Origin of the sequence: Streptomyces atratus (assembly GCF_900119365.1) — a bacterium.
Lineage (GTDB): Bacteria > Actinomycetota > Actinomycetes > Streptomycetales > Streptomycetaceae > Streptomyces > Streptomyces atratus_B.
The window spans coordinates 1-56,571 of the sequence record NZ_FPJO01000032.1 but is presented as its reverse complement, the minus strand read 5'-3'; the positions used below and the strand labels follow the sequence as shown (position 1 = coordinate 56,571).

Sequence of the window (56,571 nt, the reverse complement as noted above, 5' to 3'; positions counted from 1 at the left end):
CCGTGCAGACCTCCGGCAGCGCCAGCTCGTGCTCCACGCCGTACAGCCCGGCGGCGACCAGTCCGGCGGTGGCGAGATACGGGTTGACGTCGCCGCCGGGCAGCCGGTTCTCGAAGCGGCGGGAGCGGCCGTGACCGACCACACGCAGCGAGCAGGTGCGGTTGTCGTGCCCCCAGGCGACCGCGGTCGGTGCGAAGGAGCCGGGCTGGAACCGCTTGTAGGAGTTGATGTTCGGCGCGTACAGCAGGGAGAAGTCGCGCAGGGCGGCGAGTTGTCCGGCGAGGAAGTGCCGCATCAGGTCCGACATGCCGTCCGGGCCGTCACCCGCCATCGCGTTGTCACCGTTGCCGTCGGTGAGCGAGAGGTGGATATGACAGGAATTTCCTTCGCGCTCGTCGTACTTGGCCATGAAGGTGAGCGAGACGCCCTCCTGCGCGGCGATCTCCTTGGCGCCCGTCTTGTAGATCGCGTGCTGGTCGCAGGTGATCAGCGCCTCGTCGTAGCGGAAGGCGATCTCGTGCTGGCCGAGATTGCACTCGCCTTTGGCGGACTCGACGGTCAGCCCGGCCGCCTGCATCTCGTTGCGGATGCGGCGCAGCAGCGGTTCGACGCGGCCGGTGCCGAGGATGGAGTAGTCGATGTTGTACTGATTGGCCGGGGTCAGCCCCCGGTAGCCGCGGTCCCAGGCCTGTTCGTAGCTGTCCTTGAAGACGATGAACTCCAGCTCCGTGCCCACCTGGGCCCGGTAGCCGAGGCCGGCCAGCCGGTCCAGCTGCCGGCGCAGGACCTGGCGCGGTGCGGCGACGACCGGACTGCCGTCGTTCCAGGCGAGATCCGCGACGATCAGCGCGGTGCCTTCGTGCCAGGGCAGCAGACGCAGGGTGGCGAGGTCCGGGAGCATCGCGAAGTCGCCGTAGCCGCGCTCCCAGGAGGACATCGCGTAGCCGTCGACAGTGTTCATCTCGGTGTCCACGGCCAGCAGATAGTTGCAGCCCTCGGTACCGTGCTCCAGAACCTCGTCGAGGAAGAACCCGGCGGCGAACCGCTTGCCCTGGAGCCGGCCCTGCATATCGGGAAAGGCCAGGACGACGGTGTCGATGGAGCCGCTCGCGACGAGTGAGCGCAGCTCCTCGACGGCGAGCGGGGGTGTGCGGTCTGCCACGGGATTCCTCCTTGGGTGCACCGAGATCCATAAGGTATGGCAGGAAACCATTGCTTGGGAAGAGGGCCGTCCGGTGGCGGTGAATCGGCCCCTGCGAGGTGTCATGTGCAGCCGTCACGCGCATGGAGCACATCCGTAACCACTGTTTAACGCGCGCCTCTTGTATTTTCCCCTGGCGTTCCACAAAGGTGTGCCGGTGAACCTTTGATATAGACCCTCTTCGCCTCCCACGCCTCGACGCAGCGCCGTCGACCCACATCTGGAGCGCCCCATGGCCCAGGGAACCGATACCCCCACCAGCCCACCCGGCCCCGCGGCCGGCGCGGTGACCGGCACGGACGAGTACCTGCACCGTCGCACCCTGCGCAGGGGCAGCGCCGGCTGGCTCCTGCTGACCGGACTCGGTGTCGCCTATGTCGTCTCCGGCGACTACTCCGGCTGGAACATCGGCCTGTCCAAGGGTGGCTTCGGAGGACTCGCCGTGGCCACCGTGCTGATGGGCCTGATGTACGCGTGTCTGGTCTTCGCACTGGCGGAACTCTCCGCCATCCTTCCCACCGCCGGAGGCGGCTACGGCTTCGCGCGCCGGGCCCTGGGCACCTGGGGTGGCTTCCTGACCGGTACGGCCATCCTCATCGAATACATCCTCGCTCCCGCCGCCATCTCGCTGTTCATCGGCGACTACGTCGAATCCCTCGGCCTGTTCGGGCTCACCTCCGGATGGCCCGTCCACCTCGCCTGCTTCGCCGTCTTCATCGGCATCCACCTCTGGGGCGTCGGCGAGGCGCTGCGGTTCAGCCTGATCGTGACCGCCGTCGCCGTGGCCGCTCTGCTGGTCTTCGCCATCGGCGCGTTCACCGATTTCGACGCGGCCCGTCTCGACGACATCCCGGTGGACACCGGCGCGTTCGGCTCCTCGTCCTGGCTGCCCTTCGGGCTGCTCGGCATCTGGGCCGCCTTCCCCTTCGGCATGTGGTTCTTCCTGGGCGTCGAAGGCGTGCCGCTCGCCGCCGAGGAGGCCAAGGACCCGGTCAGGTCGATGCCGAAGGCGCTCGCGATCTCGCTGACCGTGCTGGTGGGACTGGCGGTGCTCACCTTCCTCTCCGCCACCGGGGCCCAGGGTGCGAAGGCCATCCAGGAAGCGGGCAACCCCCTCGTGGTCGCGCTGGAGGGCAAGGGCGGCCCCACAGGCCTGAGCCGCTTCGTCAACTACGCGGGCCTGGCGGGCCTGGTGGCCTCGTTCTTCTCGCTGATCTTCGCCGGGTCCCGGCAGCTCTTCGCGCTCTCCCGGGCCGGATACCTGCCGCGCTTCCTCTCGCTGACCAACCGTCGCAAGTCTCCTTACCTCGGTCTGCTGATTCCCGGCGCGATCGGTTTCACGCTCGCCGCCTGGATCGGCAACGGCGGCCGGATGCTGAACGTCGCCGTCTTCGGCGCCACCATCAGCTACGCGCTGATGGCGCTCTCCCACATCGTGCTGCGCCGCCGCGAACCGCACCTCGAACGGCCCTACCGCACACCCGGCGGCGCGCTCACCTCGTCCGTGGCGTTCGTACTGGCATGCTCGGCACTGGTGGCGACCTTCCTGGTGGACCGCGACGCCGCGTTCATCGCTCTCGGTGTGTACGTGGTGGCGCTGGCCTACTTCGCGTTCTACAGCCGCCACCGCCTCGTCGCGAGCGCCCCGGAGGAGGAGTTCGCCGCCCTGGCGGCGGCCGAGGCCGAACTGTCGCGGGAGTGAACGGGACCGCGGCACAAGGGCGTTGTCCCCGAGCCCGCCCCTGCCGCGTCCGTAAGCGGCGGGGGCCGCACCGCGACCGAGCAGCGAACGAACCAGAGGAGGGGCTCCATGGCCCGGCCCGTCATCGGCATCAGCACCTATGAGGAACCGGCCCGGTGGGGCGTGTGGGAAATGCCGGCCACCCTGCTGCCCGCCTCCTACCCGCGCCTGGTGCGGGCGTCCGGCGGGCTGGCGGTGATGCTGCCGCCCGACGACACCGCCGACGCGGCCCGGGAGGCCGTGGCGGCACTGGACGGCGTGGTGATCGCGGGCGGCGCCGACGTCGAACCGGCACGCTACGGCGAGACGCCCGATCCCCGCACCGGCCCGCCGGCCCGCGCACGCGACGCGTGGGAACTCGCCCTGATCGAGGCGGCGATCGACCGGCAGGTCCCGCTGCTGGGCATCTGCCGGGGCATGCAACTGCTCAACGTCGCTCTCGGCGGTACCCTGCACCAGCACCTGGACGGCCACACCGGAGGCACCGGCGTCTTCGGTGAACACGCCGTCACCCCCGTTCCCGGCACGGTGTACGCGGCGGCCGTCGGGGAGCCGGCCGTGGTGCCCACCTACCACCACCAGGCCGTGGACCGCCTGGGATCGGGTCTCACGGCAAGCGCGTACGCGTCCGACGGCACCGTGGAGGCCATCGAACTCACCGACCACGAGAGCCTGGTGCTGGGGGTCCAGTGGCACCCCGAAATGGGCGAGGACATCCGGCTCATGACCGCTCTCGTGGACGCGGCGGCCCGGCGCCGATCCGCCACCCGGGCGGGCGCGCCCGTACCGTGACCGCAGGACGGGCCGGTGCGGGGGGAGACGGGGTGCTCTCTTGTCATCGGCCTTTGTCTGCACATAAGTTGGGCGCTTGCGACGTGTCCTACTGTCAGTGGGGGAGCCAAGTCATGGCCGCGAACGGACGGCACCGCAGATATCAGCCCAGCCGGATCAACCGTGCCTCGCTCACGGTCACCGCTGGCGGTGCGGGCATCGCGCTCCCGCTCATCGCAGCCGCATCGGCGGGCGCCGCCTCGACGGATGTCTGGGAGAAGGTCGCCGTCTGCGAGTCCACCGGCAACTGGCACATCAACAACGGCAACGGCTACTTCGGCGGGCTGCAGTTCAGCCGTTCGACCTGGGCGGCGTACGGAGGCACGGTCTACGCCCCGCGCGCCGATCTGGCCACCAAGGACGAGCAGATCGCCATCGCCGAGAAGGTGCTCGACGCACAGGGACCGGGAGCATGGCCGGGCTGCTCGACCAAGGCGGGGCTGACGAGCGGCGGGGACACCACCGACATCAACCCGCAGTCGCAGCGGACCGGTCAGGTGCGGACGCCCGGCAAGGCCGCCCCCGGCAAGAGCGCCGCGGGGAAGCCGACGACGAAGCGCGCCTCCGCACCCGCCACGCCGACCACCGTGCCCGGCAAGCGCGAGTCGTACACCGTGGCACGCGGCGACTCGCTCTCCGCGATCGCGGCGACGAAGCGCGTCCGGGGCGGCTGGCAGCACCTCTACACACAGAACCGCGAGGTCGTGGGTGACGACCCGGACCTCATCCTGCCCGGCCAGCGCCTGAGCCTGGACACGGCCCGGTCGCCGAGGACGGTGCCCCGGACGGGCACGCCCGCGCAGGCGAAGCAGAAGGCCGAGCCGAAGCCCCGGACGGCCACCGCGCCGAAGCAGCGACCGGTCGCGTCGCAGCATCAGGCGGCGAAGCCGCGGCACCAAGCGGCCAAGCCCCAGCACCAGGTGGCGAAGCCGCACCACGAAACCGCGAAGCCGAAACCGCATCCGAAGAAGACCGAGAGCCACCGTCCGAAGGAGCGGACGGAGAAGCACTCCGGTCTCGTCGCCCCCGTGGCGGCCGGCATCGGAACCCCGTACCACCAGGCCGGTTCCTGGGCCAGCGGCTATCACACCGGGGTCGACTTCCCCGTCCCGACCGGCACGTCGATCAGGGCGGTGGCCTCCGGCACGGTCGTCTCGGCGGGCTGGGGCGGGGCGTACGGCTACCAGGTCGTCATCCGGCACAGCGACGGCAAGTACAGCCAGTACGCCCACTTGTCCGCGCTGCATGTGCGTGAGGGCCGGCACGTCTCCGCGGGCCAGCGGATAGCCCGCTCCGGCTCCACCGGGAACGTCACCGGCCCGCACCTGCACTTCGAGATCCGCACCGGCCCCGGCTACGGATCGGACATCGACCCGCTGGCCTACCTCAGGGCGGGCGGCGTCAGCGTCTGAACGGCCGCGTCGTCGGGATCGGCGGACCCGGCGGACGAGCCGCCCCGCCGCTCCGTGGCGGTGTACGACGACAGCCCCGGCCCGAACGCCACCCGGTCCAGACACTCCAGCGGCATCAGCGTGGGAAGGGGACGCGCTGAGGAGGACACTTCCGGGACCGCCTCGACGGACCCGGCGGGCGTCGGGGCCGCAGGCGCCGGGAAGACAGGCACCCCGGCCTCCTCGCCCTCCGCGTCCGTCCCGCCCGCCGACGCGTCCGGGAGCCCGCTGCCCGCCGCCTGCGCGGCGAGGTGCTCCGCGCCCAGCCGCTCCGTCGTGAGCAGTATCAGGCCGCCCGCGGCGAGCACCGCACAGGCCAGCGCGAGCATGGTCCCGGCCGTGCCGTGCCGGAACTGCTCGCCGAACATGGTGAGGCCGACGACCGCCGCTATCACCGGGTTCACCACGGTCACCGTCGCCAGCGGAGCGGTCAGCCCGGCACCCCGGTACGCGGCCTGGGAGAGCAGCAGCCCGGTGGCCGCGAAACCGGCGATCGCCAGCAGCGCCGGGAGCCCCGTCGCCAGGGCACCGGAGGCCCACCCCACCGCCACCGTCTTCACGAACACCGAGGCGATGCCGAACGCGATGCCCGCCGCTCCGGCCAGGATCACGCTCCGTACCACCGGCCGGCGCACACCCACGGAGATCAGGGCCAGCAGCGCCACCGCGCCGAGCGTCACACCGGCGACGATCAGCTGATCCGTGCCGTTCAGGGAGTGCGACTCGGAGTTCCCCGTGAGCGTGAGCAGGCCCGCCAGACCGACGGTCGCCATGATCGCGCCCCGCCACGCCGTGGCGCCCGCCCGTCGGCGTACGAAGAGCGCCGCCATCGGCAGGGCGAAGACGATGGTCAGCGCGCCGAGCGGCTGGACCAGACTGAGCGGGCCGTAGGCCAGGGCCACGACATGGAGCACCGCGCCCCCGCCGTTCAGCGCCACGGCGGCCCACCAGACACGGTTGCGCAGCGGTGCGAGTGAGCGGTCGTCGCCGGTCGTCGCCACGCGCTCCTGGACGATCGCCCCGGCCGCGTACGCGACCGCGGAGACCAGTGACAGCAGCACGGACAGCGCAAGGGAACTCATGTACACCACGATGTCTCTTCCACGCGGCTGCGTCGTCGTCCTTGAGACGGCGATTCGGCGTACTGCTTTGGTAGTACGGCCGCAGTCCCAGTGTCCTCCTGCGGAGGGTAGCTCTCCCCCCGGAGAGCTCAGCCCCTCCCGGAGCCCTCGACCCGCGGGGGGTTACGGTGAACGGCGGCCGTGGCACGTCAGGGGGCCGCGCGGGTCGGGGCCGAAGGCCGGAGTGCCGAGAAGGAGCGCAAGCGATGGACGGGTCCGCGGCGGCCTCGGTGGGCGGATTCTTCGCGCTGCGGACCACCGCGCCGCCCGACGGGACGCACCGCCCGCTGGCGCGGTTGTACGCGGGGGAGCAGGCCCCGCTCACGGCCCGGATCGACACCGTCGCCGCCCGGCTGGACACCTCCGAACGGCGAGTGGCCGCCTCCGTCGCGCACCTGGGACTGGCCTCCCGCCTCTGGTCGGTCGCCCTCGGACCGGCGGCACTGACCGGCAGCTTCCCCGGTCTCTCGCCCGCCGCCCTCCACTGGGACCCGCGGCACCCGGCACCCGATGAACTATGGCTGGACGGCACCGAGTCGCTGCCCGGCACCGCCTGCCGGATCCGGGAGGCGGTCCAGTACGGCCACCTCGTGCCCCTTGCCGAGGCGATCCACCGGGACGGCCCCCTGTCCGACCGGCTGCTGTGGGGCAACGCGGGGTCCGCGCTGGCGGGAGCGCTGCGCCAACTCGTCGCCTGGGCACGAACGCACCACCGCCCCGACGTGGCCGCGCGGGCCCGCGCACTGGCCGCCGAACTCTTCGACCACCCCGACCTCCGGAACACCGGCACCCCTCACGACACGGCGTTCCGCCGGCGCAGCTGCTGTCTGTACTACCGCACACCGGCCGGCGGCCTGTGCGGTGACTGCGTCTTCGAGAGCGTCTGACACACTGCCGTCTCAACGGATGCCAGGCGCATTCGGCCCCGTCTTGTCATGTACCTGAACATCGGCTCGGGTGTCGTGCTGTCACGCCAACTGCCGTTCCTTCCAACGTTGTACATCCTGTTGCGACGAGCCGCCCCCCTTCCTCAGCCAGGAGGATCCGTGCGCTCCGGTGGACCGGAAAGATCGTGCCGGAGAGGACCGGCGCCCACCTCTTCTCGATGATCGGCGACAACGGCTTCCGGCTCTGGATCGACGGGAAGCCGGTCATCGACCACTGGGCCGACGACTGGGAGAAGGAACAGACCTCGCAGCCGGTCGAGTTGACCGCGGGCAGGGCCTACGACTCAAGGTGGAGTTCTTCGAGCACCAGGGAGGATCCAACCTCCACCTGAAGTGGACCGAACCCGGCGGGAGCAAGATCCCGGTGCTGCAGTCCGCCTTCCGGCTGCCCGACGGCTTCGCGTACGACGGGGCCATCGCCGCCACCGTCCTAGCCGACGGCCGCACGCTCAAGCTGGACTTCGCGCAGAAGCCGCTGGTCGGCAGTGAACCGTCGGCCCGGGGCACCGCCGCCGCGGACGCCCCGCCCGCACCGGGCTGACCGTGGTCGTGGGGCGGGCGGCGTCCCGCCCCACGCCTCAGCTGCTCAGTTCGAACTCGGCCCGGATGCGCTTGCCCACCGGCACGCGCTCGGCGGTCAGCCGGTCGCACAGCGCCACCACGATCTCCATGCCGTGGCCGCCGGGGCGCGTCGGGTCGGGGGAGTAGAACAACGGCAACGCGGTGCTGGAGTCGTACACCGTGACGCTGACGCGCTCCGCGGTGCCCTCCAGCTCCAGCAGATACGGGCCCTGGCTGTAGCGGTCGGCGTTGGTGACCAGCTCGCTCACCGCCAGCAGCAGATCGCTGCGGGTGTGCTCACCGAAGACCGCGAGCCACTCGGCGGCCAGCCGGACCAGGAAGCGGTCGGCCAGCGCCCGGGCCTGCGCGATACACCCGGGCTCGCCGTCGAACACCTCGGCGCTGTGCAGAACCTCCGTGGACCGGTCCGGGCAGGGGCGGCCGGCCGGTCGCGAGGTGACCTGTTCGTTCATGTGCTCCAGCCAGGGCGACGCAGGGGTGTTCGGTGACAGCTTCTCGGTGTCCGCCTACCCGCGACGAACGGTCCCACTCCGGGGAGAACCCGGCAGTTCTCAGCCATGGCCGGGCCGCCCGGCCATGGGGTCCGTGACGAGCGGCTCCGCCGCGGTGCGCGCGGGCACGTCGGGGGTGACCGGCAGCGTGAAACGGATGCGGGTGCCTTCGGTGGTCTCCTCGTCCAGCCAGATCCGGCCGCCGTGGAACTCCACGATCTTCCGGCACAGGGCCAGGCCGATGCCCGTTCCCTCGTACTCGTCCCTGCCGTGCAGACGCTGGAAGATGACGAAAACCTTCTGCGCGGACTCCGGCGCGATGCCGATGCCGTTGTCCGCCACCAGGAAGTGCCAGTCCTCGCCCTCCCGTACGCAGCCGACGGAGATCCGGCACGGCACGTCCGGGCGGCTGAACTTCACCGCGTTGCCGATCAGGTTCTGCCAGACCATGGAGAGCGCCGTGGCGTCCCCGGTCATCTCTGGTAGCGGGCCCTCCCGTACGACCGTGGCGCCGGACTCCTCGACGACCAGCGCGAGATCGGCCAGCGCACGGTCCAGGGTCCGGTCGAGAGCGACCGGCTTCCACTTGTCGTGCACCCGGCCCACACGCGAGAAGGCGAGCAGATCGTCGATCAGCACCTGCATCCGGTCCGCGCCGTCCACCGCGTAGTCGATGTACTGCCGGGCCCGGTCGTCGAGCGAGGCCGCGGCCCGCTTCTCCAGGAGCCGGCAGAACGAGGCGACCTTGCGCAGCGGTTCCTGGAGATCGTGCGAGGCGACATAGGCGAACTGCTCCAGCTCCGCGTTGGAGCGGCGCAGCTCCTGTGCCTGCTCCGCCAGCAGCTTCTCGCGTTCCCGGGAATCGGCGAGCTCCTCGACGATACGGCGGCGCATGTCCTCGACGGCCGCCGCCACCGCGCGTACGTCCGAGGGGCCGGCGATCTCGATCCGGCTGTCGAACGCCCCCGAACGGACCGTGTCGGAGGCGGCGGTCAGCCGGTTCAGCGGGCGCCCCACCGTCCGGTGCAGCAGCAGGCCCAGCGAGACCACAGTCAGCAGAAAGCCCACGACCAGCGCGATGAGCACCTGGTCCCGGGTGGTGCGGGCGGTGCTCAGATCGGCGCGGGCCCGGTCGCGGGCCACGTCGAGATGGGCCTGCTGGGCCGTGTACAGCCGCCGCAGCGTGTCGAACTCGTCCTTGCTCTGCCGGATCGGCACCGAGGACTCGGAGGCCGGGCCGTCCCGGCGGACCGCGGCGACCAGCGGCTCGGCGTGCCGGCCGCGCCACTCCCGCGCGGCTGCGGCGATCCGGTCGAGATCGTCGGCGAAGGGCTGCTCGTCCCCGACGAGCGCCCGCACCCGGGCCAGCTGGAGGCTCTCGTCCCGCATCCCCTGCTCGTACGGGCGCAGGAAGGTCGCATCACCGGTGAGCGCGAAACCACGGACCCCGGTCTCCTGGTCCAGCAGGGCGTTCTGCAACTGGAACGACGACGAGCGGGCGGGCTGGATTCGGTCCACCAGCTCGGTGGTGCGGTCGGATGTCCGGGACAGCACGAAGCCGCCGACGGCCGATCCGGCGCAGACGATCAGCACGAAGACGGCCAGGATCAGATGCACACGGTGCTGCACCGACAGGCGCGAGGCCGGACCGCTCGCGTCACGGCCGCTCATCGCGCGCCGCTCCGTCCCCAGCCCAGATGGAGCACGGCGACATCGTCCGCGAGACCGCCGTACGGGGACGCCGCCCCCGCGGCCCCGTCGACCAGGGCGTCGACGAAGGCACGGGCCGCCAGCGCCCCGTGCCTTCGGGCCATGGCCAGCAGCCCCTCCTCGCCCAGCCGGGAACCCGGGCCCGAGCGCCCCTCGAAGAGACCGTCGGTGAACAGGACGACCCGGCCGTCCCCGGGCAGCGACAGGTCCGAGGCGCTCCACCGCGCTGTCCCCGTCCCAGGCGCCAGACCCAGCGCCATCCCGGGCTCGGGCTCCTCCCAGCTCACCCGGGCATCGCTGCGCAGCAGCAGCCCGGGGTGCCCCGCCCGCACCACCCGCACCCGGCGCCGGTCCGGGGCGAAGGCCAGCGAGGTGACGGTGGCGAAGACATGCGGGTCGGAGCGCTCGGCGACCAGGATCTCCTCCAGCAGCCGGACCTGTTCGAGCTGGCCGGTCGCGCACAGCACCGCCGTACGCCACGCCACCCGCAGACAGACCCCCAGCGCCGCCTCCGCCGCCCCGTGCCCCGACACATCGCCGATCACCGCGTGCACCGTGCCGTCGGACGTCTGCACCACGTCGTAGAAGTCCCCGCTGAGCAGGGCGTGCGCCCGGCCCGGCTCGTACCGCGCGACCGCTTCGAAGGAGTTGTCGTGCAGCAGGGGCACGGGCAGCAGACCGCGTTCCAGGCGGGCGTTCTCCTGCGCCATCAGCCGGTTGGCGCGCAGCGCCGCCGCCGCCCGCTCTACCTGCTTGCGCTGGAGGGCGTACCGGACGGAGCGGCCCAGCGCCTCCGGATCGAGCCGGCCCTTGACGAGATAGTCCTGGGCGCCGGTAGCCACGGCCGACAGCCCGGTATCGGCCTCGGCCCGGCCGGTCAGCACCACGATGGCCGCGTCCGGCGCCGACTCGACGATCTGGGTGACGGCGTCGAGACCGAACACATCGGGCAGATGCAGATCGAGCAGTACGCAGCACGGGGTCCGGCTGCCGGCGAGGAACCGGCGGGCCTCCGTCAGCGTCTTGCACCAGGTCAGCGCGGAGTCCAGCTCGCTGTCCGCGAGCATCTCCTCGACCAGGAGCGCATCGCCCGCGTCGTCCTCGACCAGCAGGATCACGGCGTCGACGTCCCACACCGAACCGGTGCCGAGCGGGGGAGGACCCTGCTGCGCGGGAACGGAACCCGAGCGCACGGGCCTCGCCGGAGAACCGTCCGCGGGGATTCCGGCCACTCTCCACCACCCCCCACGCACGGCACGGCCCGACCCCGGCCGTCTGGCAGCGAAGCATATGTGAACGGCCGGTGCCCCGGGCGTCGGGGCCGGGGCGGTGCGGTCGCCCGCACCCGAGGCCCGGCGACGGCGCCGAACGGCCGTGAAGTCACGCGAACGGAGCAGCATCAGGTGCATGGCAGACTTGATCGGGGCGTTCGGCCCGGCAGGAGCAGGTACGGCGGTCGGCGCCACGAGAAGCGGATGACAGAGGAACGGCAATGACGGTGACAGAGGACAGCCCGGAGCTCGCTCCCGGAACTGAGGAGTTCGGTCCCGGTATCGACCCGGAGCGGCTGGCCGTCTGCCTGAGCGTGCTCGACGAACTCGACACCATCGAGATCGACCACCCCGACGCCATCGCCGTGCGCCGTGCCACGGCCGGGATCTACCGGACGGTGAAGCAGCGCCGCCGCCAGGAGCGCCGCGCCGCCAAGACCGCGCACGACAAGGCGGTCACCGAAGCCACCGCGACGGGCTCGGCCGACCGGATCGACGACGAGACCCAGGGGGTCCTGCCGTCCTCGTCCACCCGTGCCGAGATCGCGGGCGTGCTCCAGCGGCCCCGGTCCTGCTACATCTGCAAGACCAGGTACGTGGAGGTGGACGCGTTCTACCACCAGCTCTGCCAGCCGTGCGCGCAGGAGAACCGCGCGCGCCGCGACGCGCGGACCGACCTCACCGGGCGGCGCGCGCTCCTGACCGGCGGCCGGGCGAAGATCGGGATGTACATCGCGCTGCGGCTGCTGCGCGACGGGGCGCACACCACCATCACCACCCGCTTCCCCAACGACGCGATCCGCCGCTTCAAGGCGATGCCGGACAGCGATGAGTGGATCCACCGGCTGAAGATCGTCGGCATCGACCTGCGCGACCCCGCCCAGGTCGTCGCGCTCGCCGACTCGGTCGCCGCCGAGGGCCCGCTGGACATCCTGATCAACAACGCGGCGCAGACGGTGCGCCGCTCCGCGAACGCGTACGGCGAACTGGTCAATGCCGAGTCCGCGCCGCTCCCGGCGGGCGAGCTGCCCGCCGCCGAGGTCATCGGCACCTTCGGCAGCGGCACCGTCGACCGGGTCGCGGCCTTGCCGGCCGCCCGCAAGGAAGGGCTGAGCGCGCAGGACGTCACCGAGCTCGCCCTGGTCACCGGCTCCGCCTCCCTGGAGCGGATCGCCGCCGGGACGGCGATCGACGCGGGCGGACTGGTCCCCGACCTGCACGACACCAACAGCTGGATCCAGACCGTCGAGGAGGTCGAGCCGATCGAGCTGCTGGAAGTCCAGCTCTGCAACTCCACCGCCCCGTTCATCCTGATCAGCCGGCTCCGCCCGGCCATGGCGGCGACGGCCGCCAAGCGGGCCTACGTGGTCAACGTCTCGGCGATGGAGGGCGTTTTCAGCCGCGGCTACAAGGGTGCGGGCCACCCGCACACGAACATGGCCAAGGCCGCCCTGAACATGCTCACCCGCACCAGCGCCCAGGAGATGTTCGAGAAGGACGGCATCCTGATGACCGCTGTCGACACGGGCTGGATCACCGACGAGCGCCCGCACCCCGACAAGATCCGCCTCGCCGAGGAGGGCTTCCACGCCCCGCTCGACCTGGTCGACGGCGCCGCCCGGGTCTACGACCCGATCGTGCGCGGCGAGGACGGCGAGGATCTGTACGGCTGCTTCCTCAAGGACTACGCGCCCGCCAACTGGTAGTCGTCCGGTGATGCGGCGGGCGTGAGCCGCCGTGGGCCCGGTCGGGAGTCGCTCCCGACCGGGCCCTTCCCATATTCGGTGGCTGAAAGTGACCTAGAGCACACGTTCCATCGAGCGCGGAAGCGCTCATTTGGTTACCCTGATGTGAACGGGCGTAATCGAGGAGTCCACAAACCTTCCTCGACCGTCCCGGGACAGGCTTTCAACCAAGTCGCCGTCCCGCCCCGTACCCGGCGCCACCGCGACCGAACTGTTCTTGCCCCTGCCCCACCACGGGCGGCCGATTCCCGGTAATGAGGCCGGAACATCGGCGATGCCCGGGGCTACGCGACACAAAGGAGTGCGCGGTGACGACACCGGAACTGACGAAGCACGAGAAGCGACCGGCCGAACGGCACGGAGAGCGGGCCCGCGGGCCCGAGAAGCTCCGGAACATCGAGGTCTGGGCCAGGTCCGCACCGATCCGGCTGGCCGGCTACGAGGACGACCTCGCCGAGCCGCACATCCTGCCCGGCATCGACTGACTCCGCTTCACCTCCCGGCACCACCACACCCGAGCTCCGGCCCGCATCGCGCGGTCCGGAGCTCGGCCGGTCGGGGCGTCCGCCGTTCACAGGGCCGCCCGCGCCACGGCCGCCCCGGCGAACGACAGCCCGACGCCCGCACCGACGGTGAGCACCAGGCCGGGCGCGACCCTCACCGTCGAGGCGCCGGTGCCGGTCCGCGGCGGCGACCGGATCACCCTGCTCGGTCACGACCGGCCGCTCAACTGGCGGGTCCGGGGCAGCTCGCTGGTGATCGACGTGCCGGTGGCGGCCCGCAGCACCGGGCGGCACGCCTGGGTGTTCAGGATCGCCTGGTCGGGCTGATCCAGGCGGGGCCGAGCGAGACGGGGCGCATGAAGTCCCGCACATAGGTGCGGTGCCACCAGCGCCCGGTGGCCCGCAGTTCGCGCCAGGACGTGTACCGGTAGCGGTACACCCCGGCGCGGACGTGCGCGGGCGGGGCGTCGGAGAACGGGTTGTGACGCAGCAGCCGCAGGGTGTCCCGGTCGTTCTCCAGCAGCCGCTCCACGAACGGGCCGAACCAGGGGCGGGCGTACGCGGGGGACAGTGCCGCGAACCACATCAGCCAGTCCAGCCGCAGATGGTACGGGGCGAACTGGCGGGGCATCCGGCGCGGATCGCCCGGTTTGCCGCGGAAGCCGTACTCCCGCCAGACGGTGCCGTCGTGGAGCACCTCCTCGTCCGTGCCCTCGACCACCACCTCCAGCCGGACCCGGCTGATGCTGCCGAACGCGCCGTAGGTGTTGACCAGATGCAGCGGGTCGAACGAGCGGTTCATCACCTGGCGGCGGGAGACCAGATTGCGCGCCGGGCGGTAGCTGAGGAACGCGACCAGCGCGGTCACCGCCAGGACGACGATCTCGTACCAGAGCGGTGGCGCGGACTGGGCGGGCGGCGCGGTGAACAGCGACCAGTCGACGGCGGACAGGGCCAGGGTGATCGTCAGCCAGTTCAGCCAGGCGAAGTTCCCCGAGAAGATCAGCCAGAGCTGGGTGACGATCATCAGCCCCGCGGCCGCGCTCGCCACCGGCTGCGGAGTGAACAGGAGCACCGGCACCAGGAGTTGGGTGACATGGTTGGCCGCCACCTCGGCACGGTGGACGGGCTTCGGCAGCCGGTGGAAGAACCAGCTGAGCGGCCCCGGCATCGGCTGCGTCTCGTGGTGGAAGTACAGACACGTCAGCCTGCGCCAGCACTCGTCGCCGCGGATCTTGATCAGCCCGGCACCGAACTCGACCCGGAAGAGCACCCAGCGCAGCAGCCACAGCACCAGGACCGGCGGAGCCGTGTGCGCGTTGCCGAGAAAGACGGCGAGGAATCCGGTCTCCAGCAGCAGCGATTCCCAGCCGAAGCCGTACCAGGTCTGACCGACCTGCACGATCGACAGATACAGCGCCCAGGGCAGCGCCCAGAGCACCATTGCCGCCCAGAGCGGAAGGTATGAGTCCGCGCCCGCGAGCAGGGCGACGGCGATCGCGCAGCCGGCCCAGGAGACGAGGGCGAAGAAGCGGTCGCTGTAGTGGAGCCGGAAGAGTCCGGGTGCGCTGCGCCAGTCCGTACGCCGCAGGAAGTCGGGTACGGGCAGCATGCCGCGCTCGCCGATCAGCGCCCGGAACTGGAGCGCGGCGGCGAGAAAGGCGACCAGATACACAGCGGCGAGAGCCCGCTGGAAGACCAGCCGGCTGAGCCAGTACCCGTCTGCGGTGAACCACTCCATCGCTTCCAGTATCGGCCCGCCGGCTCCGCTCAGCCCTTCAGCCCCGCGCGGCCTCGGCGACGATCCGGCGCAGTGCGGCTCCGAGCCGGCGGGCGTACCACCGCTGGGTCATCGGCACGAGCGGGCCCGCGAGGCGGGTGTACCAGGCGACCGGACGGCTGAACGCCGTGACGGTGAACCACACCGTCCCGTCGTCCGCCGACTCCACCACGAAGGACTCCTCGCCGCACTCGGGGTGCCTGTCGAGCGTCCCGTAGGCGAATCCGACGAGGTCCTTCTCGTACGCCGCCCAGACGACGCGGCAGGGTGCGGTGAACCGGAACGGTCCGGCGCCGAGCGACACCCGGACAAAGACCCCGGCCTCCGCACGGTCCGCCGACGCCCGGACCCCGGCCCCGGAGGTGCGGTGCATGCGCCAGCCGGTGACGGCGGCCCCGGCGGCCTCGAAGTCGGCCCGGCCGCGGCCGACCCGGGTCCGGTGGTGGAGGTGGTGGTATCCGTCGGGGAGCGGGCCGAGGCGGGTGGCTCCGACCTCGGGGTAGGTGAATGCGTTCATGCGGTCCTGCCTTCGTGGTCGGTGCGGTTCTGGAGCCTTCGCCAGGCGAGCAGCGAGCAGAGCGCGAAGCCCAGCGCGTTCCCGACGCCGTGAGTGGCGGCCATCCAGGTCAGTGTCGGGTGGGGGAGTCCGGTGGCCTCGCCGAGCGCCCAGCTCAGCGCGAGCACCATGGTGACGGCGAGCACGGCGGACGAGACGGCGAGCAGCACCCGGGTGATCCGGTCCCGGTTCCGGTCGCGGATCGACCGCCAGGTGAGGAGGGCGACGGTCCACATCCCGGCGGTCAGCACGACCGCGCCGGCCAGCTCGGCCCGGTCCCCGATGAAGTAGCCGATCAGGACGAGCAGGGTGCCCAGCGGCACGCTCAGCGCGGCGAACCTTCCCGCACGGCTGTCGGCGGTCCGGCAGACGAGCCCCGAGACCAGCGCGGCGGCGAATCCGGCGAAGTGGAAGTGCGGCACGGTCAGCGCGAGGATGCCCAGCCCGAAGCCGAACAGGGGGTGCCCCGAGCGTTCGGCGACCAGGGCCGTGGCGGCGATCGACGGCGTGACCAGGGCGGTGAGCAGTGCGATCTCGGCGGGTGCTCTGGACTTCGAGGGATTGCGCAGCAGCCGGGGCGGTGCGTGCAGGGCGAGGAGTACGGCCCCGAGCGCGTAGCAGGCAGCCAGGGCGGTGGCCGGGCCGCCGCGCGGCAGCCAGAGAGCGACGGCGCCGGGCACGGCGAAGAGCGGCCACAGGCGCCGTATCCGGTCCAACTCGGGGGCACCGGTCAGCCGCAGCCCCACCGGGACCACCACCAGCATGCCCAGCATCACGATCAGACCGACCAGCACCGACATGACCATCCCCCGACTTGAACGCGTTCAACTCTGTTCGGCGCCGACTCTACGAGTTTTCTTGAACGTGTTCAAGAAGGCCTGCGAGGAGGAGGCGGGAGAGGGAGAACGGCCCCGTGGCAGGATGCCCGGCATGGAGATCATCCCCGGACGAGGCGTCGAACTCGTCATGATCGGCGACCACCGGACCGGGGTCGAGGAGCGCGTCGGTCCGCCGAGCCTCGGCCCCGCCGCCGACCGCCCCGCCGTGTACGCCACCACACCGACGCTCGTGATCACCTACGCACCCGACGACACCGTGGAACTCGTCGAGATCGGCTACAGCGGGCAGGGCGGCGAGGCCGAGGCGAGCTACGACGGGATCCAGCTGACCCACCGGCTGATCGACGACGTCGTCGCCGAACTGCACGCCAAGGGGTACACCAGCAAGCCGTTCGACATCGGCTACGACTTCCACGCAGGGTTCTCCGTCTGGTCCATGCGCGTGCTGGAGGCGCGCGAGGTGGACCGGACGGCCGAGGAGGACGACCCGAGGTGTGTCGTCGAAGGCGTGTCCGTGGCGCCGTACGGTTACTTCGGCGACGAGTAGCGTACGGCGCCGGACCTCACAGGGCTCCCCGGCGCCACTCCCGTACCAGCAGACAGCCGAGGTACGTGCCGCCGATGGCCATCGTGTAGATGCCGACGGGCAGGTTGTCGAAGAGCGGCAGCTGCTGGGCGCAGAGATCCGCGAGCACCAGCAGCAGCGCGCCGGTCAGCGCCGACAGCGTCAGGTGCGGGCCGGAGACCCGGGTGATCCGCTTGGCGACCTGTGGGGCCGTGAGCGAGATGAACGCGATGGGGCCGGCGACACTGACCGCCCCCGCCGAGAGCACGATCGCCAGCACCACGGCGGCCGTCTTCGTGCGGCGGGGCTCGGAGCCGAGCGCGCCCGCGATGTCGTCGCCCATCTCCCCGATGTCCAGCCGCCGAGAGACCAGCGCGGTGAGCGGGGCCGTCACCAGCAGCACCAGCCAGATCGTGGTCGCGTCCTCCCATGACCGCGCCGACAGGCTGCCGTTGACATAGGCGGTGAGGACGGCGGCCCGGTCCCGCTCCATGGCGTAGACGACGTACTGGGTGATCGCGGTGCCGATCGCGGCGACCCCGATGCCCGCGACGACCAGCCGGGCCGGGTTGCGGAATCCGGTCCCGGTCGACACATGGACCAGCACCATGGCGAGCACGGCGCCGAGCAGCGCGCCGAGCGCCACCGGCACGGTGTCCGGGAACAGCAGCGCGGCGATCGCGGCGCCCGCTCCGGCGCCGGACGCCAGCCCGATCACATCGGGGCTGCCGAGCGGATTGCGGGTGACGGACTGGAACAGTGCCCCGGAGAGCCCGAGCGCCGCACCGGTGCCCACGGCGACCGTCAGCCGGGGGCCGCGCAGCCGTTCCAGCACGAACGCGTCCTTGCCCCCGGCTCCGCCGGTCACCGCCCCGGCCAGGTCGGCGAGCGGGATGCCGAGCCGCCCGAGCGACAACGTGGCTACGGCACCCGCCACCAGCAGTACGAACAGCACGAGCGCCGTCAGCACGGACACCCGCCGGACGGGCAGGGCCACCCTCCCGCCGGCCGTCAGGACCTTCCGCGGCGAGGCGGTACGGATCGCGGGCTGATGCGACGTCATGAGTTGCCCCTCATCCTGCGTACGGCGATGAGCAGTGCGGGCGCCCCGATGAACGCGGTCACGACACCGACCATCAGTTCCTGCGGGCGCATCACCACCCGCCCCACGACATCCGCCAGGAGCAGCAGCGCCGGACCGGTCAGCGCCGAGAAGAGGATCTGCATCCGGAAGTCGACCCCGACCAGCGCCCGCACCACGTGCGGAACGGCCAGTCCGACGAAGGCGATCGGGCCGACCGCCGCCGTGGCCGCCGCGCTCAACAGCGTGGCCGAGAGCAGCCCGCCCGCCCGTACCAGCGCCGGACGGGCCCCCAGGGACGCCGCCGTCGAGTCCCCGAGGGCGAGCGCGTTGAGGCCGGGGCCGAGCACCGCGGCCAGCACCAGACCGGCCACGGCGAACGGCAGGACCGACCAGAAGACGTCGAAGTCACGTCCGCCGAGTGACCCGACGACCCAGTACCGGTAGCTGTCGAACACCTTCGGCCGGCTCAGGGTCACCGCCTGGATGAACGCCATCAGCACGGCGGAGAGCACCGCACCGGCGAGCACCAGCCGCACCAGCCCGCTGCCCGACCCCGCCGATCCGATCGCATGGACGAGCAGACCGGCGATCAGGGCACCGGGCAGCGCCCACCACATGGTCTCCGTGCTGCCCGTCGCCCCGAGGAACGCCGTCGCGGCGACGATGCTCGCGGAGGCGCCCGCGTTGATCCCGAGGAGGCCCGGATCGGCCAGCGGATTGCGGGTCACGCCCTGCATGAGCGTGCCCGCGACGGCCAGGCAGAGACCGGCGAGCAGACCGAGCGCGGTCCGCGGGTAACGGCTCTCGACGATGGTGGTGACATTCGGGTCGGCGGCCTTGGACAGCACGTCCAGCACATCGCCGAACGAGGTGGTCCGGCTGCCGAACATGACGCTCGCGAACACGGCGAGCACGAGGACGGCGACCGCGATGACGAGGGAATACACCCGCCGAGCGGTGCCGGCCCGTGAGGTACCGGCACTGCTCGGCGGTGCGTGTGTGGTGGCCATGTGTGTGGTGGTGGCCGGACTCAGCCGTTGTCGGCGGCCTTGACGGCCTTGTCGATCAGCGGCAGGTAACGGTCGATCACCCACGGCACGGTGAGCGGGTTGATGATGGAGGAGGCGGTGACGAAGGAGTTGTCCTTGCCGGCGACCACGGCCCCGCTCTTGACCGCGGGGATCGCCGCGTACAGCGGCTGCGCCTCGATCTCCTTGCGGGTCTTGTCGTCCATGTAGAAGGTGAAGACCAGGTCGCTGTTCTTCAGCTTCTCGGCGTTCTCCAGGCCGATGAGCGCCGAGTCGGTGCCCTTGGTCTCCTTGAAGGTGTTCACCACCGGGTCGACCTTGAGGCCCAGCGAGGAGACCATCTTGACGCGCTGCTCATCGGGCTTGAACACGCCGAGGGTGCCGGGGCCGGTGTTGTAGATGTACGAGAACGTGTGCTTCTTGTACTCCGGGCGGGTCGCCGCGGCGTCGGCCAGCTGCTTCTCGATCTTCGAGGTGAGGGTCTTCGCCTGGTCCGGCTGTCCCAGCGCCTTGGCGATGATCTCGATCTGCTGGTCCCAGTCGGTGCTCCACGGCAGGTCGGGATAGGCGACGGTGGGGGCGATGTCCTTGAGGATGTCGTAGTCCTTCTGCGTGATCCCGGACCACGGAGCGAGGATGACGTCCGGCTCCAGCTCGGTGATGGCCTCGAAGTCGATGTCCTCACCGCCCGTGAACTGGGTCGGCAGCTTGTCGCCGGACTTCTTCACCGCGTCGTGGATCCAGGGCAGATAGCCCGTCTTGTCGCTGCCCCACTCGTACTTCTCGATGCCCACCGGGGTGTGGCCGAGCGCGATGGCGGTCTCGGCCGAGCCCTGGCCGAGGGTGACGACCCGTTCGGGCTGCTCCTTGATCTCCGCGGTGCCGAGCGCGCTCTCGATGGAGACGGGGAACGCCCCGCTGTTCTTCCCGGAGGCGCCGGAGGTCTCCTTGCCGTCGTCGCTCGACGAGCAGCCGCCGAGGGCGAGAACGAGGGCTGCGGCGGCGGCAGTTGCGGCGAGCGTCCGGCGACGCGCGCGGGTGAACCGGGACATGGATGTTCCTCATGTTTGACGGATGGAGCGGCATGACCCCGCGACTGCGTGAGGGCACGCCGAAGGAATGGCCGTACGGATACGACAGGCGGCCCCCGATGCAGATCGCAAGGAGTTAGGCAAGCCTAAGCTAAGCCTTTATGTGGCGACAACCGGCCCCCGGTAAGCGTGTCCAGCCCCCGCGTCGCGCCGGTGCCGGCCGGTGTGTTCGGGTGGCTTCTTTGGTCCAGACCTATTGACGGAAGGTCCGGACCTCCCTAGCGTGTGGCGAGCCGTGAAATGCGAGACCGCATTCCGCCTGGGGTTGTCAGGGGCATGCCATTCACGTGCCAACTCGCCCTGTGCCGGGCCGCCTCGGGCATCCGTACCGCCCCGGCACCCGGCCGTGACAGGAAGGGAAATGAGCATGTTCGGTCGGACATCGCGTCTGCTGGGGGCCGGCCTCGCGGCGGCATGTGCCGTACAGATGCTGGTCGGCGCAACGCCGAGCGCCGCCCAGGACGAGACCTGCGCGGTCAAGTCGAAGCCCGCCGGGAAGGTGCTCCAGGGGTACTGGGAGAACTGGGACGGCGCGTCGAACGGTGTGCACCCGCCGCTCGGCTGGATCCCGGTCACCGACAGCCGCATCGCCCAGCACGGCTACAACGTGATCAATGCGGCCTTCCCCGTCATCCTCTCGGACGGCACCGTCCTGTGGGAGGACGGGATGGACTCCACCGTGAAGGTCCCGACCCCGGCCGAGATGTGCCGGGCGAAGGAGTCCGGACTCACCACCCTGATGTCCATCGGGGGTGCGGCCGCAGGTATCGACCTGAGCTCCAGCGCGGTCGCCGACCGGTTCGTCGAGACCGTGGTACCGATCCTCAAGAAGTACAACTTCGACGGCATCGACATCGACATCGAGACCGGCCTGACCGGCAGTGGCAACATCAACCAGCTGTCGGCCTCCCAGTCCAACCTCATCCGCATCATCGACGGCGTACTCGCCCGGATGCCCTCGAACTTCGGGCTGACGATGGCTCCGGAGACCGCCTATGTCACCGGCGGGAGCATCACCTACGGCTCGATCTGGGGCGCGTACCTGCCCATCGTGAAGAAGTACGCGGACAACGGCCGCCTGTGGTGGCTGAACATGCAGTACTACAACGGCAGCATGTACGGGTGCGCCGGCGACTCGTACTCCGCGGGCACGGTCGAGGGGTTCACCGCCCAGACGGACTGTCTCGACAAGGGGCTCGTCGTCCAGGGCACCACGATCAAGGTCCCGTACGGCAAGCAGGTCCCGGGACTGCCCGCCCAGCCGGGCGCGGGTGGCGGCCACATGTCGCCGGGCCAGGTGTCGCAGGCCTGGAACCACTACGGCGGCGCGCTCAAGGGCCTGATGACCTGGTCGCTCAACTGGGACGGCTCGAAGGGATGGACCTTCGGGGACAACGCCAAGGCGCTCCAGGGCCGCTGAGGCGCCGGGGCACCGCGGACCGGGCGGCCCTGCCGAGGTGGACGGAGCCGCCCTCCGGCCCTTGCGCCCGGCCGTGACGACGGCCGGGCGCAAGGTGCGCCGTACGGTCAGGAACGGGGCTCGGAGGCGTCCAGCATGGCGTCGCGCTCCACGACCTTGATCCGCTCGCGCCCCTGCTCCGCGCCCAGGGCCTTCTCGTGCGCGTCCAGGCGGTACCAGCCCTCGCGGGTGGTGTAACGGACGCCGCGCTGCTCCAGGAAGGCGGTGACGGCCTCCGGCTCGGGCCGGACCGGGGCGGGCAGCCGGCCCTCGGCGCGGTCCTCCAGCAGGCAGGCCACGGTCTCGTTGGCGTCGCCCTTGGTGTGGCCGATCAGGCCGATCGGACCGCGCTTGATCCAGCCCGTGACGTACACCGAGGGCATGTGCTCCCCGCCGTCGACGACCCGTCCCGCCGCGTGCGGAACCGTGCCGGAGACCACGTCGAACGGGAGCTTGGGGAGCTCCTGCGAGTAGTAGCCGACCGCGCGGTAGACGCTCTGCACGTCCCAGTCGGTGAAGTTCCCGGTGCCCTTGACGTTGCCGGTGCCGTCCAGCTCGGTCCGCTCGGTGCGCAGGCCGACGACCCGGCCGTCCTCGCCCAGGATCTCCGCCGGGGACTCGAAGAAGTGCAGGAACAGCTTGTGCGGCCGGTCGCCGGCATCGCGGATGGCCCAGTTCTCCAACGTGGAGGCGACCATGTTGGCCTGCTTGTTGCCGCGCCGGGTCTCGATCGAACCCGCGTCGTACTCGATGTCCTCGGGGTTGACGATGACCTCGATGTTCGGCGAGTGGTCCAGCTCGCGCAGCTCCATCGGGCTGAACTTGGCCTGCGCGGGACCGCGACGCCCGAAGACATGCACCTCAAGCGCCTTGTTGGCCTTGAGGCCCTCGTGGACGTTGGCGGGAATCTCGGTCGGCAGCAGCTCGTCCGCGGTCTTGGCGAGGATGCGCGCCACGTCCAGGGCCACATTGCCCACGCCGAGCACGGCGACCTTCTCCGCCTCCAGCGGCCAGGTACGTGCCACATCGGGGTGGCCGTCGTACCAGGAGACGAACTCCGCGGCGCCGTGGGAGCCGTCCAGGTCGCTGCCCGGGATGTCGAGCGCGCGGTCCGCGTCGGCGCCGGTGGAGAAGATCACGGCGTCGTAGAAGGACCGCAGATCGTCCAGGCCGATGTCGTTGGGGTAGTCGACGTTGCCGAACAGCCGCAGCTGGGGCTTGTCGAGAACCTGGTGGAGTGCCTGGACGATGCCCTTGATCCGCGGGTGGTCCGGAGCCACTCCGTAACGGATCAGACCGAAGGGGGCGGGCATCCGTTCGAACAGGTCGATCGAAACCCCCGGGTCCTGGGCGGCCTCGGATTTCAGCAGCGCGTCCGCCGCGTAGATGCCGGCGGGGCCGGCTCCGACTATGGCGACACGGACGGGGCGGGTCATCAGGTGCTGGTCCTTAGAACGGCTGATGCGGGCAGTGCAGCTCAGGGTAAAGGTAAGGCTGGGCTTACCGTGCTCCCCGGGACACGTTATCCGTTGCCCGCCCGAGGCCTCGGGGCGGTTCGCCCTGCGAGACATCCGGTCCCGTCGTCCGGTCCTCGGACCGGCCGGGGCGCCACCCGGGTGGCGCGAGGGGTGATTCGCCCGAGCGCGTGGGTTCGCTCGAAGAATCGGACAAATGATGGCAGAGTGACCCACATGGATGATCGGGTAGCGGGTGCCCTGTCACTCCCGGACGACTGGCCCGCCCACCCGGATCTCAGCCTCGCCCTGAACCGTATGGGCAGCTTCGACTGGGACCTCGACAGCGGCCTCATGCACATGGACCGCCCCGCGCTCGACGTGTTCGACCTGCGGGCGGACGAGTACGACGACCGGCCGGAGTCGCTCGCGCGCCGGGTGCCGGCGGACGAGGGCGTACGCCTCGACGCCATGGTCGCGCAGGCGCTCAAGAGCGGGCAGAGCAATTACGGGGCGTACTTCAGGATCAGACGGCGAGACGGCGGCCTGCGCTGGACCCATACCCAGGGCTTCATCCGGCGGGACGGGAGCGGCCGCCCGCACCGCATCATCGGCATCGTCCGCGACGCGACGCAGGAGCTGGCCGACTCCACCGCCCGCCACGAGCTGGACCAGGAGCGGCGCCGCCGCACCAGCCTGGTCGACGGCACCACGGCCGCGCTGGCCCACGCCCGCACCGTCGGCGACGTCATCGAGGTCCTGAAGAACTCCCAGGGCCTGGCACACCTCGGGGCGACCAGCCTGGTGATGGGGCTGATAGAGGCCGGACGCATCCATCTGGTGGCCGACGGCCCGGAGGACTCGTTCGTGCCCGGCACCCGGTACACCCGGACGGACGAGCAGTACCCGATGAGTGAGGTCGTACGCACACTTTCACCCCGCTTCATCGAGTCCGCCACGGACTTCGCCACCTCGTACCCGATCCTGTGGCCCCACATCAGCCACCTCGGCATCACCTCGGCCGCCTATCTGCCGCTGATCGCCCAGGCCCGGCCCATCGGCGCGCTCGGCCTGCTCTACAGCGACAAGGACGGCTTCACCGGCGACGAACGCAATCTCCTGGTCGCGCTCGGCAGCTCCATCGCGCAGAGCCTGCAGCGGGCCATGCTGTACGAGCAGGAGCACGACCTCGCCGAGGGCCTCCAGCAGGCCATGCTGCCGCGCAGGATCCCGGACGTACCGGGGGCGCAGATCGCCGTGAGGTACCGCTCGGCACGGCTGGGCCGGGACATCGGGGGCGACTGGTACGACGTCATCCCGCTGCCCGGCGGCCGGGTCGGGGCCGTCATCGGGGACGTGCAGGGCCACGACACCCATGCCGCGGCCGTCATGGGGCAGCTGCGCATCGTGCTGCGGGCCTACGCGGCCGAGGGGCACAGCCCCGCCACGGTGATGGCGCGGGCCTCGGTCTTCCTGCACGAGCTGGACACGGAGCGCTTCGCGACCTGCACCTACGCCGAGGTCGACCTGACGACCGGGGTGGTGCAGCTGGTCCGGGCCGGCCATGTCGATCCGCTGGTGCGCGAGAGCGACGGAAACTGCCGCAGGCTGCCCGCGGAGGGCGGGCTGCCGCTGGGGCTCTCGGCCGAGTTCGGGCGGCTCGAGTACCCGGTCAGCACGGTGGAGCTGGACCCCGGCCAGACCCTGGTGCTGTTCACCGACGGTCTCGTGGAGGTGCCGGGCGCCGACCTCGATGAGGGCATGCAGCTGCTGACGGCCATGGTGCGCAACGGTCCGCAGGACCTCCAGCGGCTGGCCGACCGGCTCTGCGAGGAGGTCGACGAGCGCGGTGGCGAGGACGATGTCGCGGTCCTGCTGCTGCGCCGCAAGGCCGCCCACGCCCCCCAGCCCGGCGGCCGGCTCCAGCAGCACGTCGCACAGAGCGACCCGGAGGCGCTGAGCTCCGCGCGCCACATGATCCGGGCGGCGGTACGGGCCTGGGGCGCCAAGGCGCGGGCCGACGAGGTCGAGCTGGCCGCCGACGAGCTGATCACCAACGCGCTCATGCACACCGACGGCGGGGCCATCGTCACGATCCGGGTGCTCACCGGACCCGAGCGGCGGCTGCGGGTCGACGTCGAGGACCGCTCCAGCGCGCTGCCCAGGCGCCGGGACGCGGGCGAGGCCGGAGTGTCCGGGCGGGGGCTGATGCTGGTGGACCGGCTGGCGGACCTGTGGGGCGTGGAATCCCGGGGCAGCGGAAAGTGCGTGTGGTGCGAATTCGTCATCCCGGCACACGAGTGACAGATACGCGCTTACCTACCCGATAGTAACAGAACGTAACATGTCTGTACTTGACCGTAACCGATCGCGAGCGATTGACTGCGACTCCGTCAGTCATTTTTTGTCTTCGAGGACATGAGGACCCGTTGGGAACTGAGCTGCTGGCACCGCTCGATCTGGCCTTCTGGCACCTCGAATCCGATGCCCACCCGATGCATCTCGGCGCACTCGCCGTCTTCTCCCCGGCCCCCGGCCCGGCGCACGGAGCCGGTGCGGAGGCCGTGCTCGAACTGCTGGGTACCCGCGCCGCCGCCATTCCCCGGCTGCGGATGCAGGTCAGGGACGTACTGCTGCCCGTCGGTGGCGCGGCCTGGTTCGTGGACAAGGACTTCGACGTCCACCGGCACATCCGGCGGGTGCGGCTGACCGGCGCGGAGTCGTGGGACGAGGGCGGCGGATTCATGGCGGGCGCCACCCGGCTCGCCGGTGAACTGATGGAGCGGCCCCTCGAACGGGGGCTGCCGCCCTGGCAGATGTACGTGATCGGCGGCGCCGACGGTGGCCCCTTCGCGGTGCTCGTCAAACTCCACCACGCGCTGGCCGACGGAATGCGCGCCGTCGCCATCGGCGCCGGGATCTTCGACGAGATCGCTGCCGCCGGCCGTGCCCGTGGCGGGGCGCCCGCCCGCCGGGCGCGCACCGTTCCGCCCCGCTCGTGGATGCCGGGCCCACGCCAGGTGGCCGGCCTCGCGCTCGGCCGGATCGAGGATCTCGGGCGGGCGTTCGGCGTCGGTGCCTCCATGGTGCGGGCCAGCCGCCTCGACCCGCGCGGCGCGCCCGCGCTCACCGCGAGCTCCAGCGGCACCCGGCGGCTGGCCACCGCGGACCTGGACCTCGAAGCCGTCCAGCGGATCCGCCGCGCCGCGGGCGGCACCACCAACGACGTGCTGCTCGCGATCGTCGCCGGAGCGCTGCGCCGCTGGATGCGGGAGCGCGGCGAAGCGCTGCCCGACGAGGATCCGCGCGCGCTGGTCCCCGTCTCCCGCCGCAGGCCGGGCCAGGGCGCGGCGACCGGGAACAGGCTCTCCGCCTATCTGCTCGGGCTCCCGGTCGGCGAACCCGATCCGTGGAAGCGGCTCGGCCGTGTGCGCACCGCCATGGACCGCAACAAGGCCGCGGGCCCTCTCCGCGGCGCCGGTGCGGTCGCGGTGCTCGCCGACCAACTGCCCTCGCTGGCTCATCGCTTCGGGGCCCCGCTGGCCGGGAACGCGGCCAGGATGCTCTTCGACGTCCTGGTCACCAGCGTGCCCCTGCCGCGCTCGGCGCTCTCGCTCGGCGGCTGCCCGCTGCGGGCCGTCTATCCGATGGCCCCGCTGGCCCGCGGCCAGTCCCTCGCCGTGGCGCTGTCCACGTACGGCGGCCGGGTGCGGGTCGGGCTGGTGGCCGACGGCAAGGCGCTGCCCGATCTGGAGCGGCTGGCGCGCTGTGCCGACGAAGAGGTGGCGGAGCTGCTCGCACTGCTGCCGACCCACTGAGCGGCCGACACCCCGATCGGTCATAGATCGGACAGATTTCCGGGAAAGTGCCGCAGTCGGTGGCGCCCGAGGTGTTGACGCACCCAAGTGATCCGATGAATATTCGCTGTGTGCAGGAAGCGATCATCGGGGAGGGCGGCGGAAGCATGCGGCGCAACAGGTTGGGAAGCAGCGCGGTCGAGGTGACCGAGCTGTCCTTCGGGGCGGCCGCCATCGGCAATCTCTTCACCGCCGTCGAACCGGTGCGGGCGGCCGCCGCCGTCGACGCCGCCTGGGACGAGGGCGTCCGCTACTTCGACACCGCGCCGCACTACGGACTCGGCCTCTCCGAACGGCGGCTGGGCGAGGCCCTGCGCTCCCGGCCCCGCGACTCGTACGTGCTGTCCACCAAGGTGGGACGGGTGCTCGACCCGCTGCCCCCGGGCTCCGGGGACGGCCCCGACGGACTCTCCGAGGGCTTCGCCGTACCCGCCACCCACCGCCGGCGCTGGGACTTCAGCGCCGACGGCGTACGCCGCAGCATCGAGGACAGCCTGGAACGGCTCGGCCTCGACCGCATCGACATCGCCTATCTGCACGACCCGGACGACCACGCACGGGCCGCGTTCCGCGAGGCCTATCCGGCGCTGGAGAAGCTGCGTGCCCAGGGCGTCGTGGGAGCCATCGGCGCCGGGATGAACCAGACCGGGATGCTGACCCGGTTCCTGCGCGACACCGATGCAGACGTGGTGCTCTGCGCCGGGCGCTACACCCTCCTCGACCAGTCCGCACTCGACGAACTGCTGCCCGAGGCGGCCGCCCGCGGCCGCAGCGTGGTCGTCGGAGGGGTCTTCAACTCCGGGCTGCTCGCCGACCCGCGCCCCGGCGCCACGTACGACTACACGGCCGCGCCCCTCTCCCTCCTGGACCGGGCCCTGCGCATCAAGACCGTCACGGAGGGACACGGTGTCCCGCTGCGGGCCGCCGCGCTCCACTACCCGCTCGCCCACCCGGCCGTCGCCGGAGTGCTCGTGGGCACCCGCTCCCCGGACGAGGTGCGCGACGCCGCCGCCCTGCTCCGCCGCGAGATCCCGGACGAGCTCTGGGAGGAGCTGCGCGCCGAGGGCCTGCTGACCGAGAACGGACACTGACATGAGAATCGCCCTGCACACCAAGGTCCGTGCCGACCGCATCGAGGAGTACGAGGCCGCGCACCGCGAGGTCCCGGCAGAGCTCACCGCCGCGATCCGCGCGGCGGGCGCCACCTCCTGGACGATCTGGCGCAGCGGCACCGACCTCTTCCACGTCATCGACTGCGAGGACTACGCCGCACTCCTCGCCGAGCTGGAGCAGCTCCCCGTCAACATCGCCTGGCAGGCCAGGATGGACGAACTGCTCGACGTGGCGCACGACTACTCGGCCGACGGCGCCGGAGCCGGTCTCCCGGTCGCCTGGGAGCTGTGACATGACCGGTCAGGAACGGATCGTCGACGCCCACCACCATGTGTGGGACCTGTCGGTGCGCGACCAGAACTGGATCACCGGCGACGAACTCGCCCCGCTCCGGCGCGACTTCACCCTGGCCGACCTGGAGCCCGAGGCGCGGGCCGTCGGGGTGCGCGCCACTGTCCTCGTCCAGACCGTCACCGTCGCGGAGGAGACCCCTGAGTTCCTGGCCCTCGCCCAGGACAGCGACTTCGTAGCGGGCGTCGTCGGCTGGTGCGACCTCACGGCCCCCGATGTCGCCGGCACACTGGCCGCGCTGCGCGAACTCCCCGGCGGCGACCGGCTCGTCGGCATCCGCCACCAGGTCCAGGGCGAACCCGACCCCGCCTGGCTGCTGCGCCCCGACGTCCGGCGCGGACTGCGCGCCGTCGCCGACGCCGGGCTCGTCTACGACCTCGTGGTCCAGGCCCGCCAACTGCCCGCCACCGTCCAGACCGCGGCCCTGATGCCCGAGCTGACCTTCGTGCTCGACCACGCCGGCAAGCCACCCGTCGCCGCCGGTGAACTGCGCCCCTGGGCCGACGACGTCAGGGCGCTGGCCGCCCGCCCCAACACCGTCTGCAAACTCTCCGGACTGGTCACCGAGGCCGACCCGCGCTCCTGGACCGTGCGCGACCTGCGCCCGTACGCCGACACCGTCCTCGACGCCTTCGGCCCCGACCGGCTGATGTTCGGCTCGGACTGGCCCGTGTGCCGGCTCGCGGCGACGTACGAGGAGGTCGTCGACACGGCCCGCACCCTGACCGACGCCCTCAGCGGAGACGAACGCGCCCGGGTTCTCGCCACCACGGCCGAGCGGGTCTACGGCCTCTGAGAGGCACCGGGCCGATGCTTCCGGCAGGCTGGAACCATGCCAGAACTGCCGGAAGTCGAAGCGCGGCCGGAAAGCTCAAGGCCGAGAAGAAGAGCGGGATGCGGGTCCACGGACGCACCGGCGAGGCCTGCCCCGTCTGCGGAGACACCATCCGCGAGGTGTCGTTCAGCGACTCCTCGCTCCAGTACTGCCCGACCTGCCAGACCGGCGGCAAACCGCTCGCCGACCGCCGCCTCTCCAGGCTGCTGAAATGACCCGCCGGGGTGCGCGGGCCGGCCGGTACGCGAAGAAGCGGTGAAACACCCGGCCCCGTACCCCCGTGCGCGCTCTACACTCCGGCCCATGCTGCGCGTACTCGCCGTCGACGACGAAGAACCCGCCCTGGAGGAACTCCTCTACCTCCTGCGCGCCGATCCCCGGATCCGCAGCGCCGAGGGGGCCACCGGGGCCACCGAGGCGCTGCGCCGCATCGGCGGTGCCGTCGAGGCGGGCCCGGACGACCCGGCCGCCATCGACGTGGTGTTCCTGGACATCCACATGGCGGGCCTCACCGGCCTCGACGTGGCCCAGCTGCTGGCCGGCTTCGCCGCGCCTCCCCTCATCGTCTTCGTCACCGCGCACGAGGACTTCGCCGTCCAGGCCTTCGACCTCAAGGCCGTCGACTACGTCCTCAAACCCGTACGCCGCGAGCGGCTGGCCGAGGCGGTGCGCCGGGTCGCCGAACAGGTCGGGGACCGCTCCGCGCCCGTACTCGACACCGCCGGCGACCAGATCCCGGTGGAGCTCGGCGGAGTCATCCGGTTCATTCCGGTCGACGACATCGCCTACGCCGAGGCCCAGGGCGACTACGCCCGGCTGCACACCGCCGGCGGCAGTCACCTCGTCCGGGTCCCGCTCACCACCCTGGAGGAGCGCTGGCGCACCCGCGGCTTCGTCCGCATCCACCGCCGCCACCTCGTCGCCCTGGGACGGATCGACGAACTCCGGCTCGACGCGGGCAGCATGAGCGTCCGCATCGGCACCGCGGAGCTCGCGGTGAGCCGCCGCCACACCCGGGCGCTGCGCGATCTGCTGATGCGTCGGACCGCCCGCTGACCAGGGCCTCCCGGGGTCCGGCCCTTCCCACGGCGGTCCGGTGCTGCGTACACTCCGGGCCCATGTCCGCAGAGCCAACGCCCCGGCGCGAAGTGGTGACGGGGGAGCCCCGGCGGGTGCGTCCGCTGCCGCGCTACCGCACCCAGTCGGAGATCGACGAGCAGACCGCGCTCGGCGGTGCGTACGTCCGGTCGCTGATGCGCAGCCAACTGCGGGCCGGGCTCACTGCGTTCACCGTCCTCGCCGTGGTCGTCGGGACGCTGCCGCTGGTCTTCGAGGCCCTGCACAGCGCCGCGCTCGTCTGGGCCGTCCTCGGCTTCGCCGCCTATCCACCGCTCACCCTGATCGCCTGGTGGTACGTGCGCCGGGCCGAACGCAACGAACGCGACTTCGCCCGGCTGGTGGAAGGCCGCCCCGCGCCGTGAGCCGTACGTACGCGGTGGCGGCGGTCGCCGCCGTGGTCCTCGCGACCGTCCTCGTCGGCGGTTTCGGACTGCGCATCTCCCGCACCACCTCCGACTTCTACGTCGCCTCGCGCACCGTGCGGCCCCGGCTCAACGCCGCGGCCATCAGCGGCGAATACCTCTCCGCCGCCTCCTTCCTCGGCATCGCGGGCCTGGTGCTGGTGCACGGCCCGGACATGCTCTGGTACCCGGTCGGCTACACCGCGGGCTATCTGGTGCTGCTGGTCTTCGTCGCCGCACCGCTGCGCCGCTCGGGGGCGTACACACTGCCCGACTTCGCCGAGGGGCGGCTGGAGTCGCGGCAGGTGCGCAGGCTGGTCAGCGTCTTCGTGGCCGCGGCGGGCTGGCTCTACCTCGTACCGCAGCTCCAGGGCGCGGGGCTGACGCTCAAGATCCTCACCGGGGCGCCCGGCTGGCTCGGCGACGTACTCGTGGCGTCCGTCGTCGTCATAGCCGTCGCCGCGGGCGGCATGCGGTCCATCACCTTCGTCCAGGTGTTCCAGTACTGGCTGAAGCTCACCGCACTCCTGGTCCCCGCGATCTTCCTGGTACTCGCCTGGCAGGACGACGGGAGCCCCCGGGTCACCTTCGACGAGCAGCTCTCCGTCTTCCGCGCAGATCATCCGCTGTACGCCACCTACGGCCTGATCGTCGCGACCTTCCTCGGCACCATGGGCCTGCCGCACGTCGTCGTCCGCTTCTACACCAGCCCCAACGGCCGCGACGCCCGCCGCACGACGGTCGCCGTCCTCGCCCTCATCGGCGTGTTCTACCTGCTGCCCCCGGTGTACGGAGCCCTGGGCAGGCTCTACGCCCCCGAGCTGATCCACGGCGGGGACGCGGACGCCGCCGTGCTGCTGCTGCCCGGCCGGCTCGTCGGCGGGCTCGGCGGGGATCTGCTCGGCGCGCTCATCGCGGGCGGCGCCTTCGCCGCGTTCCTGTCGACCGCCTCCGGGCTCACCATGGCCGTCGCCGGAGTCATCACCCAGGACGTGCTCCCCTCACGCGGGGTACGGCACTTCCGGCTGGCGACCGTGCTCGCCATGTGCGTACCGCTGGCCGGTTCGCTGATGGTCAGCCGGGTGCCGGTCGCCGACTCGGTGGGCATGGCGTTCGCCGTCTCCGCATCCTCCTTCTGCCCGCTGCTGGTCCTCGGCATCTGGTGGCGGCGGCTCACCCCGCCCGGCGCCATCGCCGGACTGCTGCTCGGCGGCGGCTCCGCGTTCCTGTCCGTCGCCATCACCGTCAGCGGCGCGGTGCGCCCGCCCGGCTGGCCGCACGCCCTGCTCGCCTGGCCCGCCGTCTGGTCGGTGCCGGTCGGCTTCCTCGCGATGGTCCTGGTGTCCCTCGCCACCCCCGGCCGGATACCCGCCGGCACCAATGCCGCCATGACCCGCTTCCACCTCCCGGAAGCACTGACGTCGGGGAGGCACCGGTGACCGGAGCCGGATATGCCGTACTGGTCCTGCTCGCCCTCCTGCTCCTCGCTGCGGGCTTCCTGCTCGGCCGCCGCACCGCCCGCCCCCTGCGCACCAGCGACGTCGGGACCCCCGTCGAGCACGCCACCTTCGAGACGCTGCACACCGCCTCGCTCGCCGCGCCCCCGCTGCGCGCCGGGCTCACCGAGGAGAGCGCCCGCAGATCCGCCCGCAGGCTGCGCTCCTTGCTCGGCACCGAAGCGCTCTGCCTCACCGACCGCGAACGGGTGCTCGTCTGGGACGGCGAGGGCGAGCACCACGGCCGCCACGTCATGGACCAGGTGCGGGACCTTCTCGCCAGCGGCCGGGACACCGCCTTCCACAGCGACTGCGACGACCTCGACTGCCCGCTGCGCTGGGCCGTCGCCGTGCCGCTCACCGTCGACAACCGGGTGCTGGGCACCCTGATCGCCTACGCGCCGCGGGAATCCGCGGTGCTGGCGAGAGCCGCCGGAGAGGTGGCCCGCTGGGTCTGCGTACAGCTGGAACTCGCCGAGCTCGACCGCTCCCGAACCCAGCTCATCGAGGCCGAGATCAGAGCGCTGCGGGCCCAGATCTCCCCGCACTTCATCTTCAACTCACTGGCCGCCATCGCCTCGTTCGTCCGCACCGACCCGGAACGCGCCCGCGAACTCCTGCTGGAGTTCGCCGACTTCACCCGCTACTCGTTCCGCAGCCACGGAGACTTCACCACCCTCGCCGACGAACTCCACTCCATCGACCAGTACCTGGCACTCGTACGCGCCCGCTTCGGCGAACGGCTGGCGGTCACCCTCCAGATAGCCCCCGAAGTACTGCCCGTCGCCCTGCCGTTCCTCTGCCTCCAGCCACTGGTCGAGAACGCCGTCAAGCACGGCCTCGAAGGTGCCGTGGCCGTGCCCCGGGACGCCGGCTCCGTACCCGCGGGGGAGACCCCGACCCGTATCACCATCAGCGCCTTCGACGCCGGCTCCGAGGCCGAGGTCGTCATCGAGGACAACGGCACCGGAATGGACCCGGAACGCCTGCGCCACATCCTGCGCGGCGAGGGCGGCCACTCCACCGGGATCGGACTGCTCAACGTCGACGAACGGCTGCGCCAGGTGTACGGGGACGACTACGGACTCGTCATCGAGACGGGCATCGGCGCCGGGATGAAGATCACGGTGCGGCTGCCGAAGTACCGTGCCGGGGTACACGGTTCCTGACCGGCGGGCCGGACACCGCTCAGTGGAGGTGGATCGCCAGATGCCCCAGCGGAAGGCCCAGTTGCCAGGCCGGCGTCCACACCTGGGCCGCCTCCTCCGCGTCCGGTCCGTCGCCCACCGCTTCCCAGGGCGGCACACCGATCGCATCGAGGTCGGCCGCGAGCAGTTCGGTCTCCTCCAGCCAGCGCCAGGCCGCGCGGGCCAGCGCCAGATCGGGATCCGCGCCGGCCGGCCCGGTCGCCGGGACCGAGCCGAGAGCGTCGAGCCGTTCCCGGATCCAGCCACACCACGCCGCCCCGTACGCCGTCAGCAGGCGCAGCTCGTCCAGCCGGGCCGCGGGCAGCGCATCGGGCACCGCACCGCCGGAGAGGAAGACGGTGAGCGCGAGGGCGTCGCGGCCCGCGCGGTACTCCAGTGTGGACGGCTCCATCAGATCGCCGGTCCGCAGCATTTCATCGGCGATGTACTCCGCGTACATCCAGGCCATCGGGACCAGCAGACCGTTCCCACTGGTTCCGTCCTGACGCTCCGGGCGCATCCCGTCTCGCCTCTTTCTCTGTTCGGCACCGCGCTTCACGGAGCATTGAACCGGGGGAGTGCGGCCCGCGTGGCCAGAAGGACAGGATCCGTTCACGACACGAGGATGCGATGACCGCCGATCCCGGGGAGGGCCCACACATGCGGCACGTGCTCGGCGCCTATGTACTCGACGCGCTCAATGCCGGCGAGACCCGCACGGTCTCCTGTCATCTGCAGTCCTGCGACCGCTGCGCCGCCGACTACGTGGAGGTCGCGGAGGCCGTCTCGCTGCTCGCCCTGCTGCGCGAGGAGGACCTGCTGGAGTAGCCGGGCAGGTTGCGGGAGAGCTGACGCAGTGCGTAGTAGGAGCGGGACTTGACCGTGCCCGCCGGGATGCCGAGCACCCGGGCCGTCTCGTCCACGGTGAGCCCGCGGAAGTACATCTGGACGAGGACCGCACGGTGCTCCGGGCTGAGGGTGCGCACCGCGTCGCGCACGTCGAGGGCCGAGACCGCGGCCTCGGCGGTGTCCTCCCCGGTCGCGGTGGTCTCCAGCACCGCGTCGCCGACCTCGGCCGGCCGGGCCTGCCGGGAGCGGCGCGCGTCGATCGCGAGCCGCCGAGCGACCGTGAAGAGCCAGGGCCGCATCGAGTCGTACGGGGCGTCGAAGGCCTCCGGATGCTGCCAGGCCCGGACCAGTGTCTCCTGGAGCAGGTCCTCGGCCCGCTGCCGGTCGCCGAAGGTCAGACCGAGCAGGAAGTGGAGGAGGGCGGGCCCGTGCTCCCGCTGGAGCTCCGCGAGGGCCCGCTCATCGGTCGTCGTGGTGGTCATCGTGAACGCCCTTTCCGCCGAGGTCCTGCCGATTCGCTGCCGACTGGCGTATACGAACGCATCGGGGCGCCGAGGAACAGGCGGTGGGCGGCTCCGTGCGACGAGCGGTCGCACAGTGCGGCGAATGGTGCGGTGAACGGTCGGGCGGCGGCCGGCGCGGTGGGCGCACGGGCGCCGGGCAGCCGCCGCCCGGCCGCCGGATCAGCCCGTCCCCGTACCCGTATCCGTTCCGGGCGTCTTCGCCATCTCCGACTTCCGGTACGAGTAGCCGAAGTAGATGACCAGACCGACCAGGAACCACACCACGAACCGCACCCAGGTCTGCCACTGCAGGAAGGTGATCAGCCAGACCGAGAACACCACCCCGAGGGCCGGGACGAACGGCATGCCGGGGGTGCGGAAGGTGCGTGGCAGATCCGGCTGCTTGTAACGCAGCACGATCACCGCGATGCACACCACGACGAACGCCAGCAGAATGCCGATGTTCGTCAGCTCGGCCGCCTCGCCGATCGGCAGGAACCCGGCGATCAGGGCCGAGGCGAAGCCGACGATCCAGGTCACCCGGGTCGGCACGTGCCGGGTCGGGTGAGTCTTGGCGAACCACTTCGGCAGCAGCCCGTCACGGCTCATCGAGAACCACACCCGGGTCACGCCGAGCATGAAGGTGAACATCACCGTGAGGATGCCGATGATCGCGCCCACCGCGATCACATCGGCGAGCCGGTCGAGCCCCACCGACTTGAAGGCCGTGGAGAATCCGGACTCCGGATCGATGTCCTGGTAGCTCTGCATTCCCGTGAGCACCAGACACGCCGCCACGTAGAGCACCATGGAGATCCCGAGGGAGTACAGGATCGCCTTCGGCATATGGCGCTGGGCGTCCTTGGACTCCTCGGCGGCCGTCGACATGGCGTCGTAACCGAACACCGCGAAGAACACCGTGGCCGCACCGGTGAAGGCCCCGCTGATCCCGAACGGGAAGAACGGGGTGTAGTTGGCGGTGTTGATGTGGAACACGCCGACGCCGATGACCAGCAGGACGACCAGGACCTTCAGGACGACCACGATCGTCTCGAAGCGGGCCGCGTTCTTGATCCCGAGGGTCAGCAGATACGCGACGAGCAGACAGAGCAGCGCGGCGAACAGGTCCACCTTGTGGCCGTCTCCGGTGCCGGGCGCGCCCAGCATCCACTTCGGCACTTCGAGCCCCATCTCCCCGAGCAGGAAGCTGAAGTAGCCGGAGATGCCGATCGCGACCACCGCCACGATCGCCGTGTACTCCAGCAGCAGGTCCCAGCCGATGAACCAGCCCACCAGCTCGCCGAGCACCGCGTAGCCATAGGTGTAGGCGGAGCCGGCCTTCGGGATCAGGCCCGCGAACTCCGCATAACTGAACGCGGCCGCCGCGCTCGCCACCCCCGCGATCAGGAACGAGACCAGGACGGCGGGGCCGGCGGTGCCGTTCGCCACCGTGCCGGCGAGGGTGAAGATGCCCGCGCCGATGATGCCGCCCACGCCGATGGCGGTGAGCTGCCACAGTCCGAGCGTTCTGGTGAGCTGAGCGGTGGCCTCTCCCGCGGGCCCTTTCTCGTCGATCTGCTCGATCGGCTTGCGGCGCAGCACACCCTCGCCCACTCGGAGCCTTGCCATGAGTCACCTCTCCGCTGACGGCTGTCCCTGACGGGCGCTCATGATGGCTCAGGCGTGGCCGGTGCGGAAGACGGCGTGCCGTCCGACGGAGCGGAGGATTCCGGGACGCTTACGGGACCACCGTGACGGGCCAACGGCCCGCCTTCACCAGCCGGATCGCGACCGAGCCGATGAACCGGTGCCCGGCCGACTCCGAGGCGCCCACGACCACGGCATCCGCCTTCAGTTCGTCCGCCGCGGTCACGAGGCCGTTGTACGGGTCGCCGCGGAAGGTGTGGAACTCCCAGCGCACATCCCATATGTCCTTCATCCGGCGCGTCGCCTCCCGGATCTCGCTCACCAGCCCCTCCGCGACCTCGCCGGTCGTATCGGCGACCGGGGCGCCGAGAGCGGCCCCCGCGGACAGCACGGGCTGGACGTAGACGAGGGCGAGCATGGCGCCCTGGCGGCGGGCCAGCCCCGCAGCGTAGGCCGCGGCACGCATGGAGGAATCGGACCCGTCCAGACCTGCGACGATCACTTTCGGGCCGTCTGTGCCACGTTCGAACTTATGAGGCTGCGGTTCTGTCACGGCAGTGAGGCTATCCGCTGCCCGTTCCGTCTCCGTAGCGGGCTGCGGCAGGGCCTCGTCGGAAGCTGCCGGACGGCGTGCCGCAGGTCCCTCCATTGGGTGCAAAACCCTCGGCGGCCGGTGTGGATGACGGAGGCAGGACCACCGCCATGCGAGCAGTTGGTCATGAAAAATGATCAGAGGCTGTCGGGGCGCAGGGCACTGCTGCGACTGGCCGCCGGACTCGGTGCGGCCGCCGCCGTGCACATGATCGCAGCGGTTCCGGCCGGAGAACAGCTCCGCCGCTACCTGCCCGAACTGCTCGACGAGGGCTACCGGATCACGGTGCCGCAGCGCCGCTGAGCCGGCGGCGCCCCGGGTCCCGCGACAGGACCCGGAGCGAATTCTCGTCCGATCGGCGCACTGCCCCTGCTCTCAGTGCGCGCGGCTCTCCCAGTGACGGCGTGCCAGATACACGGCGCCGGCCGCCGCGATCAGCGCCAACGCCGTTCCGGCGGCGGTCTTCACGGTGCTCGTCGTGCCGATTCCGCCACCGAGCCCGCCCCCCACACCGGCCGCGGCCACCGTGGCACCGGTGGTGGGCGCGTGCGAGGGCGCGGCGATCGTGAGACCGGACCTCGCGGGGGAGTCGGGCGACGTGTCGCAGATGAACGTCACTTCGTAGGAGGTGCCGGGTCTCGCGTCCCAGTCGACCGTGGCCGCGACGGAGCGGCCTCTGGGAATGGTGACGGTGTCGAAGACGCCCGAGCCGGCGGTTGTGGTGGTAGGGCACCCCCGGGCGGCCAGGGTGACCTGGCTTCCCGGCGTGATCACCGACGGAGTGACGGTGAATCCGGTCGCGGAGGACGCGCTCCCCGACATCGCCGCGTCCGCGATCGCGGACGGAGCGGTCAGGGCGAGTGCGGCGCCGAGCAGGGCGACGGGTGCGACACGTATTGCGGCGCGCATGGGTGAGTCCTCCGGATCCCCGAGGAGCACTTGCGGAACGAGTTTCCACAAAGTGTCAGAAATGCACCTCGACCCGCCAAACGCTAGGAGTCGTGCATTTTGCCCGCGATCGGAGTGCGCCGCTCGGGGCACCGGCTTCGCCCGAGCGGCGCATCACCCGTGTTCCGGCGGATCGCTATCCGCCCGCGGCGCGCGGGAACAGATCGAGGAACGGCGCCGCGGTGGCCGAGATCTCCCGCCCGAAGGGGGAGTCGAAGTCCCAGATCAGGAAGAGCAGAAAGGCGATCAGGACACTGAAGAGGCCGGCCAGCAGCAGTTCGCGGAAGGTTCTGCGGATCTGCAGCGTGAACAACAGCCCGACGGTCACCAGAGCTCCGATGATCAGGCCGAACCAGACCACGCCCGGCATGGTCGCACCGGCGCTCTGGCCGCGTGCGCTGCGCGCGTCGTCGGCCGCGGCCACCTCGTCGACCAGTGGCTGATATGCCTGCCCCTCGTGGTCGTTCCTCGGCCGGTACTGGGTGACGTCGGCGCGCACCCGGTCCAGGAGGCGGGTCCCCTCGGCGGTGAGGGTGCCGTGCTCGCTCATAGCCCGCCACTCGTCGTGGACGACGTGGTGGACATAGGCGTCGACGTCGGCGCGGATGCGGGAGCGCACCTCGGCCGGGTAGACGGCGGAGCGGGCCTGCACCTCGTGCAGGGCCTGGGCCTCCAGGCGTACGTACTCCTGGGCGGCGCCGCGGCCCTCCCAGACACCCGCGATGGCGAGGCCCAGCACGATCGCGTAGACCACGCCGATCATCATCGTCATGTACTCGATGACGTCAGGGGTTTCGGACGGGTCGTCGTCCTCCCCGACCCGGCGGTTGTTGAGCACGGCGATGGTCAGGACGACGGCGCTCGCCGCGACCATGGCGAGGGCGAGAACAAGCCATTCCGACATGGTGATCCTCCGGAGGTCAGCGGGAGCGTGGACGCAGTACGGCGACGGCGAACACCGCGGGCGCCGTGATCACCAGGGTGAGGGTGACCAGGGAGGTGCCGTGCCGCACGGCCTTGCGTGCCGGCTTGCGGTAGGCGGGCAGGGCCACGGGCCGGGGCGTGGGCGGTGTGGGGCGTGCGGAGGGTGTGGGCGCGGGTGTCGGTGTGGGCGTAGGAGTGGGTGTGGGTGCAGGCAGTGGGGGCACGGGCTCCGGCTCCGGTCGCGGCGGTGCGGGTGGCGGTGGGGGAGGAGGAGGTGGCGGAGTCGGCGGAGGTGGCGGGGGCGGGGGCGGCGGTCGTGGTGTGGGCGGTGGCGTCGGCTCGGGCATCGGGCCCGCGTGGCAGCTGCCGTCGCCCGACGTGGCGACCGATGAACTGCCGCCGCTCTCACCGATGGAGGCGTATGCGCAGCTGTCCGCAACCGCGGGCGCCGGGGCGCTCAGCAGCCAGAGCAGGGCGACGGCTGCCGTGAGCCGTCCTATGAGTGATCCGTACACGACCGGGAGCATGTTCCGGCCGCTCGCGGGACACGCGGTGCGAGGGCGGGATTCGCCTGATGGTGGGGATATGGGGCGGCGGGTGTTTGCCGCCGGGGGAAGCCATGAGGCCCTGGTGAGCCCATCGGGCACGCGGTCCGTGCCCAAGGTGGCGGTTGGAGCGAGCGCGATCTGCAACCAGGTTGTCCAGTAAGTGAGTTGACGCGGCATCCTGGCCGAACCTCTTGCCTGCCCTGCGGCGAGCGGTGGTTCGACGCGGGGGTCGTACGGTCGGTGGAGCAGGCCGGCGCAGGTGCCTTCCCCGTGGAGCGAACGGCTATTGCCGCATTGGTAAAGAATGCTGCCAATCACGTCGCCGCCAAGTGATTTGCCACCCGCAATCGGTCCGACGGAGTCAAGTGGCAGGACATCGGCCGTCATCCGGTCCAGACCTTTTCTCCGCGATGTGAAACCGGCCGCGTCACCGGCTACTTCAACGGCCAAGGTGTGAGCGGTGCAGGGTGTCGTCGGCGCGACGCCTCCCCGGAGCGGTCCGATGTCAAATGTCACCCGTAGCGACGGGTTGGTTGCACATGCCACTGGTGTGTGACCAATAACGGACGGCTAATTTCCGTTTCCGCTCGCTCTCTTGGCGGACGATCAGTAGCCTCTGGTCAACACTGACCATGAACATGGCCGGATCGCCGTGGCGACTTGTTGGAGACATTGATGGAGCGTCCCGCCTGGGCACCGCGAGGCATAGACATTTCGGTGCCGAGCGTGTCCCGCATGTACGACTTCTATCTGGGCGGATCGCACAATTTCGAGGTGGACCGGGAAGCGGCGCGCAAGGCCATGGAGTTCATGCCTGGACTCCCCAAGATCATGCAGGCGAATCGCGCGTTTATGCGCAGAGCCGTGCGTTACGCAGTGAGTGAGGGCATCACCCAGTTTCTGGACATCGGCTCCGGAATACCGACCTTCGGCAATGTCCACGAAGTCGCCCAGGCGGCCGACCCCGAGGCCCGGGTGGCATACGTCGATCACGACCCGGTCGCGGTGGCGCACAGCCAGGCCGTGCTCGACGGAAACGACCGGGCGGTGATCGCTGCCGCGGATCTGCGCCGCCCGCACGAGATCGTGAAGAGTCCGGAGGTCTGCGGACTGCTCGACCTGGACCGCCCGGTGGCCCTGCTGCTCGTCGCGGTGCTCCACTTCATCGAGGACTCCGACGACCCGCAGACCGCGGTCGCCGAACTGCGCGAAGCACTCGCCCCCGGCAGTCTCATCGTCCTCACCCACGCCTCGTACGAGGGCATTCCGCTCACCCGGGAAGAGGCGGGCGGCACGGTCGAGGTCTACAAGAGCATCCGCAACCCCCTGGTCATGCGGTCCCGCGACGAGATCGCGAGCTTCTTCGAGGGGTACGAGATGGTCGAGCCCGGACTCGTGTCGATGCCGCACTGGCGCCCGGACACCCCGGTGGCGGCGGAGCAGGAGGACCCATTCGCGTTCTCGGGCTTCGCGGGAGTGGGACGCAAGGCGTGAGCATTCCCGCCCAGTCGTCCGGTACGCCGGACACGGAGCCCGACGGTCCCGAGGACCGGCTCCGGAGATTCGCCACGATCTGGAGCCGGGCCATCTTCCCCTCGACGGCCACCTCCTTGACGCGCACGGAGTTCGAACAGCATCTGCTGCCGCTGGCCCGCGGGCTCAGCGACATCCTGCACGCCCGGCCCTTCGACGCGGCGCCCGCGAGCGAGGTGGGAGCCGCCCTCGTCGCCGCGCACTGCACGGACCCGGACGCGCTGAGCAGCACGCTCGGCGTCGTCGACTCGTACCTGGTGCTCTACTGCGGAGGCAACGGCGTGACGGCGTTGTCGACGGAGGACAGCAGGGCCCGCTGCGCCCGGATCCAGCACGCCCTCGCGGGCGGCTTCACCCAGGCGCTGCGCGAGCGCACCCTGTCCGAGCAGGAGGCCATCGCGCGTTCGGCGCTCACCGCCCGCTCCGACGCCGAACGGGCACTGCACGCGACCGAGGCGCGTTTCCGCGCCGTGTTCAAGGACGCGGCCATCGGCATCGGCATCGCCGACCTGGACGGCAATGTGCTGGAGGTCAACGACACCCTCACCCGGATGTTCGGCGGACTCGACCACCATGTGCGCAGCCACAAGGTCAACGAATGGGTCCACCCCGAGGACTCGCCGCACGTCTGGAAGTACTACGACGAGCTGGTGCGCGGCGAACGCGAGCACTACCGGGTCGAGAAGCCGTACTACCGCAACGACGGCACCGTGCTGTGGACCAATCTGACGGTGTCCCTGCTGCGTGACGCCGAGGGCAAGCCGCAGTACCAGCTGGCGCTGATGGAGGACACCACCGAGCGCCGGCTGCTCAACCTGCGGCTGCGGTACGAGGCCACGCACGACGCGCTCACCGGCCTGCCCAACCGGACGCTGTTCTTCGAGCGGCTGGAGAAGGCGCTGTCCGCCGACGACACCAGCCGATTCGGCCTGTGCTACCTCGACCTGGACGGCTTCAAGGCGATCAACGACAGCCTCGGCCACGCGTCCGGGGACCGGCTGCTGGTCGAGGTGGCCGACCGGCTGCAGAGCTGCGCGACCGCGCCCGGCGAGATGGTCGCGAGGCTCGGCGGCGACGAGTTCGTGGCCCTGACCACCGGCCCCGACACCGAGACGGAGGTCGCCGAACTCGCCTGCCGCATCCTCGGCGTGCTCGGTACCCCTGTCCGCCTGGACGGCCGTGAGCTGACCGTACGCGGATCCATCGGGGTCGTCGAAGGGCCGGCCCGCGAGCGCAACGCCGCCGAGGTGCTGCGCAGCGCCGACATCACGATGTACCGGGCCAAGTCGGCGGGCGGCAACCGCTTCGAGCTCGCCGACGACGAGGCGGACGCCCGTGCCATCACGCGGCACGGGCTGACCACCGCGCTGCCCGCCGCCCTGGAACGCGGCGAGTTCTTCATCGAGTACCAGCCGCTCGTGCACCTCGACGACGGCACGGTGCACGGTGCGGAGGCGCTGGTGCGCTGGTGCCACCCGCAGCACGGGGTGCTCGGCCCGGACCGGTTCATTCCGCTCGCCGAGCACACCGGGCTGATCGTGCCGCTGGGCCGCTGGGTGCTGGAGGAGTCCGTACGGCAGGCCAACTTCTGGCAGGAGCGGCACACCGACGGCGGTCCACTGCGGATCAACGTCAACCTCTCACCCACCCAGCTGCACCATCCCCGGCTGGTCGCCGAGACGGTCGACGTGCTGGAGCGCTCGGGGCTCGAACCCGGGGCGCTCTGCCTGGAGGTCACCGAGTCCGCGCTCATCGGCGCGGACGACGACCTGCTCAAGCCGCTGCGGCAACTGGCCGAAATGGGCGTGGACATAGCGCTCGACGACTTCGGCACCGGGTACTCGAACCTGGCGAATCTGCGCCGGCTGCCGGTGAGCGTCCTCAAGCTGGACCGTTCCTTCACGATGGGCATGCAGCAGCACCCGGCCGACCCGGTCGATCTGAAGATCGTCGAGGGGATCGTCTCGCTGGCGCACAGCCTGGACCTCGCGGTCACGGTGGAGGGCGTGGAGACCGGGGCCCAGGCGGAGCAGCTGCGCAAGCTGGGCTGCGACACGGCTCAGGGCTGGTACTACGCCCGGCCGGGCGCGCCTGACCGGATCCACTCGCTGCTGCTGGCCGACGCGGTGTGAGGGAGGCGGGGGCGGCCCGTCCCCGCCGCCGGACGGGCCGGTTCAGGCCCGTCCGGCGGCGAGCAGCACCTTCTGCAGCTCGCGCGCGGCGCGCGGCGGAGCCACGTCGCTGCGGTGCGCGAGTGCGATCGTGCGCCGCAGGCCCGGCCGGGCCAGCGGTGTGGTCCGCAGGCCGTGACCGGACCGGCCGGCGACCATGCTGGGCACCACCGCGATCCCGAGCCCCGCCCGGACGAATCCGAGCACCGCGTCCATCTCCCCGCCCTCCACCGTGAACGAGGGCTCGAAGCCCTCCGCCCGGCAGGCGGCGACCGTCAGCTCCCGCAGGTCGTAGCCGTGCCGGAACATCACCAGGGGCTCGCCCTGGAGGTCGGCGATCCGTACGCTCCCGCCCCGGCCGGGCCGCGGTGCCTGCGCCGAGGACACCACGACCAGGTCCTCCTGGAGCAGCTCGACCGCAGTGAGCGCGGGGGACGCGGCGGGCAGCGGCAGCACGATCAGGGCGAGATCGAGTGCGCCACGCGCCAGCTCCCGTACCAGGTCGAGCGAGCCGCCCTCCTCCAGCAGCAGCCGGATCCCCGGATGCCGGTCGTGGAAGGCACGCAGCACCTCGGGGAGCAGGCCCGTGCAGAGGCTGGGCGTCGCGCCGAGCCTGACCCGGCCCCGGCGCAGCTGCGCCAGTTCCTGCACCTCGTGGCGTGCTGTGTCGGCGTCCGCGAGGATGCGGCGGGCCAGCGGCAGCAGGGCCTCGCCCGCGTCGGTGAGCGTGATGTTGCCGCGGGCCCGGCTGAACAGCTCCGCCCCCAGCTCGCTCTCCAGCGCCCTGATCTGTTGGGAGAGCGAGGGCTGCGAGACGTGCACCTCCTCGGCGGCACGGGTGAAGTGCCGGGTCTCGGCCACGGCCACGAAATACATCAGCTGCTGGAACTGCATACGCCCACCTCGATCGGCCACGATAGTCCAAGCCTATGAACATGAGCCATTCCATGTCTTGGACTGATGAGGTGGATCGGTCCTAGTGTCGTGTCCATGGCATTGGCAACCCGGACGGACCGACGGCCGTCCATGACGCGTACGCTCTGGGACTCGTCCGTCGGCAAGAAGACGATCATGGCCGTGAGCGGCTTGATCATGCTGCTCTACTTGGTCGTCCATATGATCGGCAACCTGAAGATCTTCTTCGGGTCCGGAGAGTTCAACCATTACGCGCACTGGCTGCGGACCATGGGCGAGCCCTTCCTGCACTACGAGTGGGCCCTGTGGATCGTCCGCGTCGTGCTCGTTGCCGCCGTGGTGCTGCACGCCGTCTCCGCGTACCAGCTGAGCCGCCGCGACATCCGGGCGCGCCCCGCCAAGTACGTACACAAGAAGCCGCGCGCCGGCTATGCCACCCGCACCATGCGCTGGGGCGGGATCATCCTCGCCCTGTTCATCGTCTGGCACATCCTCGACCTGACGACGGGCACCGTGCACTCCGGCGGATTCCAGTCCGGGCACCCGTACCAGAACGTGATCGACACCTTCTCCACCTGGTACGGCAACCTCATCTACATCGTCGCCATGCTCGCCCTCGGACTCCACGTCCAGCACGGCTTCTGGAGCGCCGCACAGACCCTCGGCGCGGGCAGAGCGACCCGCGAGCGTGTTCTCAGGACCATCGCCAACGTCCTCGCACTGGTGCTGACGGTGGGCTTCATCTCCGTACCCGTCGCCGTCATGACCGGAGTCGTGAGCTGACATGACCGACTACTCGCACTACGAGACCGGCGCGCCCGTCGTCGACACCAAGGCCCCCGAGGGCCCCGTCGCCGAACGCTGGGACACCCGCCGCTTCCAGGCCAAGCTGGTCAACCCGGCCAACCGCCGCAAGCACACCGTCATCGTCGTCGGCACCGGCCTCGCCGGCGGCTCGGCCGGCGCGACCCTCGCCGAACAGGGCTACCACGTGGTCCAGTTCTGCTTCCAGGACTCGCCCCGCCGCGCCCACTCGGTCGCTGCCCAGGGCGGCATCAACGCCGCGAAGAACTACCGCAACGACGGCGACTCGATCCACCGGCTCTTCTACGACACCGTCAAGGGCGGCGACTTCCGCGCCCGCGAGTCCAATGTCCACCGGCTCGCCCAGATCTCCGTGGAGATCATCGACCAGTGCGTAGCCCAGGGCGTCCCCTTCGCCCGGGAGTACGGCGGCCTCCTCGACAATCGCTCCTTCGGCGGCGTCCAGGTCTCCCGTACCTTCTACGCCCGCGGCCAGACGGGACAGCAGCTCCTGCTCGGCGCCTACCAGGCACTGTCCAGGCAGATCGCCGCGGGCAATGTCGAACTGCACGCCCGCACCGAGATGCTCGACCTGATCATCGTCGACGGCAAGGCCCGCGGCATCGTCGCCCGCGACCTCGTCACCGGGAAGATCGACACCTACTTCGCCGACGCGGTCGTCCTGGCCAGCGGCGGCTACGGCAACGTCTTCTACCTGTCGACGAACGCCATGAACTCCAACGCCACCGCCGTCTGGCGCGCCCACCGCCGCGGCGCCTACTTCGCCAACCCCTGCTTCACCCAGATCCACCCCACCTGCATCCCGCGCACCGGCGACCACCAGTCCAAGCTCACGCTGATGAGCGAGTCGCTGCGCAACGACGGCCGGATCTGGGTCCCGAAGGCCAAGGGCGACAACCGCCCCGCGGGCGAGATCCCCGAGGACGAGCGCGACTACTACCTGGAGCGCATCTACCCCGCCTTCGGCAACCTCGTCCCGAGGGACATCGCCTCCCGCGCCGCGAAGAACGTATGCGACGAGGGCCGCGGCGTCGGCCCCGGCGGCCAGGGCGTCTATCTGGACTTCGCCGAAGCCATCCAGCGGATGGGCCGGGACAAGGTGGAGGAGAAGTACGGCAACCTCTTCGACATGTACGCGCGGATCACGGCGGAGAACCCGTACGAGACCCCGATGCGGATCTACCCCGCCGTGCATTACACGATGGGCGGACTCTGGGTCGACTACGACCTCCAGACCACCATTCCGGGCCTCTTCGCCATCGGCGAGGCCAACTTCTCCGACCACGGCGCCAACCGGCTCGGTGCTTCCGCGCTGATGCAGGGCCTCGCCGACGGCTACTTCGTCCTCCCGTCGACGATCAACGACTACCTGGCCCGCAATCCGCACCACGACGAGATCGACGCCTCGCACCCCGTGGTCGAGGAGGTCGTCGCCGACACCGAGGACCGGCTGAACCTGCTGCTCTCCGTGGACGGCGACCGCACCCCCGACTCCTTCCACCGCGAGATCGGTGAACTCATGTGGGAGTACTGCGGCATGGCCCGCACCGAGGACGGGCTGCGCAAGGCGCTCGACCGGATCCCGCGGATCCGCGAGGAGTTCTGGCGCCGCATCAAGGTGCCCGGCACCGGCGACGAGTTCAACCAGTCGCTGGAGAAGGCCAACCGCATCGTCGACTACCTGGAGCTCGCCGAGCTCATGTGCCTCGACGCACTGCACCGCGCCGAGTCCTGCGGAGGCCACTTCCGCGAGGAGTCACAGACCCCGGACGGCGAAGCCGCCCGCCGGGACGAGGAGTTCTCCTACGCCGCGGCCTGGGAGTTCTCCGGCACCGGCCGGGCCCCCGTCCTGCACAAGGAAGACCTCGTCTTCGAGTACGTCCACCCCACTCAGCGGAGCTACGCATGAAGCTCACCCTGCGCGTCTGGCGCCAGAAGAACGCCGACGCACCCGGCGCCATGTCCACCTACGAAGTGGACGGCATCTCGCAGGACATGTCGTTCCTCGAAATGCTCGACACCCTCAACGAGGAACTCATCCTCGCCGGCGACGACCCCGTCGCCTTCGACCACGACTGCCGCGAGGGCATCTGCGGCGCCTGCAGCCTCGTCATCAACGGCGATGCCCACGGCCCCGAGCGCACCACCACCTGCCAGCTCCACATGCGGTCCTTCGAGGACGGCGACACCATCGACATCGAACCGTGGCGCGCCTCGGCCTTCCCGGTCGTCAAGGACCTGGTCGTGGACCGCTCGGCCTTCGACCGGATCATCCAGGCGGGCGGCTACATCTCCGCCCCGACCGGCACCGCCCCCGAGGCGCACGCCACCCCGGTGCCCAAGCCGGACGCCGACTTCGCCTTCGAGCACGCCGAGTGCATCGGCTGCGGCGCCTGTGTGGCGGCCTGCCCCAACGGCTCGGCGATGCTCTTCACCTCGGCGAAGATCAACCACCTCAACGTCCTGCCGCAGGGCGCCCCGGAGCGCGAGACCCGGGTCCTCGACATGGTCGGCCAGATGGACAGCGAGGGCTTCGGCGGCTGCACCCTCACCGGGGAGTGCGCCACCGCCTGCCCCAAGGGCATCCCGCTGCCGTCGATCTCGGCCATGAACAAGGAGTGGCTGCGGGCCACCCGCAAGGTGCGCCGCTGAGCGAGGCACGAGTTCCTGGCCCCGGAGGCCGCCCACCGCCGGGACCAGGAAGTCTCATCCGCTCCGGCGGATCAGGAGGTCACGGAGATGTCGTCGCCGTAGACCGTGCCCTGCCCGTACCAGCCGTGCAGACAGACGGTGACCGTGCCGGACGAACCGGTGGTGAACGTCACCGACTGCTTCGCGTAGCCGCTCGACGAACCCCAGACGCTCGCGGTCGCGTCGCCGCGCACCCCGAGGTATCCATAGCTGCCCTGCACCCAGCCGCTCAGCGTGTACTTGGTGTGGGGGGACAGGGCGAGGGTCTGCGCGCACTCACCGGTCTGCGACGCGGTGGCCGCCGCGGCGAGCGCGTGCGAACCGCCGTGCACCGGCGTGGAGACGACCGCGCCACCGGACTCGCACGTCCAGGGTCCGAGCGAGCCTGTCTCGAAGTCGCCGTTGACCGGGGCCCCGGTGCCGCCACCCGGGCCCGACACCGTCAGGGTGAAGGACGCCGTGTGGCTGAGCGTGCCCGCCGCGCCGGTCACATCGATCCTGTACGTACCCGGCGCCGCGGACGCGGACGCGGTGACCGTCAGCTTCGACGTCCCGCCCGCGGTGACCGAGGTCGGGCTGAGCGTAGCCGTCACGCCCGCGGGCGCCCCGCCCGTCGTCAGCGCGGCGGTCCTCGCGTTGCCGGAGACGACCGCGGTGTTCACCGTCGCCGTCGTGGAGCCGCCGGGGGCGACTGTCGCCGAGGCGGGCGCGACGGCCACGTTCTTTGCTGTTTCATTCCCCTTTGCTTGCCTGCGCTGGCAACTCGCCTGCCAAATAGGTGAGTTGGCGGTGACTGGGTGGTCATCCGAGAGGGAGTGCGGTCCGGAGGTACGGAGCCGTCCGGCTCTCCGGGACCCGGGCCACCTCCATGGGCGGTCCCGCCGCCACGATCCGGCCGCCCCGGTCGCCGCCGCCGGGGCCGAGGTCGATCACCCAGTCGGCACCCGCCACCACCGCCATGTCGTGCTCCACGACCACCACCGTGTCGCCCGCGTCGACGAGCCCCTGCAACTGCCGCATCAGCACGTCGACATCGGCGGGGTGCAGCCCCGTCGTCGGCTCGTCCAGCAGGTACAGGGTGTGACCCCGGCGGGTGCGCTGGAGCTCGGCGGCGAGCTTGATCCGTTGGGCCTCACCGCCCGACAGCTCGGTCGCGGGCTGCCCGAGCCGCAGATAGCCGAGCCCCACGTCGAGCAGCGTGCGCAGACTTCGCTCGGCGGCCGGCGTACCCGCGAAGAACCCGGCCGCCGACTCCACCGTCAGATCCAGCACCTGTGCGATGTCCAGTCCGCGCAGCGTGACCTCCAGCGTCTGCGGGTTGTACCGCGCGCCGTGACAGTCCGGACAGGGCGCGTACGTACTGGGCAGGAAGAGCAGCTCCACCGAGACGAAGCCCTCGCCCTGGCAGGTCTCGCAGCGCCCGCCCGCCACATTGAAGGAGAACCGCCCGGCCCTGTAGCCGCGCTCCCGGGCCGTGTCCGTACCGGCGAACAACTTCCGTACGACGTCGAACAGCCCGGTGTACGTGGCCAGATTGGACCGGGGGGTACGGCCGATCGGCCGCTGGTCGACCTGTACGAGACGGTCCACCGCCTCCAGCCCCCGTGCCGACGCGCACCAGGGCGCGGGGCGCTCCTCGGTCGGGTCCGCGGTGGCGGAGGCCTGCCGGTCGGCGAGCACACCGGCCAGGACCTGCCCGACGAGTGTCGACTTGCCCGACCCCGAGACCCCGGTCACGGCCGTGAACACCCCGAGCGGGAACGCGGCGTCCACGCCCCGCACATTGTGCCGGTCGACTCCGTTCAGCCTCAGCCACCCCGACGGCGTGCGCACCTCCCGGACCGGCGCGGGACCGTCGTCGAAGAGGAAGCGCCGGGTGGCCGACTCCGCCACCTCCGCGAGCCCGGCCGGGGGACCGCTGTGCAGCACCCGGCCGCCGTGCTCACCGGCCAGCGGCCCCACGTCGACCAGCCAGTCCGCCCGGCGCACCACGTCCATCTGGTGCTCCACGACGAAGACCGAGTTCCCGGCCTCCTTCAGCCGCCCCAGTACCCCCAGCAGCGACTCGGTGTCCGCCGGGTGGAGACCGGCCGACGGCTCGTCCAGCACATAGACGACACCGAAGAGGCCCGAGCGCAACTGGGTGGCGAGCCGCAGCCGTTGCAGCTCGCCGGAGGAGAGCGTCGGAGCCGTGCGGTCGAGGCTGAGGTAGCCGAGGCCGAGCTCGGTGACCGTCTCGATCCGGCCCAGCAGATCCGCCGTCAGCACCCGGGCCGTGTCGCCGCCGCCCGCCGTGCTCAGCAGCTCGGCGAGCGAGGTCAGCGGCAGCGCGGCCAGCTCCGCGATCGTGCGGCCGGCGAAGGTGACGGCCAGTGCCTCCGGACGCAGCCGGCTGCCGTCGCAGACCGGACACGGGGCACTGGCCAGGAACCGCTCGGCCTTCGCCCGCAGGGTGCGGCTCCTGGAGTCCGCGAAGGTGTGCATCACATAGCGGCGGGCACTGGTGTACGTGCCCTGGTAGGGGCGCTGGATGCGCCCCGCCTCCCGCACCGGATGGACCGTCACCACGGGCTGCTCGTCGGTGAACAGGATCCACTCCCGCTCCTCGGCACCCAGTTCGCGCCACGGCCGGTCGATGTCGTACCCCAGCGCGTCCAGCACGTCGCGCAGGTTCTTGCCCTGCCAGGCCCCCGGCCAGGCGGCGATCGCACCGTCCCGGATCGACAGCGAGGGGTCGGGGACCAGCAGCGCTTCGGTGGTGCGGTGGACGAGGCCGAGCCCGTGGCACTGAGGGCACGCCCCGGCGGCGGTGTTCGGCGAGAAGGCGTCGGAGTCCAGCCGTTCGGCACCGGCGGGATACTCCCCGGCCCGGGAGAACAGCATCCGCAGGAAGTTGGAGAGCGTGGTGACCGTGCCGACGGACGAACGGGCGCCGGGCGCCGAACGGCGCTGCTCCAGGGAGACGGCGGGCGGCAGACCGGTGATCTCGCCGACCGCGGGCGCGCCGACCTGGTGGATCAGCCGGCGGGCGTACGGGGCGACGGACTCGAAGTAGCGGCGCTGGGCCTCGGCGTAGATCGTCCCGAAGGCGAGGGAGGACTTCCCGGAACCGGAGACGCCGGTGAAGACGGTGAGGGTGTCGCGCGGGATGTCGACCGAGACGTCCTGGAGATTGTGCTCACGGGCGCCGCGCACCCGGACGTACGGATCGTGGGGGGTGGACATGTGCACGGGTCTCCGTACGGATCGGGGCAGGGCCGGCAGCCCGGGACAAACAATCCGATTCTAGGCACGGGGGCGATGGGTGCCGTCCGGCCCGCAACGGCCGGAGGCCGGCCCCGCCGGGCCGGCCTCGCGGGTCCGTTCGGTGCGGGAGACCTACCGGGAGGGACGCAGGGCGCGCTTGATGGGCCGTCCCACGACGCTGCGTGCGCGCTGGTACGTGGAGCGCTGGGCGGGCAGCGAGGCGTTCTTCAGCAGCTTCCGCTTGAGCTGGGTGTTCTCGGCGGTGAGTTCGGTCAGCTGGGTCTGGAGCCAGTTCAGCCGCGGCGCCACCGTGGCGGGGTCGGAGCCGATCCAGGGGCGGACGCCCGCAGGGAAGGACAGTTTGCTCATCCGGGTCTCGAAGGCCGTGCCGCCGTCGCCGTGGGTGAAGGTGTTCTCCAGGCCGTTCTTGTCGAGGAAGTTCAGGAACCGGTCGAAGCGCTCCTGGTGACCGCGCATCAGCGGGCCGAAGTCCGCCGCGGCGTGCAGATCGGCGGGGTCCAGGTCGGCCGGGACCTTGGCGAGCGTCCGGTGCGGGATGTCGAAGTAGCGGCACAGCTCCAGCGTCCGGGAGTCGCCGCAGAGCACGGTGGCCGGCGTTCCGGCCAGCAGCGCCGCGATATTGCCGTGGATCCGGGAGCCGAAGGAGAAATCGAAGCCCCGCAGGTCGTCCATCCAGGTGACCGGGTCGATGTAGACCCGGACCTTGTCCTCCCTGTACATGGGGTGGTCGGGATGGGTGGGGATGTTGGTGACCGCGGCGTTCTGGTGGGACAGATCGCGCCAGTGCAGCTGACGGGCGTCGGAGAGGTTCTGGCCGATGAACCGGAGGTGGGGGTAGCGCGCGTGGGTGCGGTCGATGATCTGCCCGAGCTTGTGCTTGCGCACCGCGTCGTGCGATCCGTTGACGGCGATGCGTGACTCGGGCCCGAGCGCCCGGCCGTCCTCCCGGACGACGAGCTTGCTGCCGTGCAGGAACATAGAGGGGCAGCCGATGACGTCCACGTCACGGAAGCCCATGTCCCGCAGATACCGCTCGGTGAACTCCCCGCGCACGCCGATCGAGGCGCTGTGGTCGAGTACGGCGGAGACGAACTCGTAGACCGTGGACTGCATCGGCTTCAGCCGGTCCGCGGAGTAGTTGATGCCGGTCTGGGCGCCCACGCCCGGGACGACCACCGGGATCTTCAGCTTCGAGATGAGCTGGGTCAACCGCTTCAGCTGCGGTTCGAAGGACGGCCGGAAGGCGTTGGCGAGCGGGATGACGAAGACGTCGAACTCGCTGTTGATACGGTCCGCGTCGGCGACCTTGGTGGTGATGCCGTTCGACACCACCTCCGAACGTGGCGTCTCAAGGATCTTGTGAGCGGCGTCGCTGAAGATCAGGTTGCCCGAGTTGGTGGCGAACACGTCCTCGTGGAGGGCGCGCTCGACAGGGACGACGTCGTAGGGGCTCTTCCCTGAACGCAGGAGTATTCGCTTCACATCGTTAACGTTGGATGCCACAAACCTGAATATAGCTTTACAAACGCTTTTGCTTCCACGTGCATCCTGTACAACCTTTTGCGATCTTGGCGGAACGTGAGCGGCGGATGACCCATCCGCGTACGGGCGGGCGCGCGTGGTGTCTGACGGACACCCGGTGCGGCCCGCGGGGGCTCCTCGTACGCCCTCTTGAACGCCGGACGGCCCCGCCCGTACGCTGCGTCGGGCGCGCCGGCGCGCCTACCGGGGAGGTGGAAGCGCGGTCATGGCCGACGCACTGTCCGAGGACGAGATCCTCGAAGCGATCGCCCGGCACATCGGCCGCCCGGGGCAGGGGCCCCAGTTGCGGCGGGCCGGCGCCGACATCACCCGGCACCCGATGCTCGACCTGAGCATCGTCCGCTCCGTGGAGACCCGCAGCACACGGCCGGAGACCAGGCCCGGCAGGTACGACACCTCGGGGCGGCCGACGTACGAGGGCGAACTGCGCGACCATCCGGTCGAGCCGCCGAAGGACCCGGCCCGGTCGCGGGAGGTGGAGCTCGTGCTCCACGGCTCGGTGCGGACGGTGGACTGCGGCTGCGACGAGGGCAGGCAGCCGTGTTCGCGCTGCCGGGCCAAGGGGAAACTGCGCTGCGACATCGGCCCGTTGTGTCCGGCCTGCGAGGGTGTGGAGCCGTGCACCTGGTGCGACGGTACGGGCGAGCGCCGCAAGGACCGTGCGGCGGCCGGGCCGGAGCGGGAGAAGCAGCTCGCCGGGCGGACCACCTGTGTGAAATGCCGCAAGCCCCGCACCGCCTGTCCGCAGTGCCGGGGGTGGGGCACCAAGAAGTGCCCGCAGTGCGACGACACCGGCTTCCGGGACTGCCCGGTCTGCGAGGGCGAGCGGTCGACGAAGCACGCGCCGTGCGACGGCACGGGACTGATCACCCGGTGGACGGCCGGCTCGGTCGGGCACGCCCCGCAGCGGAGCACGGCGAAACTCCCGGACCCGGCGCCGCCGCTGCGGGTTCGCCAGCAGACCGGACGCACCGGAGCGTGGGAACGGGTAACGCTGACCTCGGCCGGCGATCCGCTTCCCGACGCGTTGGATCCCGCCCACGTGAAGGCGGTCGAATCGGCGCTCGCACCCCGGCCGGACGAGGTGGCCAGGCGTGTCGAGATCGGGTGGCTGCACCTGGTGTCGGTCGCGGTCCCGGACGATCCCGACCATGTCTTCTACGTCTTCCCCGGAACCGGCGGCCCCGAGGTTCTCCCGGTCTGGTCGAGGCGCCGGTCCCTGCGGGTCGCCGCCGTGGTGGCCGGGGTGGTAGTGCTGATGCTGCTGGTGGCCGCGCTGGTCTGATTTGCTGGAGGTGTGAGAAGCGACCACCGGCCCCTGGCCGTTTTCGACTTGGACGGCACGCTCGCGGACAGCGGCCACCGGCAGCACTTCCTGGAGGGCCGTCGGCGCGACTGGAACGGCTTCTTCTCGGCGGCCGTCGACGACCCGCCGCTTTCCGAAGGGGTACGGCTGGCGCTGAGCAGCGCCGAGAGCTGCGAGGTCAGGTATCTCACCGGACGGCCCGAGCGGTGCCGCCGGGACACCGTGGTCTGGCTGGCGCAACACGGACTGCCCGAGGGGCGGGTGTACATGCGCCGCGACGACGACCGCAGGCCGGCCCGGCACGCCAAGCTGGAGACCCTGCGGCGGCTGGGCCGGGAGCGTGAGGTGCGGATGCTGGTCGACGACGACGAACTCGTCTGCGACGCGGCGGAGCAGGCCGGCTTCGCCGTGGTCCGGGCCCGCTGGGCGAAGCCGTCGGACGCGCTCAAGGACGCGCAGGAGCGCGAGGGCCGCACCTGAACCCTGCCGGGTGTACCGGGCGGGCGGCGTGGCCTCGGTCCCGGTCGCGCAGGGTCGGCCGGATCAGCTCGTCTCGTCGAGCCGGAAGCCCACTTTCAGTCCCACCTGGTAGTGCTCGACCCGGCCGTCCTTGATCTCGCCGCGTACCTGCGTGATCTCGAACCAATCGAGATTGTGCAACGTTTCCGAAGCTCTTGCGATGCCCCTGCGGATGGCGTCGTCGACGCCCTCGTGGGAGGTTCCCACGATTTCGGTGACCCGATAAGTGTGATTTGACATCTTATGTCTCCTCTCGTCCCTACCACGGTGCCCCACCCGGCCCCGGTCCGCGAGAGGTCGACGTGCAGAATGTCCCGTGAACCGGCCTTGACCAACACATTGGTCCATACCAAAATCCAGCCACGCCCGTGCGAGCGTTGCCCGCAGTCCCCCACACCGGGTCCCTGAGTTCAGTCGTGCCGTTTCGCAGAAGGTGAACCTGGTGAAGAACCGCATACTCGTCGGAGCCGTCGCGCTCGTTTCCACCTTTGCGCTGGGTGGATGCGGGCTGGGCTCCGGCTCGGAGGCATCCGGCAGCAAGAAGGTCACGATCTGGCTGATGAAGGACAGTGTCTCCGCCGATTTCCTGAAGCGGTTCACAAAGGCTTATGAGGACGAGCACCCGTCCGTCGAGCTCGAGTTCAAGTTCCAGAGCTGGAGCGGAATCGGCCCGAAGGTCATCGGTGCCCTCAAGGGCAAGGACACCCCGGATGTCATCGAGGTCGGAAACACACAGGTCGCCCAGTACGCGGAGAGCGGCGGCCTGCGCGATCTCACCCTGGAGTCCGTGCGCGATCTCGGCAGCGAGGAGTGGCTGCCCGGTCTCGCCGACCCGGGCAGCATCGACGGCATGCAGTACGGAATTCCCTGGTACGCGGCCAACCGGGTGGTGATCTACAACAAGGGGCTCTTCGAGCAGGCAGGCATAAAGAGCCCGCCGAAGACCCGGGACGAGTGGATCCAGTACAGCCAACTGCTGAACCGGAACGGCAATCAGGGAATTTACCTCGCGGGCCAGAACTGGTACGTCCTCGCCGGATTCATCTGGGACGAGGGCGGTGAACTGGCCGAGGAGAAGGGTGGCGAGTGGGAAGGCACCCTGGACAGCCCCGCCGCGATCCGGGGCATGAACTTCTACAAGGAACTCCAGGTGCTCGGCGACGGACCCAAGAACGCGGACGAGGAAAAGCCCCCGCAGGCCGATGTGTTCGCCGAGGGGAATGTCGCACAGATCATTTCGGTGCCCGGCTCCGTCGCGCAGATCGAGAAGAAGAATCCCGAACTCAAAGGAAAACTCGGCTACTTCCCGATCCCGGGCAAGACCGAGAAGCAGCCCGGAGCCGTCTTCACCGGCGGATCCGACCTGATCGTTCCGGACAAGGCGGACCGGCGCGCCGAGGGCATCGAGGTGATCAAGGCGCTGGCGGGCCGCAAGTGGCAGGAAGAGCTCGCCAGGACCATGAGCTACGTGCCCAACAAGCCCGGTCTCGCGCGCGTCGTCGTGGGCCAGGAAGGCACCGCGGCGATGGCCCGTGGTGCCACCCAGGGCCGCGCGACCCCGACTTCGCCGCAGTGGGCGGACGTCGAGGCCGACAACCCGATCAAGCCGTACATGACGGCGGTGCTCGAAGGCGGCGACCCGCAGCAGGAGGCGAAGACCGCCTCGGAGAAGATCACCTCCAAGCTCGCCGGGGGGTGACCCGCGCGATCCACCGGCAGGCGGCCGGGGGGCGTTGTCGGCCACCCCCGGGATTCAGCCTTCGCACATTTCGGGGCTCCCGAGCGGTCATGTCGAATCCAGCCGGTCACGGAAGAAGTAAGACCGACCGGCAATAGGGGGGCGGCGTCGCGGGGCTGGGCACGCACATCTGCCGCGTTGTCGTCAATCAACAACGCTCCGCGTTGCCTCAATCCTCCGCCTTGCAGCTGCACGCACCCAGCCCCGCTCCTTCACCCACCCCCCAATTGCCGGTCGGTCTAAG

General features: G+C 70.8%; 52 protein-coding genes and 2 pseudogenes (1 of these 54 only partly in view). 30 read left to right on the top strand and 24 right to left on the bottom strand.

Annotation, left to right across the window (positions count from 1 at the left end):
• On the bottom strand, positions 1–1,162 hold the 5' portion of the coding sequence (locus BT364_RS33480; protein WP_072488972.1) for a glutamine synthetase family protein. 203 nt of this gene lie to the left of the window's left edge; only the first 1,162 of its 1,365 coding nucleotides appear in the window; its start codon is at positions 1,160–1,162; the stop codon falls past the left edge of the window.
• Positions 1,163–1,433: 271 nt separating this feature from the next.
• Between BT364_RS33480 and eat the strand changes: the two genes are divergently transcribed.
• The 3 genes from eat to BT364_RS33465 all read left to right on the top strand — a co-directional run bounded on the left by eat (position 1,434) and on the right by BT364_RS33465 (position 5,185).
• Entirely contained in the window at positions 1,434–2,903 is a 1,470-nt protein-coding gene (eat, locus tag BT364_RS33475; RefSeq protein ID WP_072488971.1) for an ethanolamine permease, read from the top strand.
• Positions 2,904–3,011: 108 nt separating this feature from the next.
• Positions 3,012–3,734, top strand: a complete 723-nt coding sequence (locus tag BT364_RS33470) for a gamma-glutamyl-gamma-aminobutyrate hydrolase family protein (protein WP_072488970.1) — start codon at positions 3,012–3,014, stop codon at positions 3,732–3,734.
• 113 nt (positions 3,735–3,847) lie between these two features.
• Complete coding sequence (locus tag BT364_RS33465; protein WP_072488969.1) at positions 3,848–5,185, top strand: peptidoglycan DD-metalloendopeptidase family protein; 1,338 nt, start codon at positions 3,848–3,850, stop codon at positions 5,183–5,185.
• On the opposite strand, the gene BT364_RS33460 is transcribed toward BT364_RS33465, so the two are convergent.
• Positions 5,155–6,315: a DMT family transporter gene (locus tag BT364_RS33460; RefSeq protein ID WP_072488968.1), complete on the bottom strand. Its 1,161-nt coding sequence runs from the start codon at positions 6,313–6,315 to the stop codon at positions 5,155–5,157. The two genes, BT364_RS33465 and BT364_RS33460, sit on opposite strands and share 31 nt — an antisense overlap.
• A 236-nt stretch (positions 6,316–6,551) precedes the next feature.
• On the opposite strand from BT364_RS33460, the gene BT364_RS33455 reads away from it, so the two are divergent.
• Both BT364_RS33455 and BT364_RS43540 read left to right on the top strand, forming a co-directional pair.
• Entirely contained in the window at positions 6,552–7,232 is a 681-nt protein-coding gene (locus BT364_RS33455) for a (2Fe-2S)-binding protein (protein WP_072488967.1), read from the top strand.
• A 161-nt stretch (positions 7,233–7,393) separates the two neighbouring features.
• Positions 7,394–7,761: pseudogene (locus BT364_RS43540) on the top strand (PA14 domain-containing protein); the annotation flags it as partial.
• Positions 7,762–7,870: 109 nt separating this feature from the next.
• Here the strand turns inward: BT364_RS43540 and BT364_RS33445 are convergent.
• From BT364_RS33445 to BT364_RS33435, 3 genes are all read right to left on the bottom strand, one after another.
• The gene (locus tag BT364_RS33445; RefSeq protein ID WP_072488966.1) at positions 7,871–8,326 is read right to left on the bottom strand and encodes an ATP-binding protein; all 456 of its coding nucleotides are present in this window, start codon (positions 8,324–8,326) and stop codon (positions 7,871–7,873) included.
• 99 nt (positions 8,327–8,425) lie between these two features.
• Positions 8,426–10,036, bottom strand: coding sequence for a sensor histidine kinase (locus tag BT364_RS33440; protein WP_072488965.1), 1,611 nt, complete (start codon positions 10,034–10,036; stop codon positions 8,426–8,428).
• Complete coding sequence (locus BT364_RS33435) at positions 10,033–11,307, bottom strand: PP2C family protein-serine/threonine phosphatase (protein ID WP_371268677.1); 1,275 nt, start codon at positions 11,305–11,307, stop codon at positions 10,033–10,035. The genes BT364_RS33440 and BT364_RS33435 overlap by 4 nt, the downstream gene beginning before the upstream one ends.
• 260 nt (positions 11,308–11,567) lie before the next feature.
• Here BT364_RS33435 and BT364_RS33430 point away from each other — a divergent pair, with 260 nt between their 5' ends.
• The 3 genes from BT364_RS33430 to BT364_RS41985 all read left to right on the top strand — a co-directional run bounded on the left by BT364_RS33430 (position 11,568) and on the right by BT364_RS41985 (position 13,921).
• On the top strand, positions 11,568–13,052 hold the full coding sequence (locus BT364_RS33430) for an SDR family NAD(P)-dependent oxidoreductase (RefSeq protein ID WP_072488963.1): 1,485 nt from the start codon (positions 11,568–11,570) through the stop codon (positions 13,050–13,052).
• Positions 13,053–13,399: 347 nt separating this feature from the next.
• Positions 13,400–13,576, top strand: coding sequence for a hypothetical protein (locus BT364_RS41990; protein WP_177328339.1), 177 nt, complete (start codon positions 13,400–13,402; stop codon positions 13,574–13,576).
• Positions 13,577–13,723: 147 nt separating this feature from the next.
• Positions 13,724–13,921, top strand: coding sequence for an alpha-L-fucosidase C-terminal domain-containing protein (locus BT364_RS41985; RefSeq protein ID WP_072488962.1), 198 nt, complete (start codon positions 13,724–13,726; stop codon positions 13,919–13,921).
• Here the strand turns inward: BT364_RS41985 and BT364_RS33420 are convergent.
• From BT364_RS33420 to BT364_RS33410, 3 genes are read right to left on the bottom strand one after another with little or no spacing between them, the layout of a single operon-like run.
• A complete protein-coding gene (locus BT364_RS33420) occupies positions 13,899–15,335 on the bottom strand; it encodes a lipase maturation factor family protein (RefSeq protein WP_072488961.1) in 1,437 nt (478 codons plus the stop codon). The two genes, BT364_RS41985 and BT364_RS33420, sit on opposite strands and share 23 nt — an antisense overlap.
• A gap of 37 nt (positions 15,336–15,372) precedes the next feature.
• Entirely contained in the window at positions 15,373–15,891 is a 519-nt protein-coding gene (locus BT364_RS33415; protein ID WP_072488960.1) for a DUF1990 family protein, read from the bottom strand.
• Complete coding sequence (locus BT364_RS33410; protein ID WP_072489000.1) at positions 15,888–16,730, bottom strand: YndJ family protein; 843 nt, start codon at positions 16,728–16,730, stop codon at positions 15,888–15,890. Before BT364_RS33410 ends, BT364_RS33415 begins: the two co-directional genes overlap by 4 nt.
• Positions 16,731–16,860: 130 nt before the next feature.
• Between BT364_RS33410 and BT364_RS33405 the strand changes: the two genes are divergently transcribed.
• Complete coding sequence (locus BT364_RS33405) at positions 16,861–17,316, top strand: hypothetical protein (protein WP_072488999.1); 456 nt, start codon at positions 16,861–16,863, stop codon at positions 17,314–17,316.
• Between the two features lie 16 nt (positions 17,317–17,332).
• On the opposite strand, the gene BT364_RS33400 is transcribed toward BT364_RS33405, so the two are convergent.
• From BT364_RS33400 to BT364_RS33390, 3 genes are read right to left on the bottom strand one after another with little or no spacing between them, the layout of a single operon-like run.
• Complete coding sequence (locus tag BT364_RS33400) at positions 17,333–18,397, bottom strand: FecCD family ABC transporter permease (protein ID WP_072488959.1); 1,065 nt, start codon at positions 18,395–18,397, stop codon at positions 17,333–17,335.
• Positions 18,394–19,428, bottom strand: a complete 1,035-nt coding sequence (locus BT364_RS33395; RefSeq protein WP_072488958.1) for a FecCD family ABC transporter permease — start codon at positions 19,426–19,428, stop codon at positions 18,394–18,396. The genes BT364_RS33400 and BT364_RS33395 overlap by 4 nt, the downstream gene beginning before the upstream one ends.
• A 20-nt stretch (positions 19,429–19,448) precedes the next feature.
• A complete protein-coding gene (locus BT364_RS33390; RefSeq protein ID WP_072488957.1) occupies positions 19,449–20,498 on the bottom strand; it encodes an iron-siderophore ABC transporter substrate-binding protein in 1,050 nt (349 codons plus the stop codon).
• 406 nt (positions 20,499–20,904) lie between these two features.
• Here BT364_RS33390 and BT364_RS33385 point away from each other — a divergent pair, with 406 nt between their 5' ends.
• Positions 20,905–21,957: a chitinase gene (locus BT364_RS33385; RefSeq protein WP_072488998.1), complete on the top strand. Its 1,053-nt coding sequence runs from the start codon at positions 20,905–20,907 to the stop codon at positions 21,955–21,957.
• 107 nt (positions 21,958–22,064) lie between these two features.
• Here BT364_RS33385 and BT364_RS33380 read toward each other — a convergent pair whose 3' ends face one another.
• Positions 22,065–23,432: an FAD-dependent oxidoreductase gene (locus BT364_RS33380; protein WP_072488956.1), complete on the bottom strand. Its 1,368-nt coding sequence runs from the start codon at positions 23,430–23,432 to the stop codon at positions 22,065–22,067.
• Between the two features lie 255 nt (positions 23,433–23,687).
• On the opposite strand from BT364_RS33380, the gene BT364_RS33375 reads away from it, so the two are divergent.
• From BT364_RS33375 to BT364_RS33330, 10 genes and pseudogenes are all read left to right on the top strand, one after another.
• Positions 23,688–25,754 (top strand): SpoIIE family protein phosphatase, encoded by a 2,067-nt coding sequence (locus BT364_RS33375; protein WP_072488997.1) that lies wholly within the window; start codon positions 23,688–23,690, stop codon positions 25,752–25,754.
• A 125-nt stretch (positions 25,755–25,879) separates the two neighbouring features.
• Positions 25,880–27,268, top strand: a complete 1,389-nt coding sequence (locus BT364_RS33370) for a wax ester/triacylglycerol synthase family O-acyltransferase (protein WP_072488955.1) — start codon at positions 25,880–25,882, stop codon at positions 27,266–27,268.
• A gap of 146 nt (positions 27,269–27,414) precedes the next feature.
• Positions 27,415–28,398: an aldo/keto reductase gene (locus BT364_RS33365; protein ID WP_072488996.1), complete on the top strand. Its 984-nt coding sequence runs from the start codon at positions 27,415–27,417 to the stop codon at positions 28,396–28,398.
• Between the two features lies 1 nt (position 28,399).
• Positions 28,400–28,711: an L-rhamnose mutarotase gene (locus BT364_RS33360; protein ID WP_072488954.1), complete on the top strand. Its 312-nt coding sequence runs from the start codon at positions 28,400–28,402 to the stop codon at positions 28,709–28,711.
• 1 nt (position 28,712) lies between these two features.
• Positions 28,713–29,567, top strand: coding sequence for an amidohydrolase family protein (locus BT364_RS33355; RefSeq protein ID WP_072488953.1), 855 nt, complete (start codon positions 28,713–28,715; stop codon positions 29,565–29,567).
• Between the two features lie 62 nt (positions 29,568–29,629).
• Positions 29,630–29,821: pseudogene (locus BT364_RS33350) on the top strand (zinc finger domain-containing protein); the annotation flags it as partial.
• Positions 29,822–29,909: 88 nt separating this feature from the next.
• The gene (locus BT364_RS33345) at positions 29,910–30,662 is read left to right on the top strand and encodes a LytR/AlgR family response regulator transcription factor (protein WP_072488952.1); all 753 of its coding nucleotides are present in this window, start codon (positions 29,910–29,912) and stop codon (positions 30,660–30,662) included.
• A gap of 62 nt (positions 30,663–30,724) precedes the next feature.
• The gene (locus BT364_RS33340) at positions 30,725–31,087 is read left to right on the top strand and encodes a COX20 family protein (protein WP_072488951.1); all 363 of its coding nucleotides are present in this window, start codon (positions 30,725–30,727) and stop codon (positions 31,085–31,087) included.
• Complete coding sequence (locus tag BT364_RS33335; protein WP_072488950.1) at positions 31,084–32,565, top strand: sodium/solute symporter; 1,482 nt, start codon at positions 31,084–31,086, stop codon at positions 32,563–32,565. The genes BT364_RS33340 and BT364_RS33335 overlap by 4 nt, the downstream gene beginning before the upstream one ends.
• On the top strand, positions 32,562–33,791 hold the full coding sequence (locus tag BT364_RS33330) for a sensor histidine kinase (RefSeq protein ID WP_072488949.1): 1,230 nt from the start codon (positions 32,562–32,564) through the stop codon (positions 33,789–33,791). The genes BT364_RS33335 and BT364_RS33330 overlap by 4 nt, the downstream gene beginning before the upstream one ends.
• A 19-nt stretch (positions 33,792–33,810) precedes the next feature.
• Here the strand turns inward: BT364_RS33330 and BT364_RS33325 are convergent, their stop codons facing one another.
• Positions 33,811–34,329 carry a hypothetical protein gene (locus BT364_RS33325; protein ID WP_072488948.1) on the bottom strand — a complete coding sequence of 173 codons (519 nt, stop codon included), beginning with the start codon at positions 34,327–34,329 and terminating at the stop codon, positions 33,811–33,813.
• 110 nt (positions 34,330–34,439) lie between these two features.
• Here BT364_RS33325 and BT364_RS33320 point away from each other — a divergent pair, with 110 nt between their 5' ends.
• Positions 34,440–34,637 (top strand): hypothetical protein, encoded by a 198-nt coding sequence (locus BT364_RS33320; protein WP_072488947.1) that lies wholly within the window; start codon positions 34,440–34,442, stop codon positions 34,635–34,637.
• On the opposite strand, the gene BT364_RS33315 is transcribed toward BT364_RS33320, so the two are convergent.
• The 3 genes from BT364_RS33315 to BT364_RS33305 form a co-directional block, all read right to left on the bottom strand.
• Positions 34,571–35,140, bottom strand: a complete 570-nt coding sequence (locus BT364_RS33315) for a sigma-70 family RNA polymerase sigma factor (RefSeq protein ID WP_072488946.1) — start codon at positions 35,138–35,140, stop codon at positions 34,571–34,573. The two genes, BT364_RS33320 and BT364_RS33315, sit on opposite strands and share 67 nt — an antisense overlap.
• A gap of 201 nt (positions 35,141–35,341) precedes the next feature.
• Complete coding sequence (locus tag BT364_RS33310; protein WP_072488945.1) at positions 35,342–36,790, bottom strand: amino acid permease; 1,449 nt, start codon at positions 36,788–36,790, stop codon at positions 35,342–35,344.
• Positions 36,791–36,899: 109 nt separating this feature from the next.
• Entirely contained in the window at positions 36,900–37,361 is a 462-nt protein-coding gene (locus tag BT364_RS33305; protein WP_072488944.1) for a universal stress protein, read from the bottom strand.
• 165 nt (positions 37,362–37,526) lie between these two features.
• Here BT364_RS33305 and BT364_RS41980 point away from each other — a divergent pair, with 165 nt between their 5' ends.
• On the top strand, positions 37,527–37,703 hold the full coding sequence (locus BT364_RS41980; RefSeq protein ID WP_177328338.1) for a hypothetical protein: 177 nt from the start codon (positions 37,527–37,529) through the stop codon (positions 37,701–37,703).
• Positions 37,704–37,775: 72 nt separating this feature from the next.
• On the opposite strand, the gene BT364_RS33295 is transcribed toward BT364_RS41980, so the two are convergent.
• The 3 genes from BT364_RS33295 to BT364_RS43535 form a co-directional block, all read right to left on the bottom strand.
• Positions 37,776–38,309 (bottom strand): hypothetical protein, encoded by a 534-nt coding sequence (locus BT364_RS33295; protein ID WP_072488942.1) that lies wholly within the window; start codon positions 38,307–38,309, stop codon positions 37,776–37,778.
• A 175-nt stretch (positions 38,310–38,484) separates the two neighbouring features.
• The gene (locus BT364_RS33290; RefSeq protein ID WP_072488941.1) at positions 38,485–39,252 is read right to left on the bottom strand and encodes a bestrophin-like domain; all 768 of its coding nucleotides are present in this window, start codon (positions 39,250–39,252) and stop codon (positions 38,485–38,487) included.
• 16 nt (positions 39,253–39,268) lie between these two features.
• Entirely contained in the window at positions 39,269–39,400 is a 132-nt protein-coding gene (locus BT364_RS43535; protein ID WP_256260329.1) for a hypothetical protein, read from the bottom strand.
• Positions 39,401–40,495: 1,095 nt separating this feature from the next.
• Here BT364_RS43535 and BT364_RS33275 point away from each other — a divergent pair.
• Together BT364_RS33275 and BT364_RS33270 are read left to right on the top strand one after the other, a co-directional pair.
• Entirely contained in the window at positions 40,496–41,314 is an 819-nt protein-coding gene (locus BT364_RS33275) for an SAM-dependent methyltransferase (protein WP_072488939.1), read from the top strand.
• Positions 41,311–43,485: a putative bifunctional diguanylate cyclase/phosphodiesterase gene (locus BT364_RS33270; protein ID WP_072488938.1), complete on the top strand. Its 2,175-nt coding sequence runs from the start codon at positions 41,311–41,313 to the stop codon at positions 43,483–43,485. The genes BT364_RS33275 and BT364_RS33270 overlap by 4 nt, the downstream gene beginning before the upstream one ends.
• Before the next feature lie 42 nt (positions 43,486–43,527).
• On the opposite strand, the gene BT364_RS33265 is transcribed toward BT364_RS33270, so the two are convergent.
• Complete coding sequence (locus BT364_RS33265) at positions 43,528–44,418, bottom strand: LysR family transcriptional regulator (RefSeq protein WP_072488937.1); 891 nt, start codon at positions 44,416–44,418, stop codon at positions 43,528–43,530.
• A gap of 96 nt (positions 44,419–44,514) precedes the next feature.
• On the opposite strand from BT364_RS33265, the gene BT364_RS33260 reads away from it, so the two are divergent.
• From BT364_RS33260 to BT364_RS33250, 3 genes are read left to right on the top strand one after another with little or no spacing between them, the layout of a single operon-like run.
• Positions 44,515–45,222: a succinate dehydrogenase gene (locus BT364_RS33260; RefSeq protein ID WP_072488936.1), complete on the top strand. Its 708-nt coding sequence runs from the start codon at positions 44,515–44,517 to the stop codon at positions 45,220–45,222.
• A 1-nt stretch (position 45,223) separates the two neighbouring features.
• Positions 45,224–47,173, top strand: coding sequence for a fumarate reductase/succinate dehydrogenase flavoprotein subunit (locus tag BT364_RS33255; RefSeq protein WP_072488935.1), 1,950 nt, complete (start codon positions 45,224–45,226; stop codon positions 47,171–47,173).
• The gene (locus tag BT364_RS33250; RefSeq protein WP_072488934.1) at positions 47,170–47,916 is read left to right on the top strand and encodes a succinate dehydrogenase/fumarate reductase iron-sulfur subunit; all 747 of its coding nucleotides are present in this window, start codon (positions 47,170–47,172) and stop codon (positions 47,914–47,916) included. The genes BT364_RS33255 and BT364_RS33250 overlap by 4 nt, the downstream gene beginning before the upstream one ends.
• A gap of 71 nt (positions 47,917–47,987) precedes the next feature.
• Here the strand turns inward: BT364_RS33250 and BT364_RS33245 are convergent, their stop codons facing one another.
• From BT364_RS33245 to BT364_RS33235, 3 genes are all read right to left on the bottom strand, one after another.
• Positions 47,988–48,674, bottom strand: coding sequence for a carbohydrate binding domain-containing protein (locus BT364_RS33245; protein WP_256260328.1), 687 nt, complete (start codon positions 48,672–48,674; stop codon positions 47,988–47,990).
• A gap of 82 nt (positions 48,675–48,756) precedes the next feature.
• A complete protein-coding gene (gene uvrA / locus BT364_RS33240) occupies positions 48,757–51,180 on the bottom strand; it encodes an excinuclease ABC subunit UvrA (RefSeq protein ID WP_072488933.1) in 2,424 nt (807 codons plus the stop codon).
• Positions 51,181–51,333: 153 nt separating this feature from the next.
• Positions 51,334–52,725, bottom strand: coding sequence for a polysaccharide pyruvyl transferase family protein (locus BT364_RS33235; protein ID WP_256260327.1), 1,392 nt, complete (start codon positions 52,723–52,725; stop codon positions 51,334–51,336).
• A 244-nt stretch (positions 52,726–52,969) separates the two neighbouring features.
• Here BT364_RS33235 and BT364_RS33230 point away from each other — a divergent pair, with 244 nt between their 5' ends.
• Together BT364_RS33230 and BT364_RS33225 are read left to right on the top strand one after the other, a co-directional pair.
• Entirely contained in the window at positions 52,970–54,049 is a 1,080-nt protein-coding gene (locus tag BT364_RS33230) for a hypothetical protein (protein ID WP_072488931.1), read from the top strand.
• Positions 54,050–54,061: 12 nt separating this feature from the next.
• Positions 54,062–54,550 carry a phosphatase domain-containing protein gene (locus BT364_RS33225; RefSeq protein WP_072488930.1) on the top strand — a complete coding sequence of 163 codons (489 nt, stop codon included), beginning with the start codon at positions 54,062–54,064 and terminating at the stop codon, positions 54,548–54,550.
• 63 nt (positions 54,551–54,613) lie between these two features.
• Here BT364_RS33225 and BT364_RS33220 read toward each other — a convergent pair whose 3' ends face one another.
• Positions 54,614–54,829, bottom strand: coding sequence for a dodecin (locus BT364_RS33220; protein WP_072488929.1), 216 nt, complete (start codon positions 54,827–54,829; stop codon positions 54,614–54,616).
• A gap of 202 nt (positions 54,830–55,031) precedes the next feature.
• On the opposite strand from BT364_RS33220, the gene BT364_RS33215 reads away from it, so the two are divergent.
• Positions 55,032–56,288 carry an extracellular solute-binding protein gene (locus BT364_RS33215; protein WP_072488995.1) on the top strand — a complete coding sequence of 419 codons (1,257 nt, stop codon included), beginning with the start codon at positions 55,032–55,034 and terminating at the stop codon, positions 56,286–56,288.
• The last annotated feature ends 283 nt before the right edge of the window (positions 56,289–56,571 follow it).

Excerpts from the sequence above, each read along its gene's own strand:
- eat (WP_072488971.1), top strand. The coding sequence starts at position 1,434 with ATGGCCCAGGGAACCGATACCCCCACCAGCCCACCCGGCCCCGCGGCC.
- BT364_RS33470 (WP_072488970.1), top strand. The coding sequence starts at position 3,012 with ATGGCCCGGCCCGTCATCGGCATCAGCACCTATGAGGAACCGGCCCGG.
- BT364_RS33465 (WP_072488969.1), top strand. The coding sequence starts at position 3,848 with ATGGCCGCGAACGGACGGCACCGCAGATATCAGCCCAGCCGGATCAAC.
- BT364_RS33455 (WP_072488967.1), top strand. The coding sequence starts at position 6,552 with ATGGACGGGTCCGCGGCGGCCTCGGTGGGCGGATTCTTCGCGCTGCGG.
- BT364_RS33445 (WP_072488966.1), bottom strand. The coding sequence starts at position 8,326 with ATGAACGAACAGGTCACCTCGCGACCGGCCGGCCGCCCCTGCCCGGAC.
- BT364_RS33440 (WP_072488965.1), bottom strand. The coding sequence starts at position 10,036 with ATGAGCGGCCGTGACGCGAGCGGTCCGGCCTCGCGCCTGTCGGTGCAG.
- BT364_RS33430 (WP_072488963.1), top strand. The coding sequence starts at position 11,568 with ATGACGGTGACAGAGGACAGCCCGGAGCTCGCTCCCGGAACTGAGGAG.
- BT364_RS33420 (WP_072488961.1), bottom strand. The coding sequence starts at position 15,335 with ATGGAGTGGTTCACCGCAGACGGGTACTGGCTCAGCCGGCTGGTCTTC.
- BT364_RS33415 (WP_072488960.1), bottom strand. The coding sequence starts at position 15,891 with ATGAACGCATTCACCTACCCCGAGGTCGGAGCCACCCGCCTCGGCCCG.
- BT364_RS33410 (WP_072489000.1), bottom strand. The coding sequence starts at position 16,730 with ATGTCGGTGCTGGTCGGTCTGATCGTGATGCTGGGCATGCTGGTGGTG.
- BT364_RS33405 (WP_072488999.1), top strand. The coding sequence starts at position 16,861 with ATGGAGATCATCCCCGGACGAGGCGTCGAACTCGTCATGATCGGCGAC.
- BT364_RS33400 (WP_072488959.1), bottom strand. The coding sequence starts at position 18,397 with ATGACGTCGCATCAGCCCGCGATCCGTACCGCCTCGCCGCGGAAGGTC.
- BT364_RS33395 (WP_072488958.1), bottom strand. The coding sequence starts at position 19,428 with ATGGCCACCACACACGCACCGCCGAGCAGTGCCGGTACCTCACGGGCC.
- BT364_RS33390 (WP_072488957.1), bottom strand. The coding sequence starts at position 20,498 with ATGTCCCGGTTCACCCGCGCGCGTCGCCGGACGCTCGCCGCAACTGCC.
- BT364_RS33385 (WP_072488998.1), top strand. The coding sequence starts at position 20,905 with ATGTTCGGTCGGACATCGCGTCTGCTGGGGGCCGGCCTCGCGGCGGCA.
- BT364_RS33380 (WP_072488956.1), bottom strand. The coding sequence starts at position 23,432 with ATGACCCGCCCCGTCCGTGTCGCCATAGTCGGAGCCGGCCCCGCCGGC.
- BT364_RS33375 (WP_072488997.1), top strand. The coding sequence starts at position 23,688 with ATGGATGATCGGGTAGCGGGTGCCCTGTCACTCCCGGACGACTGGCCC.
- BT364_RS33365 (WP_072488996.1), top strand. The coding sequence starts at position 27,415 with ATGCGGCGCAACAGGTTGGGAAGCAGCGCGGTCGAGGTGACCGAGCTG.
- BT364_RS33360 (WP_072488954.1), top strand. The coding sequence starts at position 28,400 with ATGAGAATCGCCCTGCACACCAAGGTCCGTGCCGACCGCATCGAGGAG.
- BT364_RS33355 (WP_072488953.1), top strand. The coding sequence starts at position 28,713 with ATGACCGGTCAGGAACGGATCGTCGACGCCCACCACCATGTGTGGGAC.
- BT364_RS33345 (WP_072488952.1), top strand. The coding sequence starts at position 29,910 with ATGCTGCGCGTACTCGCCGTCGACGACGAAGAACCCGCCCTGGAGGAA.
- BT364_RS33340 (WP_072488951.1), top strand. The coding sequence starts at position 30,725 with ATGTCCGCAGAGCCAACGCCCCGGCGCGAAGTGGTGACGGGGGAGCCC.
- BT364_RS33325 (WP_072488948.1), bottom strand. The coding sequence starts at position 34,329 with ATGCGCCCGGAGCGTCAGGACGGAACCAGTGGGAACGGTCTGCTGGTC.
- BT364_RS33320 (WP_072488947.1), top strand. The coding sequence starts at position 34,440 with ATGACCGCCGATCCCGGGGAGGGCCCACACATGCGGCACGTGCTCGGC.
- BT364_RS33315 (WP_072488946.1), bottom strand. The coding sequence starts at position 35,140 with ATGACCACCACGACGACCGATGAGCGGGCCCTCGCGGAGCTCCAGCGG.
- BT364_RS33310 (WP_072488945.1), bottom strand. The coding sequence starts at position 36,790 with ATGGCAAGGCTCCGAGTGGGCGAGGGTGTGCTGCGCCGCAAGCCGATC.
- BT364_RS41980 (WP_177328338.1), top strand. The coding sequence starts at position 37,527 with ATGAAAAATGATCAGAGGCTGTCGGGGCGCAGGGCACTGCTGCGACTG.
- BT364_RS33295 (WP_072488942.1), bottom strand. The coding sequence starts at position 38,309 with ATGCGCGCCGCAATACGTGTCGCACCCGTCGCCCTGCTCGGCGCCGCA.
- BT364_RS33290 (WP_072488941.1), bottom strand. The coding sequence starts at position 39,252 with ATGTCGGAATGGCTTGTTCTCGCCCTCGCCATGGTCGCGGCGAGCGCC.
- BT364_RS33275 (WP_072488939.1), top strand. The coding sequence starts at position 40,496 with ATGGAGCGTCCCGCCTGGGCACCGCGAGGCATAGACATTTCGGTGCCG.
- BT364_RS33265 (WP_072488937.1), bottom strand. The coding sequence starts at position 44,418 with ATGCAGTTCCAGCAGCTGATGTATTTCGTGGCCGTGGCCGAGACCCGG.
- BT364_RS33260 (WP_072488936.1), top strand. The coding sequence starts at position 44,515 with ATGGCATTGGCAACCCGGACGGACCGACGGCCGTCCATGACGCGTACG.
- BT364_RS33255 (WP_072488935.1), top strand. The coding sequence starts at position 45,224 with ATGACCGACTACTCGCACTACGAGACCGGCGCGCCCGTCGTCGACACC.
- BT364_RS33250 (WP_072488934.1), top strand. The coding sequence starts at position 47,170 with ATGAAGCTCACCCTGCGCGTCTGGCGCCAGAAGAACGCCGACGCACCC.
- uvrA (WP_072488933.1), bottom strand. The coding sequence starts at position 51,180 with ATGTCCACCCCCCACGATCCGTACGTCCGGGTGCGCGGCGCCCGTGAG.
- BT364_RS33230 (WP_072488931.1), top strand. The coding sequence starts at position 52,970 with ATGGCCGACGCACTGTCCGAGGACGAGATCCTCGAAGCGATCGCCCGG.
- BT364_RS33220 (WP_072488929.1), bottom strand. The coding sequence starts at position 54,829 with ATGTCAAATCACACTTATCGGGTCACCGAAATCGTGGGAACCTCCCAC.